Below are 57393 nucleotides of genomic sequence, written 5' to 3'. Positions count from 1 at the left end.
TACGTTGTGATAACTAAGGATGAAAATCGAGTTGAAGCAATCTTCACATAAATGGATAGTAAAGCCCACGTAATAGCGGCCCCAACTAAAATGATTGTACCGATAAAATAGGAGCCAATTTCAATATCCCATCCAATGACGATAATTACACCGATTGTCGCTATGATAGTAGATAGCAGTCTACGAGCGGTTAGTTTTTCTTTTAAAATGATCGCTGCAAATATAACCATAAATGCAGGTGTAGCTGATGTTACTAAAGAGCCTGTATGAGCGTCAGATAATTTTGTTCCGATAAATTGACAAGTAATCGAAATGAAATAGCCGATAAATCCAATCCAGGCGAAGAGTAGCCAATCTTTTTTGTGAATGGTTACTTTTTTCTTTTGCTTTTTCTCAGCTATTTTCAAAATGAAATATAAAACAACGAAAGCGATAATAAAGCGTAGCCAAACGAGTGTCAGTGGTGGGATAAAGTCGAGTACATATTTGCTAACAACATACATACCGCCCCATATACTAGCTGCTAGTGATAAACATATAGCTCCTAAAATTGTTTGTTTCATGTAAAGTACCTCCGTCTATTTTTAGGGTTTTATGAGTTCCCTAAGACGAGGCATAGTGTTAAGTGTTATATGAATGCCCGCCTTAGTTTATAGACGGCTTACAGGTTGATCGTTTTCGAATGAAGTGTTGTAGTACATGAGTGCATTCCTCCTTCATAATTTAATAAAGATATTATAACTTAATTTTCAGTTTATTGGGATGTTTCTTTAGAAAATGGTGGTTGTCTAAGAAAGCATAGTATATGGTAGAAAAACATATTTTAAAAATAAAAGAAACCAATTACATAACTGATAAGTATAGTAAGAGTAGGATGAAAAAGTAGATTAATAGAGAACGAGGAGGAGATTGTTATAACTACAACCGTTATTTCTCATTTTTACAATGAAGAGTATTTATTACCGTGGTGGCTTGCTCATCATACGAAACTGTTTGATCATGGCATTTTAATTAATAAAGGTTCAACAGATCGTTCGGTTGAAATTTGTAAAAAATTCGCACCACACTGGGAAGTACGAGATTCTGCAAATCCAGAATTTGATGCATTAGCGACAGATCATGAAGTGATGAGGATAGAACAAGAAGTAAAAGGATGGAAAATAATTTTAAATACGACCGAGTTTCTTTGTGTGCAAGATAAAAATCAGTTTTGGAAATCCCTGAATGAATTGGGAGGGAGGATGTATTGGCTGGAAGGGCTTATTATGGTCGATGATCTTAACTATAATTATCCGGACCTTAACTTTGGAATACCTTTAATGAAACAGCGATTTCATGGTTATTTACCAGAAGATTGGGCGTTATGGAGAAGAGGTAGATTTATTCATAATCATGAACACGGAAGTTATACGGTTGGGAGACATTTATCTGCACATGAATCTATGATTTATCCGCCACTTGCGTGTATTGCATGGTTTGGTTTCAGCCCTTGGAACGATGCGATGAGAAAGAGGAAATTACAAATTGGCCCGACTCTTTCTGAAGCTAGTAAGCATGGGGGAATGGGAACACATCATATTATTACACCTGAAAAATTAGAAGAATGGTATAAGGATTTAGCGAGAGGGACGAAGGATTTGCGTTTTAGTGGTGCGTATCGTTATGTTTTTTTATAAATGATTCCCACCATAAAATTGTTTCTTCGATCCCAGTATTTAGATCGTATGTTGGTTTCCAATTTACTTCAGTTTTTAAACGCTCTACATTAACGCCGACGAATAAAGGTTCATCTTTAGAGAAAGGAATCGTACCTAGTTTAATTAAATGTTCTTTTCCTAACTTTTTAGCAATGATAGAAGCTAATTCTTTAATTTGTACAGATTGACCAGAAGCGATATTGATTGTGCCTGTAACGCCATGTTCTAATACTGTTACGAGAGCATCAGCGACGTCGCTCACATGGAGGAAATCTCTTGATTGTTTTCCATGTGTACATAGTGCTTCCTCATTTTTTAATAAGGAAGTGATAATGTTAGAAACGAGCCGATTCCCTTGTTCGTGAGGGCCATACATATGAAAGATGCGGCCCCAACACATGCTGAGGCCGGTTTGCTCAGCGTACGTTTGTAGCCAAGAGTGTAGTGCGTTTTTACATAATGCATACGGTGTTTTATAGGAAAGAAGCGGTGAATCTTCAAATAGTACGCCGTTAAACCATTCGTACTCTGCGCCGGTGCCGGCAACAACGACTCGCTTTCCGCCGCATGTTGTGAAGTGCTGAATCAATGAGATGCTGGATGTAAGCCAATAGTAATTATTAATAGATACATAACAAGCTGGCGGCACTGCTTCCCAAGCTAAATGAATGAGATGACTAGGCTTCATGTCGTAAATGAGTTTTTTTACTTCTTCATCACAAAGTAAGTTTACTTTATGCCAGTGGCAAGGGATGTGAGAAGGCTTCTTTGTATGATAAGTGGCGTGCACCTCATAGCCCCTTTGTATAAGAGAATTTACAACATATTTACCAATCCATCCACTACCGCCTGTTACAAGAATTTTTTTCATGGCTCAATTACCTCAACTTCTGGAATGGTTACTAAAAATTTGCCGCCCCATTCACGAATGAAAGAGCATTCTTTCATAATTTCATCTTTCAAATTCCAAGGGAGTATGAGAATGTAATCAGGTTTTGTACGCTTAATTTCTTCTGGAGATTTTATTGGAATGCGTGTTCCTGGTAGTAGGAGATTTTGTTTGTGAGGGTTTTTATCTACTGTATAAGCTAAAAATTCTTTTCCTATTCCGCAATAATTTAAAAGGGTGTTTCCTTTAGCTGGTGCACCGTAACCAATAATTTGTTTGTTTAAAGCTTTTGCTTCGATAAAAAACTTTAAAATATTTATTTTCAATTGCTCGATGCGTTTAGAAAAAAGGAGATAACAATCTAATGTATTTAGCCCGTGATCTACTTCTTTTTCGATTAATTTTGTAACACTGGAATGGATAGTGGATTTGTCGCTATGATGTTTTACAAAAATACGTAAGGAACCACCGTGCGTTGCAAGCTCTTCTACATCGACAATTTGTAAATGATGATGAGCTAAAACTTTTTGAAGACTTATAAGTGAGAAATAGGAGAAGTGCTCATGGTAGATCGTATCAAACTGTTTAAAGGATATGAGATTTAATAAGTGCGGGAATTCAATTGTTATTGTTCCGTCTTGTTTTAATAACGTTTTTAAACCAGCGACAAAATCATGTAAGTTCGGGACGTGTGCCAATACGTTATTTGCGATGATTAAATCAGCTTTTGGTAATTTTTTTGCAAAGTCATTGCTGAAAAAATTCACTTCAGTAGGAATTCCTTTTTGGATAGCGATTTCTGCTACATTTTTTGCTGGTTCAATTCCTAACGTTTCGATATTTTCTTTTTGAAAGTATTGTAATAAGTACCCGTCGTTACTCGCGATTTCAATCACTTTCGAATGATTGGTTAAGTTGAAACGCTTAATCGCCATTTCTACATATTGCTTAGCGTGTAGTAGCCAGCTTGATGAGTAAGAACTGAAGTATAAATAGTCATGAAAAATATTGTGAGGAGATTCAAATTCATCTAATTGTACGAGTAAACAAGAGGGACAGACAAACGTGTGCAGTGGATAGAATGGTTCCATTTTATATGAGTGTTCTGGATCTACAAATGAGTTAGCGAGAGGGGAAACACCTAAATCTAGAAAAGTATTTGTTAGTAATGAGTGGCAAAAACGGCATTTTTTCAGTTCCATTTTATAGCCCCCTTATAAATTTTTGAATGCATCGATTTGTTGGCGCGTGAAAGATTCCATATTTTCACCAGATGCATATTTCTTGTACCAATCAACAGTCCAAGCGATAGAGTGATCTGTTGATAACTTAGGAGTCCAACCGAGTTTATTTACTGCTTTTGTACTATCGAGTGTTAAAATAGGTGATTCATAAGGAGTGTTTGTATGAGGAGAAAGGATTGTTAGTGGTTTATTCCATAATTTCATTATAGATTGAATGACATTATGAACGGTTCTGTTAGGTTCATTTATCGGGCCGAAATTCCACGCCGCTGCAAATTCGGCGTCTTTCCAAAGTTTTTCAGCTAAAAGGATATAGCCATGTAAAGGATCTAATACGTGTTGCCACGGGCGGATAGCGTGTTTGTTTCTAATATTTAACGTAGCATCTTGTAAATATGCACGAATGACATCTGGGAATAATCGGTCTTTTGCCCAATCACCGCCGCCGATAACGTTACCTGCTCTTACTGAGGCAAGATTCTGAGTGTTAGTGCGGAAGAATGAGGTTTGATAGGAAGTTGCCACTAGTTCAGCACAAGCTTTACTAGCACTATAAGGATCGAAACCTCCTAATCGGTCACTTTCCACGAATGCACGGTTACCGCTCCCATCATTTTCATAGCATTTATCACTTGTAACATTAATGATGCCGCGTATACTTTCTATATGTTTTGCCGCTTCCAATACGTGAACAGTACCTAAAACATTCGTTTTAAATGTTTCGATAGGATTTTTGTATGAAGTGGTGACGATTGGCTGGGCAGCTAAATGAAATAGTATGTCAGGGTTATGATGTTTTAGGGCATGTAATAAAGAATCGTAATCTGTAATGTCGCCTTTAATTGTTATGCACTCTTTTGCTACGTTACATTGTTCAAAAAGGTTTGGAATGGATGGTGGATGAGAAGAATAGCCAATTACTTCTGCGCCTAAAGAAGTTAAAAAAAGGGTGAGCCATGAGCCTTTAAAGCCAGTATGTCCTGTAATAAATACTTTTTTCTTATTCCAAAAAGATGAAGAAGCCATATTACCAAACCTTCCACGGAGCGTTATTACTTTCCCATAGCTCGACTAATTTATTTTTATCGCGCAATGTATCCATCGGATGCCAAAAACCAGAATGTTGATATGCGGCTAGTTCATTTTTGTTTACTAACTGAACTAAAGTGTCTGTTTCAAAAACAGATTTATCTCCGCTAATGTAATTGAAAACATCAGGGTTTAAAACGAAAAATCCACCGTTAACCCATCCGCCATCCCCGAGTGGCTTCTCTTGAAAGGATGTGACAGACTGTTTATCTAATACGAGAGAACCGAATCTACCAGGAGGTTGTACGGCTGTAACAGTCGCCATTTTACCGTGTTTTTTATGAAATGCAATGAGTTCTTTTATATTTACATTACTTAATCCATCGCCATAAGTGAGGCAGAAAGGTTCATCCCCGACGTAATTTTGTATTTTTTTAACTCGTCCACCTGTTTCGGTATTTAGACCAGTATCAATTAATGTAACTTTCCATGGTTCAATGCGATGAGAATGGTTAGTAATCGTATTGTCGTTTAAATGTATCGTGAAATCGGACATGTGTAAGTTGTAATTTAGAAAAAATTCTTTAATTGCATATCCTTTATAGCCTAAGCAAATAATAAACTCAGTAATCCCGTAATGACTATACAAACTCATAATGTGCCATAAAATAGGCTTTGTTCCAATTTCAATCATAGGTTTTGGTTTTAAATGAGTTTCTTCCCCAATCCTTGTTCCATATCCACCTGCAAGAATAACAGCTTTCATTTTTTCCTCCTAAAATAAAAATTTATAATATATACAGTATTCATATGAAATACAAATGGTATGGTTTTTAGCTAAGTGCGTAAAAATGTGTGGAACATGATAGGGTGAGAAATGTTAAGGTTTGAATTTAGGGAATAATTGTTGATACTCAGGGTGATTACGTAGATCTTGTGTTATGTTACTAAGCTCTAAAAATCGAGTTTCGAGTTCCTCAGAGGACTGACCATAATGAGTTTGAAGGCCCATTTGAACACCCGTTTTTGAAAGAGTAGGTGTAATTTGTAATTTTCTTGCCTTTGTATGTTCGTTCCAAGGGCTAAAATAAAATTTTAAAATGAATGAAGGGGAGTTATAAACGATAGGTTGGTGCTGCGTAAAATGTCTGCCTGGTAAATATGCGCCGTTAAGATGGTTGTGTATAAATCTCCAGGCACAGCCGATTTCTGGTTTATAAGGAAAGAGCCCGTGATATCGTTGCTCTACTAACGGAATAGAATATCTTAGTTTTGAATAATTGTAATTATGCTTATCAATCATGACAATCATTCTAATTGCATACATATTTTGGCCTAACGTATGAAGTGATGAGAAAAACTCTTCTACATTGTTACAACAAAGAAATTCCGTAGTATTTAATACCATTTTCCAACCTGAAACCTCTCTTTCAATTTCCATCACCTCAATATCAGTATTAGTGGGATCGAAATCAAGGAATCTTGAATTTCGTACTTCCCAGTTGGGAGCAAATAATTTACAAATTTCAACAGAACGATCTGTAGAACCTCTATTAATTAATATGCCGTGATCAAATATTTTTGTATGATGCATAAGCCACCATGGTAATAAATACTCCTCGTTATAAAAGTGAGAGATAATTGTCCTAGTGATTTTAATCTCCTCCAGTTGCATAAATAATGATTTTATTTCAATATTATTATCATATGTTTTGAATTAAGGAAGGTTGAAAGGAATGTGTGATTCCATTTTTATATTTTGGTATCGGCATATCGAAAAAACAGTAATCTAACTATATGGATAGAGTTATAGAGTGTGAATATACTACATACTTAGATGGCATGTGAAATTTTGTATAAATTATGAATAATAAACCGTCACGTTTGACTGTACAGTTTATGTATTGTATGATGTTAGTAATATAAACAAGGGGGGAAGATCGTTGGGAAGGTGTATCGAATCGGACAGTTGGCTCTCATGGCTCACGTGTCGAAACGCACGATTGATTATTATACGAATCTAGGAATCTTAAAAGCGGAGCGATCTCAATCTAATTATCGCTATTACGATGAAACAGCATTTGAGACATTACAATTTATTGAGAAGTGCAAAGAAATGCATATGCCGCTTTGTGAGATTAAAGAGAAAATCGAGGAGAAGAAGAAGCTGCTCGGTATCAATGAACACGTTTCGAAACAAGTGAATGAAGTGACAGACCATATTCATCGATTAGAAGCAGAGTTAACGGAGTTAAAGCCGCTTTTAGATGGATTGACTGATTCACAACGTGAAAAAATATCGAAATCTTTATCTGGTCAAACGACAGCTTTAATACAGACACTTGTTCTATTATTATAGAAAAAAGTGAAATCCGACCTCTTTAATTTTTGTATCGGGCTATGTTTTCTAATGAACAAATAAGAAAACATTATAGTATACAGGAGGTGGACACCTTAGTTTTTTAAACTAAGGGGATTCATTGGAAATATTTAATTTAGTCATGGTTGCGATTTTAATCGCATTTACTGGATTTTTCGTAGCAGCAGAGTTTGCGATTGTAAAGGTACGTTCAAGTCGTATTGATCAGCTTGTTGCGGAAGGGAAACGCGGTGCTTTAGCAGCGAAAAAGGTAACAACAAATTTAGATGAATATTTATCTGCTTGTCAATTAGGTATTACAGTTACAGCTATGGGATTAGGTTGGTTAGGTGAACCGACAATTGAAAAGTTACTACACCCGTTATTTGAGAAATGGAACATAAATCCTTCTATCTCATCAGTATTAACATTTGGTCTTGCTTTTATGCTAATGACGTATTTACACGTTGTAGTAGGGGAATTAGCTCCGAAAACGATGGCAATTCAAAAGGCTGAACAAGTAACATTGTTATTGGCAGGTCCGTTAATGATGTTTTATAAAGTCATGTATCCATTTATTTGGGTATTAAACGGTTCAGCTCGTGTTGTAACTGGCTTATTCGGTTTAAAACCAGCTTCAGAACATGAAGTTGCTCATACAGAGGAAGAATTACGCCTTATCCTTTCAGATAGCTATGAAAGTGGCGAAATTAATCAGGCTGAATACAAGTATGTAAATAACATTTTTGAATTTGATAATCGTATTGCAAAAGAGATTATGGTACCGCGAACAGAAATCATTGGTTTCTACCTGGAAGATTCAGTAGAAGAACACATGAAAGTAATCCAAAATGAACGATACACACGTTATCCGATTTTTGGAGAAGATAAAGATGATATTATCGGTATGGTCAATGTAAAAGATTTCTTTATTCGATATATGAACAACGATAAAGAAGATTTATCATCGATTCGCACGTATATGCGTCCGATTATTGAAGTGATGGAAACAACTCCAATTCACGATTTATTACTTCAAATGCAGAAGAAGCGAATTCCGATGGCTGTTTTATATGATGAGTACGGAGGAACAGCAGGAATTGTAACGCTTGAAGATATCTTGGAGGAAATCGTCGGCGAAATTCGTGACGAATATGATGAAGATGAAGCACCACCAATTCAGCATGTGAATGAGCACCATAAAATCGTTGATGGAAAAGTGCTTATCTCCGAAGTGAAAGATTTATTTGGATTACACATTGAAGAAGATGATGTGGATACAATTGGTGGCTGGATTATGATGCAAAATCATGAAATTGAAGAAGGGCAACACGTTGAGGCGGAAGGTTATGAATTTAAAGTGTTAGAAAAAGATGCTTACCAAATTAAACGTGTTGAAATTCGTAAGATGGAGCAAGAGCAAGAAGAAGAGAAAGCAGCAACTGTGTAAGTTGCTGCTTTTCTTCTAAAGTATAAAAAATGTGAAATTAGGAGCGGATATTTTGATTCAAGCAGCCTTACGTGTATATCGATTACAATTGTATGCGATCTTTAGTGGTTTACTACTTATGTGGACGATTACTCCGTTTGGAAAACAAGTAACAGGGTTTGGTATCGGATTAGCTGTAAGTGCATATTGCCTTTGGTTATTGGCTCGCAGAGTGGAGAAACTCGGGAAAAGTATCGTAATGAAAGAAAAGGCTCCTGGATTAGGAGTTTTAAACCGATTTGCAGCAGCCATTTTAGGAGCTATTATTATGTATGAAATTGAGCATGAAATGGAAATGTGGGCATTCGGTACAGGCATTTTAGGTGGTCACTTTTTAATGATTGCGAATTTAGCTTATGCAAATGTGCAGTTAGTGAAAGAAGAAGAGAAGCAAAGAGAACAGGCTTCGAAAAACATAGAGCTATGATGAAAGGGGCCTAATGGGGTTCCTTTTTGTGTTTAAAGCGAGCTAATGAAAGGAATCAAATTTACGACAAATATAATACGCTTCTTTTTTACGTTTTTCAATAGTATGAAAAATAATGTAAAAAAATTTAAAAACCCATCGATTTCTAAAGGTTATGTATGTTATTATGACAAAAGACTTTTTGAAAGAGGTGGATACCAATGTTACAAGCGTTACTTATTTTTGTGCTTCAAATTATTTACGTTCCAATTTTGACAATCCGTACGATTTTGCTTGTAAAGAATCAAACAAGATCCGCTGCTGGTGTTGGATTGTTAGAAGGAGCTATTTACATTGTCAGTTTAGGTATTGTGTTTCAAGATTTATCAAATTGGATGAACATTATTGCCTATGTCATTGGCTTTAGTACGGGACTATTATTAGGCGGTTATATAGAGAATAAATTAGCAATTGGTTATATTACGTATCAAGTTAGTTTGCTAGACCGTTGTAATGAATTAGTAGATGAATTACGTCACTCAGGATTTGGCGTTACAGTATTTGAAGGCGAAGGTATTAATTCTATACGTTATCGCTTAGATATCGTTGCAAAGCGTTCTAGAGAAAAAGAACTGTTAGAAATTATTAATGAAATTGCACCAAAAGCGTTTATGTCTTCTTATGAAATCCGTTCATTTAAAGGCGGATATTTAACGAAGGCGATGAAGAAAAGAGCGTTAATGAAGAAGAAAGATGAACATGCATCGTAAAGAGAAGGGAGTTGTGCAGCTTTAAAAGTGCAGTATAAGCCCCATAGAAAAAAGAGAGGAATCTATATTGAAAAAGATTCCTCTCTTTTTTCTGCGTTATTTTTTTCTGCTTTTTCTCAGATTAACAAGTAACCATACAACTTGAATAATTAGTGGTAATATAAATGCAATTAATAAAACGATAAAGGCTATTAATTTCAGCTCAGGTGTTTGAGTAACACCAGTCCCATCAACCTCTCTTAGCCAAATGATAGCTGCCAATATCCCGAAAGTTATAATCCAAAATATGTTACCAATCCACCAATAAATCCATCTTCTTTTCATGCTAGCACCCCTTACATTTACCCTCTGTTAAAAGTGAATTTTCGTTCGTTACATTTATAATGAAATACCTATAAAATTAATTTTTTTTAACTGTATATCTAACTTGTTTAAACGTTACAATCTCTCCATTTTTATGATCATCTTGCGTTTGCAAAAGTTGAACTTTTGGTTTGTAATCTGTCCTATGAGCGTGCTCGATATCTTTAATGTTAACTTTGTAGGATTCGCCATTATTAATTTTTTGTTCCAATACTTTTTTATTGGCGACATAAATAAACGTCACTTTATTTTCATCAATGCCTTCAGTCTTAAATTCTAATTCGTTATCTTTTGTTGTAATCGTCGGTGTTAATAATTCAATACTGCCTTTTCCAGTTTCTAAAGAATTTTCTGCTATAGTTGAACATCCGGATAATATGATTCCAATGAATAGAAGAGCACTTAATTTCTTTCTCATAACATCCCCCAATTTCAAATGATTTTTGATTTTGGCATTGCTAGACTGCTAGTGTGGAACGTAACTGTTTAGCTAGCACTCTTTTTAATTGTACCATAATATGTAAATTTAAATAGGCTGTATATCCAATTTAAGGGGTTTGAAAAGTGTACTTATTGTTTTAAATCAGTATCTTTCCAGTAGGTATATATTTTCTGTAGAAAGCAGTGTTGTCAAAATCATTATGAATTGGCTATCCAACTATATGATGACATGTAGACAGGCGAAAGAACTTATTTTTATGGAAATTACAATTTTTTCATATTAAAATAACGATGTGGAATAGATGAATTCATTCACTTCGGAGGTAGTTACTTGAACATTAACGAGAAGGCAATTGAAATGTTTGAACAAAATGAATATGAGGAAGCAATGGAACTGTTTCAACGAGCTGTACATGAATCTAGAGGTGTACAATCTCTCAATAATCTTGCTTGGATGTACTTTTATGAGGAAGAGAATGATGCTAAAGCTCTTGAATTAATAAAAGAAGTTGTTAAGTTGAATCCTTCCTCATACTTTCCTTATAACATCTTAGGGGAAATTTACACGAAACAAGAAAAGTGGGAAGAAGCGAAAGAAGTATTACAAAAGTCTATTTCGATGCAACCATCCAATGAAGCATTTCACAATGTAGCTGTAGCGCATTATAACCTTGGAGAGTTAGAAAAAGCTTCGGAATTTTTCTTGCGAGTTGCGGGGGATTCGGACTATATCATGTATAGCTATGTAAAATGTTTAATTGATTTAGGGCGAGCGATAGAAGCGAAAGAGAAGTTAGATGCTTTTAACAGGAAATCTGATGATTTTGTAGGAGAAATTCATGTAGCAGATTTATATGTTGAGTTGAATTGCTATAAAGAAGCCATTCAATGGTTCGAAAAGGGATATAAAGAAGTTTGGAAAAGCCCCAATTGGATTGGTAGATTTGTTTATGCTCTATATAAAGCTAATAATTTCACCCGTATAAATGAAGTTATACGGGAATCTATCGAAGCGAAAACAGCAGAAATAGAAGATGTTCAAAATGAAGAAGTAGAAGAAAACTGGACAGAAAAAGATAAGAAAGAGTTAATTGAGGAATATACAGAAGAGAATCATTGTTATAAAAAAATGATAGAACGTATCAAATCTGGATATGTTCCAGGGTTAGAATTTGAAACTTATCATATAGGGGCTTGCTATTTGTTTGGTTGTAAAAGACATAATCATCTTGAATATGAAGAATAAAAAAATTCGACTGTCACATATGATGGTCGAATTTTTTATTATAGGCTGCTTGTCTAAAGGTACCATCTCAATTGTAATGTGTTAAAGATGTTTCGTCTCATTACATAGGTATATATCTTCTTTAGAGCTCTCTTTTTTTATATTTAAAATATGGAGTGAAATAAAACCAATAAGTCCTATTCCACCGAAAATAAGCCATGGTGTATACATTCCGCTTAAGTTGGATGTAAAAGATGTACCGGTATAATTACCGATGATAAAACCAAATGCGAGTGATAGTTGATAAAATCCGAAGTAAGTAGCTGTATATGATTCGTTACTGTAATTTGCAATAGCAATATCAGCGTTAGGTAATACGAGTGTTTCGCCAATTGTAAATAAAATTACACAAATAAATAGCCAATATGGGTGTGGAAATAAAGGAATGAGTAAAAAAGAAAAACTCATTAATAAAACACCGTATTTAATAATCGAAAGTGTATTGTATTTATGAAATAGTTTACGAAATAATACCATAAATATGACGCCTGTCATTGCATTTATCGTAATAACGAGTGTAGCAAGCTGATTGCTATTACTAATGTTTTTCATATGAAGTGGAAGTGCGACAGTAAGCTGAGTAAACATAATATAGAAGAAAATCATGATAAATGAAAACAGAAGAAAAGGCTTGTTTTGTAAGATAGCCTGTATTCCAAATGTAATAGACGTGTTTTCAGTAGTGACTTGAAAGTGATTTTTAAGTAAGTAAAAGATAAAAGCGAATAACAGCATAAGTGATCCTGTTAGAGAGAAAGCGTAGATGGGATTGAGTAAGAGTAAGAACCCTCCTGCAATTGGTCCGATTATTGCACCGCAATTAAAACTAAGGTTTAAATATGTAAATAAATTTTTTCTCATATGAGCTGGTTGTGAGCCGAATATGGCGCGCGCAGCAGGTTCGTAAAATGCAGTTCCGAAGCCAATAAGTGCAGAAGAAATAGAAATTGTATAGAAATCAGAGCATATTCCTAAAGTGATAAATCCGATTCCTCTTAAAAATAATCCGGCTATCATCATAATGATATAGCCTATTTTGTCAGCAATTAATCCTGAGAATAAAGGGATAACTCTTGATGTGATTGTCATAACTGTCAACACTGTTCCTACTTGGACAGCAGAAAAATGAAGAAAGCTTAATAGATAAATAGCTAAAAATGCGTATACTGCAAAATAGCCAAAAGACATAAAGAATGAAGAAATAAGCATGAAACGTATCGGTATTGAGAAACTTTTCATAGAACTCCTCCTAATGTTGTAACCAGTAAAATTATTTAATGGTTAACTAATTTATATTATAATTATACATAAAGTCAGAAAAAAGTAAATTTTAAGAAGAAGGTGGATGGAATTGAATCAAAATGCACCAAATGAATTAGAATATATTCGGGGATTTTTAAATACATGGAAAATACCAAACGATACGAGAGAGCCAATTGACATGCTGCAAACAGAAGAGGATATAAAGCTCTTTATGAAAGAATATTTTCATGAAGAGGTTCCATTCCATACGATAGAGGAATTAAAAAGTTTTCGAGAAGATATTCGGGTGGCAATTGAAGGCGGAAAATCATTGCAAAAATGGTTAGAGAAATACCCATTTCATGTACATGTAAAGGAAGATATGAAAGGTATTACATATGAGCCTGTGCACGAAGAGAATGTATATACAAAAGTATTAAGCGTGGTTTTAATGGCGATTCAAGAAAATTTGTGGGGAAGGTTAAAAGCATGCCCAGATTGCCGCTGGGTATTTTATGATCATTCGCGAAATGGAAGTAAAAGATGGTGCGGTATGTATGCTGGAGAAGCAGGAGGAAGAGCGTGCGGTACGATTGCGAAAGTGAAAAATTATCGGGCGAAGAGAAAAGGGAGATCGGGTTATAATGTGTAATTTATATTAGGGGAAGAAAATTGGATGGGGGAATGTAGAATATGAAAGGGACACAAATGTTAGCTTTAAATAAAAAGTGTTGGGATACAGTTGCACCATATTTCTTTCAAGTGGATTGTTTACCGAAATATGGTCCGTATACGGCGTCTGAAGATGAGATTCATATGTTCGATTCAATTAGAAATAAAAAGGTTCTTGATATTGGATGTGGAAGTGGGCATTCGCTGCAATATATGGGAGAGCATGGTGCGGAAGAGTTATGGGGGCTTGATCTTTCAAGTGAACAAATTAAAACAGCGAATGAAACTTTAAAGTGTTGGAATCCAAAGTTAATATGCGGAGCAATGGAAGAAGAATCGGATATTCCAAAAGGATATCGAATTTACGAAAAACGTTGGAACTGATTTATTCATATGTAAAGCCAGGAGGAAGTTTTATCTTTAGTTGGGAGCATCCAATATATTCAAATTTACAGTATGGTACAGAAGAAATTGCTTTAAAGTCTTCTTACCATGAGGAAACACCTATTACGTTTGAAACATTTAAAGGGGAAAATGTGCAAGCGACATTATATAAGAGAAAAATAAGTACATACATAAATGAGTTAAATAGAGCGGGATTTACAATGGAGAGAATAGAAGAGCCTGAACCATCAAGCTCGTTTGATGGAGAGTTAGCTGCGCCGTCTACGAAATATTATTCTTTATGTAAAGCTAGGATGGTGCCGACTACCTTTATTATTAAGGCGAGAAAGTAAAGTGCTTTATAAAAAGAAGCCTATCATTTTAAATAAATGAAATGATAGGCTTCTTTATTTTTTGAAAAATGAGTTCAGAGGTGTACTTTTCTTATAAAAATGCATTTCATATAAAAGGTGTAATTATTTTGGGGAAGGGGGATTGTTGTGCGTCATCATAGAAAGTGCAAAAAATTTGGAGTGGCACTGCCTCTTCCGCTTATAGGAGCAACGGGTCCTACTGGTAATAGTGGTCCAACTGGTCCAACTGGAGGGCATGAAGGTCCTGTTGGGCCTCCGGGAATCACTGGGCCTTTAGGAGCAACGGGTCCACAAGGCTCTCAAGGTATTCAAGGTATACAAGGTTCGCGAGGAACAACAGGAGCTCAAGGAATACAAGGTGCCATTGGTGATACTGGAGAGCAAGGAATTACAGGTCCAGTCGGCTTACAAGGTCCTCAAGGATTAATTGGAGAGCAAGGTCCTGTTGGCGATATTGGATTACAAGGACTAGAAGGAATACAAGGAATTACAGGCCCTGCTGGTAGTCAAGGTATACAAGGCACCCAAGGAATACAAGGAGAAATAGGCGAACGAGGACAAACGGGAGCACAAGGAATGCAAGGTGTGGTAGGTGAAGCTGGTATTACAGGTGTAACAGGTCCACAAGGTCCCCAAGGAGTGCAAGGAATTCAAGGGGAGGACGGAACTACAGGTATACAAGGAGAAGAAGGTCCACAAGGAATACAAGGAATTACTGGAGAGCAAGGGCACCAAGGTGATCAAGGGATACAAGGTGTAACTGGCCCTACAGGTTCTACTGGAATACAAGGACCTCAAGGTATAAGTGGAATAAAGGGGATAACAGGTGTAATAGGTCCTCAAGGTCCACAAGGAATACAAGGGATACAAGGAGTAAGGGGATCCACAGGTTTTCAAGGACCAAAAGGAATACGAGGAATAACAGGAGCAACTGGGTCTACTGGTACACAAGGTGCAGAAGGTCCACCTGGAGGACCAACAGGAATAACCGGTCCAATTGGTCCCTCTAGTGGAGTGACTGGTCCATCTGGCCCGCCCGGTCCACCTGGGGGACCAACAGGTCCAACGGGTGAAACTGGTGAACGTGGTGTAACAGGGGGAACTGGTGCAATAGGAGCGCAAGGTTTACAAGGTATAACGGGTCCCACTGGTGCTCAGGGTGCAAGGGGAGCACAAGGTTCTCAAGGGATAATTGGTGTAGCTGGCGTACAAGGTGCACAAGGAATACAAGGAGTTCAAGGAATAACAGGAGCAACTGGCGCAGAAGGTCCCCAAGGAACTCAAGGTCCACAGGGAGAAATCGGTCCAACTGGTGCAGAAGGTCCTAAAGGTGTGCAAGGAATACAAGGGATAACAGGTCCAACAGGAGCACAAGGAATACAAGGGTTACAAGGAATAATCGGTCCCACAGGCACAACAGGAGCGGCTGGAGCCCAAGGTCCCCAAGGAATACGAGGGGAAACAGGAGCAGCTGGAGCACAAGGGATACAAGGTCCCCAAGGAATACGAGGGGAAACAGGAGCAGCTGGCGTTCAAGGAATACAAGGACCTCAAGGAATACAAGGGGAAATTGGATTAACTGGTGGTCAAGGTGCTCAAGGTCTTCAAGGAGTCCAAGGAATAATCGGTCCAACTGGTGCCATCGGTCTCCAAGGTCCTCAAGGAACACAAGGTATAGTAGGCCCAACAGGAGCGCAAGGTTCTCAAGGTATGCAAGGGATACAAGGAATAACAGGCCCGACAGGTGCACAAGGAATTAGAGGCCTTCAAGGGAATATAGGAGAAAGCGGGATAACAGGCCCACAAGGAGTGCAAGGAGCGCAAGGTATCGAGGGACCCGAAGGACCACAAGGAAATGTTGGGATTACGGGTGTAACTGGAGAAACAGGAGCGACCGGAGCAACAGGGGCGACCGGAGTACAAGGGATACAAGGCGTTCAAGGGATTATAGGGATACAAGGAAGTACAGGAAGTACAGGACCTACCGGAGCAACCGGAGTAACTGGAATACAAGGTACTCAAGGTATTCAAGGTTTGCAAGGCCCAACTGGAGTAAGTGGAATGACAGGCGTTAGTGGTAGTCAAGGGCCAGCCGGAGCGCAAGGTAGTCAAGGGCCGATTGGAGCTGTGGGACCTACTGGAGCAACTGGTAGTCAAGGGCCTATAGGTTTTTTAGGAATTGTAGGTGCAACAGGAGCGACTGGCTTACCTAGCGGTGGCGGTTATTTCTTTTCTACTTCAACGAGTGCAATTGCAGCGAATGCGTTAATACCAATCAATTCTGGATCTACAACTTTTGGTTCCGGTGTCAGTTTAACAAATGCAACAACTGTAACGTTAAGTACGCCGGGAATATATTTAGTAAGCTATTATTTTCAAGGTGATCCAAATGGGGGGAATGAAACGATTTCTGTGAGTCTTACTTTAAATGGAACGCAAGTCGCAGGGAGTTTTATTTTTTATGTTACAGGAGGTACTTTTGTATTAGAACCAGCGGTTTCGAATACGATGGTCATTAATGTTACTTCTTCAAATGCTACTTTATCTTTGCAAAATGGTCCATTAGCTATTGGGCATGTAACGACATTATCTGGAGTGATAACAGCTAGTTTAAATGTATTAAAAATAGTTTGACACGTTAGTTATAACGGGGGAGATGCTTGTGAGGGATCAAGATAAGTGTAGTAAGTTTCAAGCACCTATTCCTTTTCCGGCGTCAGGTATTACGGGGCCAACAGGTCCAACGGGTCCGACAGGTTCTTTAGGTGGACCGACTGGCCCGCAAGGAATACAAGGCGTACAAGGACCAATTGGTCCAACAGGTCCGACAGGAATTCAAGGAGTGCAAGGGGTGCAGGGAGAAATTGGCCCAACTGGTCCAACTGGCTTAACAGGACCACAAGGTGCTCAAGGTAGTCAAGGTCCGATGGGGGAACAAGGTCCACGGGGAATTCAAGGTGTTCAAGGTATACAAGGCGAAAGGGGTCCGACTGGTCCAACAGGTATTCAAGGGATACAAGGAATACCTGGACCAATGGGAGAAACAGGTCCAACCGGAATACAAGGTATACAAGGAGTGCAAGGAGAAATTGGTCTAACCGGCCCAACCGGAATACAAGGTATACAAGGAGTGCAAGGAGAAATCGGTCCAACTGGTCCAACTGGAAATACGGGTATACAAGGTGTTCAAGGTAATTTAGGGAGTAGTGGTTTACAAGGGGTAACAGGAATACAAGGCATTCAAGGGCCGATTGGTCCAACAGGTCCAACAGGTTCTCAAGGAATACAAGGTCCACAAGGGCCGATGGGACCAACAGGAGCAACTGGCATTCAAGGTTTACAAGGTCCACAAGGTGAGATGGGTCTAACCGGTCCAACCGGCTCTCAAGGAATTCAAGGGGTGCAAGGTGTAATAGGCCCAACAGGGGCAACTGGCTTGCAAGGAGATCCAGGTCCAACCGGCTCGACAGGTCAGGCGGGAGTAACAGGTCCAACTGGATCTGCAACAGGTCCAACAGGAGCAACGGGTCCAACAGGTCCACCAGGAGGCCCAACAGGTCCAACGGGTCCAGCAGGATCACCGGGAGGTCCAACAGGTCCGACTGGAGCAACAGGGGCAACAGGGGCGACCGGAGCAACAGGAGCGACTGGAATTCAAGGAGTGCAAGGAATACAGGGACCGACAGGGGCAACCGGTTTAACAGGTTTGCAAGGAGTACAGGGACCGATGGGGGTAACCGGTCCAACGGGTGATCAAGGTATTCAAGGTCCACAAGGAGTAATGGGAGCAACAGGTCCAACGGGTTTACAAGGTCTACAAGGAGTACAGGGACCGATAGGAGCAACAGGCCCAACCGGTCAACAAGGAGTGCAAGGGGCACAAGGTCCAATTGGGCAGGCAGGCCCGCAAGGAATACAAGGAATACAAGGTGAGCAAGGAGTAATGGGAGCAACTGGACCAACAGGCTTACAAGGTCTGCAAGGAATCCAAGGTCCACTCGGTCCAACCGGTCCTCAAGGTTTACAAGGAGTGCAAGGGATAAGTGGTATAACAGGTCCAACTGGTCCTCAAGGAATCCAAGGAATTCAAGGTCCACAAGGGGATATAGGTCCAACCGGTGCGACTGGAATACAAGGAGTGCAAGGTCCAGAGGGTCCAACTGGTCCAACGGGTGCAACAGGCCCGCAAGGAATTCAGGGAATACAAGGAATCCAGGGTCCAGCCGGTCCACAGGGAATTCAAGGTCTGCAAGGAATTCAAGGTCCTATTGGTCCAACAGGCCCAACTGGACCTCAAGGCATACAAGGTATAACTGGCTCGACGGGTCCAAGCGGAGCAACCGGAGCAACAGGTCCGACGGGAGTAACGGGCCCTCAAGGTCCTCAAGGAATCCAAGGCCCACAAGGAGTAACGGGGCAGGCGGGAGCGACTGGATCGACGGGAGTAACGGGTCCACAAGGAATCCAAGGAATCCAAGGCCCACAGGGGATAACGGGTCCGACGGGAGCAACCGGAGTGACTGGAATAACAGGCCCACAAGGAATCCAAGGAATTCAAGGCCCACAAGGTGTGACGGGAGCAACCGGAGCAACCGGAGCGACTGGATCGACTGGTGCAACAGGACCGACAGGAATCCAAGGAATCCAAGGAATAACAGGAGCAACAGGGGGAACGGGAATAACAGGCCCAACAGGTGCTACGGGCCCAACCGGCTTAACCGGAGCAACTGGATCGTCTGCTATATCAACAGGTGGCGGCTATTTCTTCTCTACCTCAACAAGTACAATTGCAGCAAATGCCAACATCCCAATTAATTCTGGATCCACTGTATATGGAACTGGTGTATCTTTAACTAGTGCTACAACTGTCACAGTATCCACACCAGGAATATATTTAGTAAGCTACTATTTCCAAGGGGACGCGACTGGTGGGAATGAGACAGTATCTGTTAGGTTGCTATTAAATGGAACACAAGTAACAGGGAGTTTCATACAAAATGTGACGACATCAACGGTAGTAATCGAACCTGCCATTTCAAATACGCTTCTTGTGAATGTAACGAGTGCTAATTCAACATTAATATTACAAAATGGCCCGTTAGGTGTAGGGCATGTGACGACTATAGCAGGTGCGATTACGGCAAGTTTAAATGTAGTGAGAATACTATAAGGAATATAAAAAACACAAGGAATGTCTGTATAGACACACCTTGTGTTTTTTTCTTTATCTTTTCGGTTGAAAAATATGTTGAAAGAAGTATTTGTGATGTAAGTTATCTACAACTTTATTAGCTTGATATGTGCGATGTTGTTCGAGTCGAAGTCTTTGCTCCATCATTTTTATTGCGTGATCAGATAAACGTAACATTATACATGTCTCCTTTTCTATAAATATAGGTGTCTATTGGTATCGATCCCATATTTATAATTAAGGAGGTACACTGTGTAACATAGGCAAAAAGCACCTTCCTCTCCCATTACGCTTACGAGGTTAGCTGTCGGACTCGGGAAGTGAGAGTTTCCCTACTTAAATAAGATTCGCCCCAAGTAGCATGGCTACAAAAATGGTTCCCCCGCTCCAAAATTTGGACTCAGCAAAAGGATTTATAAAGTAAAGGATAACATAAATAAATTGATGAGTCAAACTATTTTATGTTTTCTGATTTTTTGAGTGAGGTTAAAACCACTCCATCGGGTAATATAATATCATTTATTTTAATAAATCCATGTTTTTTATATAAAGACAGAGCAGGTGTATTTTCTTTCCCTGTTTGTACAATATATGTTTGTGAAGGGGAGAACATGTCAAATACATAAAGTAGTAGTTTTGTGGCGATTCCTTTATGAAAATGATCGGGGGATACTACTAAACGATGAATATCAACTTCCTCTTCATCCATTTTAAAAGAAATAAACCCAGCAAGTGTATCTTCATAAAAATAGCCGTAAAAAATTTCATCACATAATTGAATATCGGCTACAGTATCATAAAGACGAGGAATAGCCGTACTATTTATATATTTTGCTTCAATTTCATAAGCGGGTATTTGAATGTTTAAAATAGAAGTAGCGGTGTTGTGAGAAGTTGTTACTAATTTTTGAATCATAGGGTAAAACCTCCTTATAGACTTTATTTTCATAGATTTGACAAGATTTTTCTTTATTGGATATAATAATTATAATAGTTACATAACAATTTAGTATGAAAAAGAAATACACCATAATAGAAATGGAGGGCTAAAGATGGGATGGATTATCACATTAATAGTTGGTGCTATTATAGGTGCAATTGCAGGTTCTATAACGGGTAAAAATTTTCCGGGTGGTATGTTTGGAAATATTATCGCAGGTTTGTTAGGTGCTTCATTAGGTGGTAGACTATTTGGATCTTTTGGGCCATCATTTGGTGGGATTCATGTCGTGCCAGCATTATTAGGTGCAATCGTATTAATTCTTATTGTATCATTTGTAGTGAAAGCTGCAAGAAAATAAAGATATAGATCATGATGAAAAGCCCTGAATAAGGGCTTTTCATCATTCGAAGAGGTGGTTTCATTGGAGAAATTAAATATTAGAAAAAGAGATAAGTTGAAAAAGTTTTTTAGAGAACAAAATTATTTAGCGGTGTTACTCGGCTTTGCGTTATTGTTTATTAACATATTACTGCTAACGAAAATTTCTTTTGTTTTTACTCCGTTTATCGTCTTTTTAAAAACAATTTTCTTCCCCGTATTATTAGCGGGAGTGCTATTTTATATTTTGCATCCATTCGTTTCGCTTTTAGAAAAGAAAGGTGTTTCAAGAATCGTATCAATCGCTTCTATATATATAATAGTACTAGGATTATTTGTATTTTTAGTTGTAACAGTAATCCCGATTATTAAAGATCAAATTGATGCATTAATAGATAACTTACCGTATTTCGGTCATGAAATTGAACGAGCAGCACGTAGATTCGGGGAAAGTAATTTACTAGGCAAAATTCAAGAGAATTTAAATATTGATGTAGCGAGTATGGTAAAAGACTACACAGTTGATTTTACGAAGTCGCTATCATCAGTAACTGGAAATGTAACTGGATTTTTAAGTACTGTTACAGAGGTCGTTTTAACGTTTGTAATGGTTCCGTTTATATTGTTCTATCTTTTAAAAGATGGTGAACAATTACCAAACCACTTTTTAAAGTTTATTTCAGAGCAAAGACAACCAGCAGCGATGAGAATACTAGATGATATGCATTATGCGATTAGCTCGTATATTAGAGGACAAATTATCGTTAGCTTGTTTATCGGTATTATGCTATTAATCGGTTACCTTATTATTGGTATTAAATATGCGGTATTACTCGCTATTTTAGCAATGATTGTAAATATCGTTCCGTACGTAGGACCAATCATTGCAATTACACCAGCATTAATTATCGCATTTATTGACTCGCCAGCAATGGTGTTAAAAGTAATTATTGTAATGATGGTCGTACAATTAGCAGAAGGTAAATTTATTTCTCCGCAAGTTATGGGAAAAAAGCTAGACATTCACCCAATTACTATCATTTTTATTATTTTAACTGCCGGAAATTTATTTGGAATTATGGGGATTATTTTAGCAATTCCAGGATATGCGATATTAAAAGTGTTAGTAACGCATAGTTATAGATTTGTTAAGTTGAATACGTAAAAAAGAGCTAAAACAGATAAAACTGTTTTAGCCCTTTTTTTATTTATACTCTTGTTGAAGTAAACAAATAAACCTTATGCGTAGGCTTTTAATTCAATGATAGGTAGATTGCTTTCCTTTAGTTTGTAATCAAAAATTAAATCGTCCATGCGAAAATTAGCATCTACTTCAAGAGAAATGAAGGTACCCCCGATTTCTACTTGATTTCCGTTCTCATTTTCAAAAGTGAGCGCACCGTCAAATGTTTCTATGTACTCATCGCAGGTGTATAAATATATTGCGATAGGTGTGAAATGTATAATTACCCCTAAAGTATCATCGTGACTATTATCATCGTTCTTAAATACATCAATCTTAAACGTATCATTCTTTTTAGTAAACCAACCCATGACATCACCTCGTTTTTGTATTACAAATCAATTCTATATATATTGATTATATATCGTTCGGAATAAATTGGTAATAACTATTGTTAAAACTTAATAAAAATAGAAAATTCAGTTTTGAGAGAACGAGAAATGTGATAAACTGTAAAAAAATAACGAAAAGCAATGAAAGAGAAGAGTACATATTCAAAACTTTGCAGAGAGCTGATATGTGGTGGAAATCAGTAAGGGATGAATATGGAATGGGCTCCGGAGCTTCTAGCTGAAATGAGTAGGCAAAGACGGTTACTTCACGTTACGAAGTTGAAGTGAGCTATGAATGATAGCTAATGAAGGTGGTACCGCGGGAGTCTCTCGTCCTTTTTATAGGATGAGGGGCTCTTTTTATTTTAAGGAAGGAGGAGTTAGGGTGAGCGAAAAAATAATGTTAACAGGAATTAAGCCGACAGGTTATCCTCATTTAGGAAATTATATTGGTGCGATTAAACCTGCATTACAAATGTCAAAGAAGAATGAAGGAAAAGCATTGTATTTTATAGCGGATTATCATGCGTTAAATGCTGTTCATGATCCAAGTCAGTTTAGTAGTTATACGAAAGAGGTAGCAGCTACTTGGTTATCACTTGGACTTGGAGAAGATGTTATTTTCTACCGACAAACAGAAGTGCCGGAGATTCTAGAATTAGCTTGGATATTAGCTTGCCTAACTCCGAAAGGGATTATGAACCGTGCCCATGCGTATAAAGCGAAGGTGGAGCAAAATAAAGAATTGGGTTTAGAGGTAGATGCAGGCGTGAATATGGGATTATATACGTATCCGATTTTAATGGCAGCTGACATCTTACTATTTCAAGCTACTCATGTGCCGGTAGGGAAAGACCAAATTCAGCATATTGAAATCGCGCGTGATATTGCGACGTATTTTAATCATACATTTGGTATGACATTTACGCTTCCGGAGTATGTCATACAAGAAGAAGGTGCCATTTTACCTGGTCTTGATGGAAGGAAGATGAGTAAAAGTTATGGAAATGTGATCCCATTATTTACAGAGCAAGAAAAACTACGAAAATTAATATTTAAAATTAAAACAGACTCCTCACTTCCGAATGAACCGAAAGAACTAGAAACGTTATTTATGATATATAAAGAATTTGCGACAGAAGATGAAATACAGTCGATGCGCGAAAAGTATGAAACTGGAATCGGATGGGGCGATGTGAAAAAAGAGTTGTTTCGCGTTGTAGACCGTGAATTAGCTGGACCTCGTGAAAAGTACGCTCTGTATATGAATGAGCCAAGTTTATTATATGAAGCGTTAGAAAAAGGTGCTGAGCGGGCGCGTACTATTGCGAAGGTAAATTTAGCAGAAATTAAAAAACGGATTGGGTTTGAGAGGGAACGCTGAGCGTTCCCTTGTTTTTTTTATAAAAAAATCGAACGAAATTTAAATTTGTTACCAATATAGAGTGAGGGAGGGATAGAAATGGTTACAATTCTCCAATTAAAAATGTTGCTAGTTCAAATAGGAACAGAAATTGTACCACCTAGTAATTTAAAAGAAAAAATTTTAATTCAAGTTAATCTGATGGAGGAAGTAACATTTAATCATGTTGAGGTGAATAAAGATGAGTGAAATTGTGTTAGCAGTTCAAGGTTTAAGTAAGACTTATGAGAGTGTAGATACAAATGTTAGAGCTTTACAAAATGTATCTTTGGAGTTAAATAAAGGAGAACTCCTTGCTGTAATGGGAACGAGTGGGTCTGGGAAGAGTACATTGCTTAACATACTTGGTGCTTTAGACAAACCTGATGAGGGAGTCGTATATGTAAATGGTGAAGTCCCTAAAAATATGTTTGTTGAACCATATGCAACGGAGTACAGGCGGGATAACATAGGATTTATATTTCAGTCATTTCATTTATTAAAGGATTTATCTGTAGAAGAAAATATTGCGTTACCCCTCATATTATCAACTGATTCAGAAGAGGAGATACGAGAAAAAACAAATAAAATATTAGATGTTCTTGGTTTAGTAAATTGGAGAAATCATCGACCAGTTCAGCTTTCTGGGGGACAACAACAGCGTGTTGCAATTGGTAGGGCATTAATAACATCTCCTCCAATTGTTCTTGCAGATGAACCTACTGGAAATTTAGATTTCAATACGTCTAATGATATTTTACGAGTACTAGTCGATATGAAACAAAAATTTAATCAAAGTATGATTCTTGTTACTCATGATCCTCACATTGCTACGTATGCAGATCGGGTTCTCTTCTTTCATAATGGAGAAGTTGTTGATGATTATACGTGTTCTCATGGAGTAAATGATATGAATATTATTTTAGATAAATTTAAAAAATTAATGGAGAAATCAAAATGATAAAATCAGTACGAGGATTAGGTTTACGCTTTTTTAAGATGAATAAATTTACTGCTATTTCCTCTATAGTTAGCGTTATGTTGGCTGTTTCTCTAATTGTTACGATGATTGTATTTTCGAGTCATGCCAAACAGTCTGTTATAAATGAAGTTAAAAATTTATATGGAGATATGGATTTATCTGTTGGATATAACCCTGATCAAAATAAATTGATGGATAAATCTTTACTACAAAATATTAAGGAACAAGGAAATATTGAATACATGTCAAAAGTATTGGTAAATCATTTTCAAGTGAATAAATTGAATACAACTATTTATACAGTAGGTGTTCAAAATGATTCGTTATCTAAAAGTCGATATCACTTCTCTAAAAATCTATCAAATGAAGAAGTAACATTAAATGATGGATTAGCGGAAACTTTACAAGTAAAAGTTGGGGAAAAGGTTGAAATAGAAAATAAATTCTATGTAGTAAAAGAAATTTTACCTGATATAGAAGCTGGAGGTTCAGCTCCAGACATACTCGTTTTATCGGAAGGTGCGGTGAAACAGCACGTATATGAAAAAACGGGTAAACACAATGAGGCTACTTATGTGTTGATAAAAGCAAAAGAGAATGCAGATGTACTAGCATTGTCTAGTCAAATTCATAAAATAGACAAAGAATTAAGAATCGATATTGCGGAGGAAGACGAGTTTTTAAAAAGTAACTTAGTGTCATTACATATTTTTATAGTTATTGTATCTGTATTAATACTTATTATTACATCGTTATTATTAATGTCTAATTTTGAAGTGTTTTTATATAAATATAAAAGTCAATTTGCTATTATGCGATCAATGGGAGCAACAACGAAACAAATGTTTAAAGTTATATTTATTCAATGTAGTGTAATTAATTTCTTTGGTGGAATATTTGGTTTGTTACTAGCTGTAATAAGTAACCGTTTTTTACAAAGTTGGCTAGAGCATGTATTTGCTTTTCAAATTAATACAATGAGTTTCGACTATGAAATAGCAATTGTAACAATGATTTGTAGTATCTTTTTTATTGAATTGTTTATGTTATATCCTTCATACAGAAGTTCGAAAATATTGCCAGTAAAGCTTATGCGCGAAAATGAGGAATCCGACTTTTCTAATAAAAAAACACGCAGTATGATGGGGAAGTTCCTTTTAATTAGTAGCATATTTTTAACTGTTTTAGGTGGATTTGTAGCAAATACGGGAGATACGCAGGCGATAGTGATATTAATAGGGTCTATATTTCTTGTTTTAGGGGTGTATATATTATTTCCTATTTATCTTTCTTCGATATTAATAGCATGTCTACCTATAATGAAAAAAATATTTGGAAGGAATACATTTGTTGCTATTAAAAATGTAATTCCGCAAGTAAGGAAAAATACATTTGTTATCTTAATGATAAGTACAATGATGGTGATAGTTGTCTTCGGATCCACTATATTTAAAACGATGCAAAAAAATAATGAAAGATATTTAAAACGAGAATTTCCAACACATATTGTTGTAGAAAATCGTTTGAATAATGATTCAACAATTTCCTCACCTCATATACAAAATATATTTAAAGAAATAAGTAGTGTAAAAGGAGCTAGTACAATTAGTACGAACTCACTTGCAGAATTAAAGCAAGGTGAAAAATATATTACTTTTGACTATAATTTAGGTGATTTGAAAGAAATGGAAAAGCAAGGATTACTGCCAGAAGTACCTGCGAATTTGGAGAATAGTATAATTATTACCGAAGAGTTAGCAGAGCGGTATAAACTTCATGTAGGTGATATCGTTCAATTGGGTCTATTTTCAGAACAGGAACAAAAAGTTAGACCGACTAGTAAGGTGGAAATTGGGTTAATTGTTAATGAGCTACCGAATTCTCCTGCGGTACTTATGGATTGGAGTAATGTAACATATAAACAAGATTATACAGTTTTTGAGCGTGCATTTATTAGTTCAAATAATGAGAGAGAGACGTTGGAGCAATTAAAGGAATTAAAAGGTCAATATCCACAATTAAAAATAAGTAGTTATACCCAATCGTTAAAACAATCTAATTTAATGTTTCAGCAAAGATGGTCCATCTTCATTGTTGTTATTATAGTAATTTTGTTAAGTGTAACATTAGGGGTATGTAATACACTTATAAATAATATTCAATCTAAAAGAAAAGAGTTTGCCATTTTACGAGCAATAATAGTTAAGAAAAAGGGGATTGTACAAGTTATTTTGACGCAAGTTAAATTATATGTACTTATTGGAATAGTGCTAGGCGTTGTGATAGGAACATTATTAACCTATATGGTAAGTATAATAGATCGTACACCTTTATTTTTTAATTTCAAACTTATCGTAACGGTAATAGCGGGGATGTTTGGAATAGTCCTTATTATTTTTCTACCTTTTGCTAATAGAATAGGAAAAAGGGATATTGTACAAGAGTTAAATAAGGATAATAAATAAAAATATAGTCAAGGTGAATCTCATCTTGACTATATTAATAGTTCAATTCGAATTCTGAAAGTCAGTAACAATCCTCTCAATAACAGAAGGAAGATTACTAGGTAACTCATCTAGCGGAAAGAAGCGCAGTTCTTTCGATTCCGTTTGGTCGCATACAAGTTCGCCATTGAATTCGCGGCAAATATAAACAACGAGTACACCGTGTACTTGATCGCCGTTTGGATAGATTTGAAAGAAATCTGGTCCTGAGTATGTACGGAATAGTTCTGGATTTTTAATAATAAGTCCAGTTTCCTCATACACTTCTCGCTTTAAAGCGTCTTCTAACGTTTCGTTATATTCTAAGGCCCCGTCAATAATGCCCCAGCGGTTAAAATCTGTACGTAGCTGCAGTAATATTTCATTTTTCTCATTTAATATAATGGCGTGTGAACCTATTAAAATAAGTGGATGATTTCCTACTAAATTTCTCATGTCTTCAATATAACCCATGTTATTTCTCCTTGCTTTTAATAATAGTTAGGAAGTTCTTTTAACATTCTTTCTGTTTTACGTGCTGTATAGGCTAAGTTATGATCATCTTTCGTTCTGAAAAATAATGTGCGTAAAAAGGTTTTAATGTTGGCACATAATATACAATACTCATTAAGCGAAAGGCGTTTTCTAATTTGAGGAAGCCTTTTTATTTTTTTATAAATAATTGAAATTAACTCATCTTGCGGAAAATCATGATATAGCATCGATAGTAACGGTGTAACAATTCGTTCATCTTCATTATTATGAAAAAGGTCAGATGGAATGAAGATTTTATTCAATAAACAATGAATTAATTCTTCATACCACTCAAAAGTCGTATAGGAATTGTGAACAATTTCAGTAAAGGCATCAGATACGTGGGCAAGACAATGAGCCCATCCTTTATTTTCAATATAGCCTCGGAAATCTGTTTCTAAGTTTGTGTATGTAATGAGTTTGTTTTTTATGTCTTCAATATCCTCTTCTGTAAAAAAGTAGTGCGAGTTAGCGAATTGGAGTATTAACGCAAGTAACGAAACAGTATAAGAACGTGTGAAAACCCCATCTGTATGCGGGGAGTAAATGTCACAATATAAATACTCATCACTTAAACAAGTTTGTAAAAGTAATTTCAGCTGATCATCCATAAGGAATTCATGATGAATGAAATGTGCAAAACATTTATATATAAGTTGGTAACGAACGTAACTATCAGTCGTTCCGATATACTGAAGCATGTTGAGTGTTAACTCATTTATATCTATATGTTGCAGTTGCGTATAGTCATTTTGTTGTATAAGCTCTAACTGTTGTTGTAACGTTGTAATATCCAATGGAGAACCTCCTCCGCACTTTAAAGATGCGATGTTTTCTAGTATTCTATATATTCAAGGACAATCCTGCTCATGCAAGGAGAACAAGTAGAAATTCGAGTATGACATAGATGAGGGAAGTATATGATGACTATAGAACAGTTAGAAAAACATTTTAAAATAAGAAGAAATGCTTCTTCTATTATGATAAAAGAAAATAATGCAGAGCTTTTTACAGAAGAGCAATTAGAAGAAATAGTGCAGTATTGCATTGCTGAGGCTGAAAAAGAGGGAATAGAAAACTTACATTTTGAAATTTCTTCAAAAAGCCCAAATTATGATGTATATAAGAAATCTTTCGAAACGTATTCATTTGAATATGCTACTGAAAACATGATTGTATTTAAGGATATATATGAAGTAGAAGGTGTAGAAAGTGAGATTGATTTTAAGCTTATTGAAGAGATAGGCGAAGACGCTTTTTATTCACTGTGGAATGAAGTGACGGGAGAACAAATTGATTATGATCACTTTGTAAATATGATGCTACAAGAAATTGGTGAGCAATGGAAAGAGCATTGTTTAACAGCGAGTGTCGATGAAGAGCCGGTAGGAATTGTAATCCCGCATATTGAGAGTGGTACGTTAGAAGAAGGAAAACTAATGTATTTCGCAGTTGCTCCAAATATGCGAAATAAAGGGTATGAAGCAGCGTTCTTTACAGGGGCAATGTTTGTCTTAAAAGAAATAGGCGCATCTTATTATATTGGCGAGACAAATGTACAAAATGAGTGGATGAAGGATGTTTTTGAAAAGAATGGATGTCAGTTGTTAAGTTGTACTGAGCGATATGTGAGAAGGTTTTAGGAGGGGGAAAAGGTTCTTGAACTTGTTTAACGGGAATCCGTGTACAAATTTTGAACAAGTAAAAGAACTTCTAGCCTGTTTGTAAGATAAAAAGAAAAATGAGAACGACAAAATAGATATTCCTATAATACAATAGAGAAAGATTCGATTATACGAGAAAGTGTTGGTGAAAGAATGGAGCAGCAAAGAAATTGGTTACAAGCAACTGTAGAAAGAAATGAAGACAATACGTTATATATAAAGTGGGAAAATAATATAGAAGAAGTTCGCATTTACTGGAGTACTTCACCAGAGCATATTGAAGAAACGGGAGAATTACTTGCAACGGTAAATGGAGAATCATCATGTACAGTTCAAAACCCGAGTGAAACTGAACGTCCATATTTTAGACTAGTAGGAAGTAATGGACAAGCAGTGACAGTAGCTGAGCGTAGATTGCCATTACAAGGCGCGTTTAACTTCCGTGATATGGGAGGATATGAAACGACTGAAGGCCGTAAAGTAAAATGGGGCAAGTTGTACCGTTCTGAAGAATTAGCAGGACTAACAGAGTGGGATATCGACTATTTACAAAAGTCTGGCTTAAAATTAATTTGTGACTACCGTACAGATTTTGAAGTGAAGCATAAGCCGAATCCAGAGATTACGGGTGCTCGTCAAGTGTGCTTACCAGTTATGCAAGACTTGGCAAAAGACTTGAACATAAATGAATTTTTCCAAGTTGGTGACCTTTCTATGTTAGGGAAACCAGGCGAGTATCTTGTGAAAATGAATCAAGATTTCGTAAGTGGTAATGAAGCATTCGTGAGCTTCTTAAACTTAGCACAAAACCCAGAAAACTTACCGTTAGTAAACCACTGTACAGCTGGAAAAGACCGTACTGGATTCGGATCAGCACTATTATTACTTTTACTAGGTGTACCGGAAAAAACAGTAATGGAAGACTATTTACTAAGTAACGGCTTCCGTGAAAAATTAAATGAAAAAATGATGACTTTTTTAGGTGCAAAACTACAAAACGATGAAAGTAGAGCAATATTAGGCGCAATGTTTGAAGCGCGCGCTGAATATTTACAAGCTGCGATTGATGAAGTGAAAAAGCAATACGGTTCAGTTGAAGTGTATGCTGAAAAAGCACTTGGCTATACGAAAGAGTCGTTAGAAGACATGAAAGTGTTATTGCTAGAGGATAAATAATGAGGAGGGAGGCTAATTGGATTAGCCTCCTGTTTCTATTATGAAATTTTTCGTTGTCTTATTATTCCTATGACAATTGGAATAACTGTCCCAATTAACAATATCGGTAAAAATAATTTTCCGAAACCGCCGCTCCAATATAAAGCTATTGAAATTGTTTCAAATTGGATGAAAGCAAAAATAAGTAAACAGACATTTTTTAATTGATTAAGCATTTTTCTGCTATTTAAATAAAACAGCGGAGCATTCGATTCATGCAGTCTTTGTGGGTAGTTATGAACTTCTGGAAACTTTTCTAAAGTTTGCATTAAAAGGAGTATGAATGCCCCAATTCCTGGTAGAAGCAAAAGTTGCCACTTTGATCCCCAGCGATCTACAGCCCCATATGCGTTATAATGTGTGGGTACTTCCTCGGGTAATCTTCCCCAAATGATAATCAAAAAAATGATTGATCCAAAGAATAATGAATATCCAATGATATCTCCAATCCATTCACTTTTTGTTTTTGGGATTTGTATTTTAGGTCTTCCCCATGAATTTACTATGTCTTTCCGCCCCTTTCTATTCCTGTATTCCCTTTTTTAAAATTGGATTCATTATCCAAATTATCTCAAATTTATAGTATTTTCACAATTAATTATTTTTGAATAACATGATTCGTGTGTCTGAAACAACTTTAAGATTGCTGTACAGCTATTATTCGTAAAGGGAAAAAGTTCGACTTAAGAGACGATTAATGAGAAAATACAAGTTGTAAATAACGTACTAGTTGAGGAGAGCATAATGAAATACAAAGTTATATTATTCGACGTAGATGATACATTATTAGATTTTCCTGAGACGGAAAGAAACGCATTACATAACGCGTTTGTACAGTTTGGCATGCCTACAGGGTATGATGATTATCTTGCAAGTTATAAAGAGATTAGTAATGGATTATGGAGAGATTTAGAAAATAAAATGATTACACTAAGTGAATTAGCGGTAGATCGATTTAGACAATTATTTGCACTGCATAATATAGAAGTAGATGCGCAGCAATTTAATGATGTATACCTTGAAAACTTAGGGAAAGAAGTACATCTTATAGAAGGTGCAGTACAATTATGTGAGAAACTACAAGATTGCAAGTTAGGTATTATTACGAATGGATATACGAAGGTGCAACAATCGAGAATTGGAAATTCGCCTTTATGTAACTTCTTTGATCATATTATTATTTCAGAAGAGGTTGGTCATCAAAAACCAGCGCGTGAGATTTTTGATTATGCATTTGAGAAGTTTGGGATTACTGATAAATCAAGTGTACTAATGGTCGGAGATTCGCTAACTTCTGATATGAAAGGCGGAGAAGATTACGGCATTGATACGTGTTGGTATAATCCAAGTTTGAAAGAAAATAAGACAGATGTTAAGCCGACTTATGAAGTGGAGAGCCTGCTACAAATTTTAGAAATTGTGGAAGTGGCGGAAGAAAAGGTAGTTTCATTTTAATCGTGTCGATATAATTTGAGTTGCGTTCAATTTATAGGTACGATCGGTGTAATAACTAGAGGTGAGTGAAAGATGTTAACGTTTTTATTTGAGTTAGACAAAAGTATTCCGCAGAAAGATGAGCCACGGTATGCTGCTTATGCAAATGGCTTTATTGAAGGGGATTTAACGATTCATGTGGGTGACAGAGTACTTTTTCAAAAGTCATGTATGAAGGTCGCAGAGCTCGGCATTTATTTAGGACAGTGGATGGAACAAGTGCAACATGGGAAGAACGAACAGTTGAATTATGAAACGAGTAACCGTGAGGAAGTAATTCTCGGATTCTTATATGAAGAGGAAGATCAGTGGAGAGTTGCTTCTAGTTGGCAGCAATTTGAACTTCAGGAGCGTATATCCACTACAGTATTAGTAGAAAGCGTTGGGCGTTATTTGAATGAGCTCAATAAGGAGCTGCGCGCGATAGAATATCCTGTGACGTTTGATCAGTACTTAAGAGGAGAGCGAATGATGCAGCTTTCTTATAAACGACTGTGTGATAGTAAAGCGGATACGACTTCAATAGAGGTTTACAATGGAAGCGAAGGAGTAGGCGTAGTACGGGGCTATTATAAAAATGCGTTGATGAAAGTGCTAGACTTCATTCCGAAAGTCGGTAGTAATATCATTTATGAAATAAAGGATAGTAAGGACAATATTCGTGTCATTGCAAAGGATGTAAGTAGGCAGCGTCAAAGAAGAATTTTAGTAACGTACATCGATAATAATGATGCAGAGCATGAAATACTTGTATGTGACGGAAAGTTATTAGATGCAAATTTCTTATTTACTTTTACATATAAGGGAGAAGAATATGTTGTTCACAAAACTTCAATTGGGCTTGGAAAGTTATTACGAAACGGCTATGTAATCGCAGATTGGAATATTCGTCCTGAGGAAGATATGTATTATATCGAGATGGATGTATATGATGAAGATTATATAGAAGATCAATACTTACTGTTAGGCGTATTTCATGCTGTTTTGTATGGTTGATAAATGAGAAATACCGGCATTCTTCATGGGAAGGATGCCGGTATTTTTATGTGATTTTGTGTCCTTAATTAATCCTCAAAAATAAAAATCTCATCAATCGTACTATGAAGTGCCTTCGCTATATCGTGAGCGAGTTGTAAGGAAGGGTTATATTTTCCTTTTTCGAGATGGCTTATCGTTTCACGACGTACACCAACAGTTTTCGCTAAATCTTCTTGTGTCATGTTCGATTTGGCGCGGTATTCTTTTATTCTCGTTACGAACGCCATGGCGCATCTTCCATTTCATCAACAGGTTTATCATAAAAGAACATAGAGAAGCCGAACGTAAGAATGAGTGTGCTGAAAATAAGAGCGATATCAATCTCTTGTAGCGCCGGGTTTGGAAATAACATTTCAATAAACATAATGATAGCGGTCGTTAGTAATGTAACGATAAATGCATTGCGGCACGATTTATTGACGATTTGTTCAAATAGTTCATCGTGTTGAACCGTTCTATACGTTGTGAAAAAGGAGAAGAAACAAAACATAGTAAACAATCCTTTTTCATAAAAAAAGCCGAGGAAACCGAAGAAACCGAGAAATCCTAAATATTTTATCCAAGTTGTTTTCACGATAGATTCTCCTTTCAGTGTTAGAAATAAATCACGTTATGTTATAAATATATCACATATAAAAATGTATAGTAATAATAGTTTTCCAATTCTTTTCATAATAATAGTAAAAAGAGGAAATATACTGCGAAATAAAGAGGATAATATTGTAAAATGGTTGTAAGGAGGGGGGAGGAAGGAATGTTAACTTGGATCATGATCGTTGTATTACTTGTAGTCATTACTGTAGTGGCGACGGTGTTAATTGGGCGAAATGGTGATGCGAATTATAGTAAAGCGACAAAAGGGAATATTAAACGGCTGACGATGATTTATATTATACTAGCTATCGTTTTAATCGTTGGATTAGGTTTGTATATTTATTTTAAAGGTTAAAAAACTGAAAAATAAAAAAATAGAAGTATGCTATAATGTTAATATAGTTATTTGGTAATTAAGGAAGGGATTGGATGGAATGATTGAAATTACGAATGTGTCAAAAAGTTATAATGGGTCTACCTATGCAGTAAAAGATTTAAGTTTATCTGTGCCTAGCGGAGAAATTTTTGGATTTCTAGGGCCGAATGGTGCGGGTAAATCAACGACAATTAAAATGATTACTGGTATTCATGGGGTGGACAAAGGGACGATTACGATTAACGGTATAGATATTATGAAAAATCCGATGGAAGCGAAGAAGACGTTTGGTTATGTGCCAGATAGCCCAGATATGTTTTTACGTTTAAAGGGAATTGAATATTTAAACTTTATGGCAGATATGTATGAAGTGCCGAAAGAAGTGCGACAAGAACGAATTGAGTTTTTAGCGAAGAAATTTGATCTTTACAATGCGTTATCGGATCAAATTCAAAGTTACTCGCATGGTATGAGACAAAAAATCGTTATTATTGGTGTGCTCGTGCATGAGCCAGATGTATGGATTTTAGATGAACCGTTAACGGGGCTTGATCCGAAATCTGCATATATTTTAAAAGAAATGATGAGAGAACATGCGGATAAAGGAAAGATTGTATTTTTCTCTACACACGTATTAGAAGTAGCGGAAAAAATATGTGACCGCGTTGCGATTATTAATAAGGGAAATCTTCAGTTTAAAGGGAATTTAGATGAAATGAGAGATCATTTTAAATCCAATGAATCACTTGAAAAAATGTTCTTGGAGATGACGGGCAATGAGTAAAATTTGGACGTTAACGAAAGTATTATTGAAATTAAATTATGCAGATTTCATAACAGATAAGAAGAAGCGATGGGCGTATGTATTTTCATTTGCAGCCATTTTATTTGTTGGCTTTTTAATATTTGGTTCGATGACGCACGGAATGTATGAGGGTATGAAACATTTAGGGCAAGACCCAGGAATGATTATCGCAATGGGACTTGCGATTGCGAGTATATGGGTATTTTTAATGAGTATAACGAACATTTTAACTGTATTTTACTACAGTAATGACATTGAAATGTTATTGCCATTACCATTAAAACCAGCACAAATTATTTCGGCAAAATTTTTAACGGTATTACTTACACAATACGTAATGAGTTCATTTATTTTATTACCAATCTTTATTACGTACGGGTTAAAAAGTAGCGCATTTATTACATATTATATATACATGATTTTTATTTACTTACTCTTCCCGATTGTGCCGTTAGTATTAGCTTCATTACTGATGACAGTTATTATGAGGTATACAAATATAGCGAAAAACAAAGATCGAGGCAATATATTTATTGGAATCGTAAGTATACTATTTATTGTAGGAATTAATGTATTTTTACAGTGGAAAAATAAAAGCTCGTTTTCTGAAGATGCGCTTACGAATTATCTTGCGAACAACCAATCTTCTCTTTTAGTACAAATGACAAATTATTTTCCAACTACATATTTTGGAGCAGTGGCGTTAGTAGAAAATGCAAATTGGAAGGGACCTTTATACGTAATAATCTTTGCACTTATTTCATTTGTATTTTTTGTGTTGTTTTATTACATTGCAGAGCGTACATATTTAAAAGGGGTTATTGGACTTTCAACGAGTACAGCAAAAAAAGAGGTCATTTCAGCAGAAGGTTTACAAAAATCAACGGTACAAAGTTCACATTTAAAAGCGTATGTGAAAAAAGAATTTAAAACGTTATTCCGTACACCGCAATTTTTCTTAAATTGTATCGTACAAACTTTCGTTATGCCGATTATGTTATTCTTTGTTTTATTCGTGCAAGATGGGAATTTAAAATGGATTACAGGGTATATTGATAACCCAAAATCAGCAGGATTGGCGATTGGTGTAGGACTTTGTGCATCGTTATTTTTAATGGGAAGTAACGTTATCGCAACAACATCATTTTCACGTGATGGAAGCTCTTGGTTTGTGAATCGTTATTTACCTGTAAAAGCTTCGGATATCTTTTTTGCGAAAGCGATTACTGCTTGGTTAATTAATGTGATTATTTTAGCAGTATTCGGTATTACGATGGCAGTTGTAGCTGGGATTTCTCCTGTATTCATGTTACTGTGGTTTTTACTAAGTGCGAACGGTTTACTGTTAATTAATTTAATTGGTACACGCTGGGATGCACAAACTGCAGATATACATTGGGATACAGAGCAGAAATTATTTAAGAGCCGATATACAACTTTGTGGAACTTTTTAGCTAATATTTTTATAGCTTTAGTTATTGTAGCGGGAGTAAGTCTATTATACTTCTTCCTTCAAGTAGGACTGTGGGTTATGTTTATCGTTTTATTTGTAATGTTTACGATTGTAAATTATATCTTCATTAAAATTTTAAAATTAGGTGCAGAACGCATATTATCAAATATTGAATAAAAAGATAGATCCTCTGTATTCGTGCAGGGGATTTATCCATAGATGGAGGAGAAAAGGTGAAGAAAATAGCAATTGTAACAGGGGCAACTCGTCTGAATGGAATTGGTGCAGCTGTATGCAAGGTGCTTGCTCAAAAAGGGATAGACATTTTTTTCACGTACTGGTCTCAGTATGATAAAGCGATGCCGTGGGGAATGCATGACAAAGAGCCCTTTTTGTTGAAAGAGGAGATTGAAAGTTTAGGTGTTCGATGTGAAATGGCAGAAATCAATTTATCACAGTCGTATTCGCCAAATCGTTTGTTTTATATGGTTTCAGAACGTTTAGGTGATCCATCTATTTTAATTAATAATGCAGCGTATTCTAAACATACGAGAATTGAAGAATTAAATGTAGAACAGCTAGATAAACATTATACAGTAAATGCCCGCGCTACTATGTTATTAAGTTCATTATTTATAAAACATTATGCACTGAAAACGAATGGAAGTATTATTAACCTTACTTCAGGACAGTCACTAGGGCCAATGCCTGATGAACTAGCATACGCAGCAACGAAAGGAGCAATTGAAGCATTTACAAAATCAGTAGCACCAGTTGCGATGGAGAAGGGGATTACAGTGAATGCTGTTGATCCAGGACCGACGAATACAGGATGGATTACAGAGGAGCTGAAGCATCATTTAGTATGGAAGTTCCCACAAGGTAAAGTAGGAGAACCGTCAGATGCAGCACGCTTAATTTCTTTTTTAGTAAGTGAAGAAGCAAAATGGATTACGGGGCAAGTCATTCATTCGAACGGTGGTTACTCATAAATATATTATGTTAACAATTGTTGAGAAACAAAAAAATAAAAGAAAATTTTATTTTTTTGTTTGAATAAAATGTCAAGAAAGATAAAAATTTGATAGGAGAGTATATCGTCATATGAAGATAGTAATTCTTCATTTGACAATATACTCTTTTTCTTTTACTACAGAGAAGAAAAATGAAGTAGAAGAAACTCGAATATTCAAATGGGTTTATCAGTTTTTGTACGTATTATTATGAAGATTACTGTCGGAAAGATGGTGATTCATGTGAAAAGGGATTTTTTAAGGGGAAATCGAATCGTAAAGGGGAGGATAAATAAAGTAAACATAGGGGGATTTATATGAAAATGAAAAAGGTCGCTATCGCATCGATAACAATTGGTACAATGCTTACTATGGCAGCTTGTAGTCCTTCAGCAGATAAAGAGACAGAAAAGAAAGAGCAAGTAACAGCGCAAAATGAAGGAGAATCAAAAACGACAAGTGCAGATGAGACGTCAAAAACAACGAAAGATACTGAAAAAGATACAAATACTTCTTCAAATGAAAAAACAGATAAGGATGCAAAAAATACGAAAGAATCATCAGGAACAGAGAGTAACGGTAAAACGTCATCTCAAAATGAGAATGTGAAAACAAAAGAAAAAGAGACGACAGGAAAAACGAATGACGAAACGACTAGCGGAAAAACAACAGATCAAAGTACAAGTACAAACTCAAACGGAAAAACAACGAAAGATCCGAAGAAAAGCGTAGCTGTGAAAACAAATGTAAAAGAAGTTGCTGCATTAGTTGATAGTTTAGACAAGCAATTAGCTGCAAATCCGAAATTAGAAACAGTAAATAAACTTGGAAAACAAATTAATGAAAAGTGGGATGTAATCGAGAAAGAGTTAGAAGCATCTCACCCAGCTGAATATAAAACAATCGGACAAAGTATGTATCCGTTAATTGTAGGAGCGGAGAAAGAAAAGATAGATATTAATAAAATGAAATCATTAACGACGAAAACGAAAAAAGATTTAACTCAGTTATTAACGAAACTTTCGTAGTTTGAAAAGCCTACTGTGGAAGTAGGCTTTTTTGTGTTGAGAGTGTAAGTAAAGTTTATGGGAAACCTAACGAAAAAGGATGGTGATAAAAATGACAATAGATCGAGTTTGTACAATTGGGCCAGCAAGCCATAATAAAGAAACGTTAGCGCAGTTAATAAACAATGGTATGAAAATAGTGCGCTTGAATTTATCACATGGCACGCATGAAAGTCATAAAGGCATCATTCGTTTAGTCAAATCGTTAGACGATTCTATTAAAATTTTAGGCGATGTACAAGGTCCTAAAATAAGGTTAGGTGAAGTAAAAGGAGAACAAATTACACTTCAGGCGGGAGATTCTTTTATTTTACATACGCAACCAGTTACAGGGAGCAATAGAGAAGCAAATGTTGATTATGAAGGAATCGCGAATGATGTGAAAGTGGGAAGTAGAATTTTAATTAATGATGGCGAAGTTGAGTTAATCGTTGAAAAGATAAGTACGGAAAAAATAGAAACAAAGGTGAAAACAGGTGGTAATATCTCATCTCATAAAGGGGTGAATTTACCAGGGGCAATCGTTAGTTTACCAGCTATTACAGAGAAAGATAAAAAAGACATTCAGTTTCTTCTAGAAGAGGATGTTGATTTTATCGCATGTTCTTTCGTACGGAAACCTAGTCATATAAAAGAAATACGAGATTATATACAACAGTACAAAGAAACGTCACCTAATGTAATTGCCAAAATAGAAACAATGGAAGCGATCGGGAATTTTCAAGATATATGTAAAGAAGCAGACGGAATTATGATTGCAAGGGGTGATTTAGGAGTAGAGTTACCGTATCAATTTATTCCGCTCTTGCAGAAAATGATGATTCAGGAATGTAATCGAACGAATACATATGTTATTACAGCAACACAAATGCTTCAATCTATGGTAGATCATTCTATTCCAACAAGAGCTGAAGTGACTGATGTGTTTCAAGCTGTACTCGACGGAACGAACGCTGTTATGCTTTCTGCCGAAAGTGCGTCAGGCGAGCATCCGATTGAAAGTGTAAAAACATTACGTCTCGTTTCGGAATTCGCTGAGCATGTGAAAAAAGACGGTCCTTTTGTGATGAAAGATGTACTGGAATTGTTGCATAAGTCTTTGGATGAGTGATAAATAAAAAGAGGGCGGATATGCATCCACCCTCGTGTTTTTCATTCTTATTATTCTTGCTCTTGCTCGTCCAAAATTTTATCAAAAGCAGCAGATACTTTATCAAACTCTTCATCATTTTCAATGTATGAAAACTCATTATCTTCTTCTACTTTTAAAAAGAAAATATCAATGTCTTCCTCAGATTCTGTTTGAATGTCTTCTACGAAGGCAACTGCAATATATTCTGCGCCTTCGACATCCATCGCTCCGAGTACTTCTACTTCCTGATCCTCATTATTCTCATCACTGAGAGTAAACACTTCGCCAACTTCAATATCAGACATATCCATTCTCCTCCTGTTCGACTCTAAAAAATAGAGCGCTCAAACTGTATACATACTAACATATCTTTCCATGAAAAATCAATTTCATACATTAGAAAAACAACTGATTCTTCAATAGAATAAGTATTTAGCTAGAAGGAGTTTTATTTGTGAGTGCTATATTACTTAATCCATTCAACAATTGTATCCATAGTTTGTCTTGTTTTATCACGCTTTGGCTCTTCTTTACGGTAACCAAAGGCAACCATAACAGATACTTCAAGATTATCGTCTTTTATAATGCCTTCTTGACGAAGTAAAGAATCTATTTTCTCTTTATCAAATCCTTCTATTGGACAAGAATCAATGCCGATTTGAGCTGCACTCGTCATCATATTACCTAAAGCAATATAAGTTTGCTTAGATGCCCAATCAAATACAGCACGATCGGATTGTAATAAGTTAAAATCTGTTTCCTGGAACTTTTTGAAGAATTCATATCTAATTTTTTGAGTGTCTTCAGGTAATCCAATAATATCGTTCATCATATGTTTAATATACTCTGCATCATAATGCATATCTTTAATATTTCTTGAAAGAACAATGACAAAGTGACTAGCTGTTGCAAGTTGCCCACCAGCGCCCCATGAATACGGTTGTAGTTTTTCTCTTAATTCTTTATTTTGTACGACAATAAATTTCCAAGGTTCATAACCAAAAGAAGAAGGAGATATTCTGCCTGTTTCTAAAATGAAATGAAAATCCTCTTCTGAAATTTTGTGCATAGGATCGAACTCTTTACATGCATGTCTGAAATGGAAAGCCTCCATAATTTTCTCTTTTGTAATTTGTTTTGTATTTGTCATAAAAGTTCCTCTTTTCATTAATTTATTTTTGTAAGTAAATTATATTTTTAAAGTAACATAGATACAAGTACGCACATTAATGTGTTATAGTATCAAAAAAGATACTATTGGTAAGGGAAGGGACTTATGATGGATTGTTCAAACGAAAATAATATAAATTACCCATTTTTAAATAAATATTCTTGTCCAGTGGAAGCTATGGTTGAGGTTATTGGCGGAAAATGGAAAGGGGTTATTTTGTATCATTTATTAGATGGTACAAAGAGATTTAATGAATTAAAAAGATTAAAACCTAATATCACACAAAGAATGTTAACACTGCAGCTGAGAGAACTTGAAGCAGATGGCATTATACATCGTGAAGTATACCGTGAAGTGCCGCCAAAAGTAGAATATTCGTTAACGGAGCTTGGTGAATCACTACGTCCAATGATTCTATTAATGATGGAATGGGCAACTCATAATATGGAGAAAGTTTTGGAGAGTAGAAATACGAAAAATAATAGTTAAGAGTTGTAGAAATAAAAGGTGTTTTCCATATGTGAAGAAACCTTTTATTTTTTACTTTCTTAAATTTTGGTTGTAATTAAAATGCATGTGAATCTATTCTGGGGATGTGCTGTTGATTTTGCTATGAATTAAAAACTTCCTTTTTAGTAGTAGAAGCTGCATCTAATAAAAGGAAAACAGCTGCTATAATATGTAGAACGACGTCTATATAAGGAAAGAAGGCAACTAGAGTAACGATAATACCTATATAATGAGCGTACGTATTCATGCCTGCTTTGTTAGCTAATAAAATAGTAGTAATATGTAAAGCAATCAATAGTAGTAAAGGTATCCTGTCTAGGTTAATAAAACTTGGAGATAAATAATAACAAGGAAGTAATAATAGGTGAGAGATCCCTGTAGTCCACTTTAGTGCTTGTATGTAAGTTTTCAAAGTAAATCCTCCTAAAATAATTAATATCTATATATTACCAAAAATAATAGGTAATTGGATATTAAATACTTGTGATTTTTAGTAGAATATAATTGTTTTATGTTAACTAATGGTTTCGTTATCTATAAAATAGAAAAACCACCCAAACGAGGGTGGTTCGTATTATAAATAACTATTTAAAGAAGAAAGGGGAACCTTCACCTCACTACCTTCCTTCATATTCCGCAGCATAACGGTTTCTGTACTAAGTTCTTCTTCCCCAATAATAAGCACATAAGGGATGTTTTCCTTATTGGCATAATTAAGGGCCCGTTTTAATTTGCGTCCTGCTAGTTCGAGTTCGACTTTTAAGGAAGTTGTAGAACGTAATTGCTGGGCAATTTGTAAACATTGTCATTCTGTCCCGAGTGGGATGATAAATACATCCGCTGTAGATGATATTGTTTCTTTCTGAGATAGTGCTGTGTAAATAACGTCTAAACCGAATGAAATACCGACTGTTGGATAGTTCATATTATCACCACGGAATGCTCCGATAATATTATCGTATCGACCACCGCTACCGATGCTGGATGTAATCGAGCCATCTTTTAAAAAGATTTCATACACGGTACCTGTATACATTGTAAGTCCTCGTGCTAAAAATGGATTGAATATAGCATTTTCATTTATTCCAAGGGCAATTAAGTATTGCTGTAATTGTTGTAGTTTGTTTACTCCATCGGCAACGAGTGGAGTATTGAAAGCGTCTTTAAAGTCAGCAATTGAAAGCTTTAGACAAGATAAAACGGTATTACATATCGTATCAGCCATTTCTTCAGAAATTCCGCGTTCTAATACATCTTTTCGTACACCATCAATCCCAATCTTTTCGATTTTGTCTAATGATAAAATGACGTCACTCGTTCGTTCAGTAGGGATGTTAATGGACTCGAAAATACCATTTAACAATTTTCGGTTATTATATTGGATCGTTACTTCTAAGTTTAGCGTTCGGAACAGTTCAAACGCCATACTCATAAGTTCCGCCTCTGCCATGACTGATTCTACACCGACTATATCAACGTCACATTGAATGAACTCACGAAATCTTCCTTGTTTAATGGGCCCATCTCGAAAGACTTTTCCAATTTCATACCGCTTAAAAGGGAGGCGGATGTTCGGATTCATTGCCACGAATTTTGCGAATGGAATGGTTAAATCGTAGCGTAAGGCAAGGTCACGTTTTCCTTGATCCCTAAGCGTATATATTTCTTTTAAAATTTCATCGCCACCGCCGTACTTGTAAGACATAAGCTCATATATATTTAACGTTGGTGTTTCTAACGGTTTACATCCGTATCGTTCGAACGTGTCTTCACAAGCTCTTTTAATTTTATTTCGCAACACTTGTTCCTCTGGTAAATAGTCTTTCGTTCCTTTTACATTTTTCATTTCCATTATAATCACTCCTTTTTAAATTAAAAAAAGCTATGCAGGTATAAAAATACCCACATAGCTTTATGGACGCTTCGTGGGTCAACAGGAAAAGCCCTGTACCCACGAAGAAAAATTTTTCTTCGGATACACGGCGTTACGTATGATGATGAAGTTGGAAAGAAGTATTTAAATTTCGCATGACAAATCTCTCCTTAACATAAGTTTTTCCAAATTATATCAGATGATTTTTGAATTATCAATATTTTTAGTTTTGAAATATACGTGAAGTTATGTAGAAGAAATGGAAAAGAGTGTATAATAAAACTTAATAATATGAAATAACCTTTTAAGGAGCTCACTATGAAAAAAGATAAAACAAATGCGATGCGAATATTAGATAAAGAAAAAATCGAATATTCGATGATGTCATATGATCCAGACGATGGAAAAATTGATGGCGTATCAGTAGCTGAGAAAATTGGACGAGAAGTGAGAGAAGTATATAAAACGTTAATTGCTCAAGGGAATAGTAAAAATTATCATGTGTTTATCATTCCGGTAGATGAAGAACTGAACTTGAAAGCAGCAGCAAAATCAGTTGGTGAAAAGAAGATTGAAATGATTCCCGTAAAAGATATTACGAAAGTATCAGGATATATTCGCGGTGGTTGTTCACCAGTAGGAATGAAAAAGTTATTTTCTACATGCATTGATGAGAGTGCTCAATCGCTTGAAACAATCATAGTGAGCGGCGGGAAGATTGGTATACAAATTGAGCTGAAAGTGGATGACTTAGCGAAAGTGACGAGAGCGCAGTTTGGTGAAATAATGAAATAATGATACATAGGAAAAGAAGTTCTAGTTTTATTGAGTTTAGATAATAATTTATAGGGTAGCTAGTCCGTTTTGTCTTAGAAAGGTGTAGATTTTTTGAATACGAAATTAATCATAGTAGAAGGGCTTCCTGGCTTTGGGAAATCCACCACTGCAAGCTTGCTTTACGATATTCTAATTGAAAAAAGTATTGACGCTGAGTTATTTCTTGAAGGGAATCCGGACCACCCTGCGGATTATGATGGGGTATCTTGTTTTGATAAAAGTGAATTCGAAAGTTTGTTAGTGAATAGTGGTAATTTTAAGGAAGTAATTAGTGATAGAGTCACGGAGCGAGAAAACAATTATTTATTGCCATATAAAAAAATTAAAAATGAATACAGCTCTAATTTTCCTGAAAATTTATTAAATACCATTTTCAAAAATGATATATATGAATTACCGCTAGAGAGGAATATTGAATTAATAACTGAAAAATGGAGGGATTTTGTTGAAATAGCCAACAACGAAAATAAAATTTATATTTTTGAATGTTGCTTCATACAAAATCCATTAACAATCGGGATGGTTAAATATGGTGAAAAAAAAGAGAAAGTTATAAGTTATATTAATGCATTAGCGAAAATCATAGAAAAATTAGATCCAGTATTGTTATATATAGAACAAGATGATTTGGAATTCTCATTCAGAAAGGTATTTAATGAAAGAGCAAAAGAATGGTCTGCTGGATTTATTGAGTATTATACAAATCAAGGGTATGGGAAAATGAAAGGCTATCACGGTTTAGACGGAACAATTAAAGTTTTAGAAGCAAGAAGAGATATTGAAAGAGAAATATTTGATATGTTAAATATAAAAAAGACAAAAATTGATAATTCACAGTATGAAGCTATCAAATATAAGTCAATGATAATTGGAAAATTGAAATCACTTGAATTTCTAGATTAATGTAGTGCTTTAAGTGAGCAAGAAACTAAGGGTTTTTAACTTCAGCTTTCGAAAATTATACAAATAATCTGTTCACTGGATTCTCATAGAAAACTGTAGTGAGATGAAATATTTGATGTTGAAGCATGTCAAAATCTTAACTAGATGGTTAGTATCGGTACCCACAATAAAAAGGCAGGAACATATCAAATATGTTCCTGCCTTTCATTTTAGAGAGATGTTTCCTAGCAGTTGATTTTGTTAACGAAAGTCGACTTTAAATCCATATTTTGTATAGAATAAAGTACATATAATAAAAGTATGAGGTGATACAGTGAGAGAGATTCATATTCATAAAATAATTGCGGATAAGAGAAAAGAAACGGGAATTACGCAGGAAGAGTTAGCAGCGTATATCGGTATTACGAAGGCGTCTGTTTCCAAATGGGAGACAGGGCAGAGTTATCCGGATATTACATTTTTACCACTGTTAGCATCGTACTTTAATATAAGTATAGATGAACTAATCTGTTATACACCACAAATGGAACAGGGAGATATTAGGGATTTATATCATAGACTAGCGGAAGCTTTTAGTGAAGAACCGTTTGATGAAGTAATGATGGAGTGCAGGGGAATAATTAAAAAATATTATTCTTGTTTTCCATTATTACTTCAAATGGGACTACTTTTTATTAACCACCATATGTTAACAAAGGATACGGATAAAAGAATTGGAATTTTAGAAGAGGCAATGTCTCTTTTTAGCAGGGTGCAGGAAGAGAGTGATGATGTTTCTCTTGTGAAAGAGGCGGTATCGTTTCAAGCAACTTGCTATCTTATATTCAATAGACCAAATGAGGTGCTTCAATTACTTGGTGAAACGATACGTCCTAATTTTCCAGAAGAGGATTTAATCGCACAAGCGTATCAAATGCTTGGAAATGCTGAAAAGGCGAATGAAATGATGCAAATTAGTATGTACCAACATTTAATACACCTCGTTGCGACGATACCGAATTATGTAGTAGTAAATGCTTCAAACACTGAAAAGGTAGAGGTAATTTTAAATAGAGCTTTCCTGTTAATAGATATATATGAAATAGAAACATTACATCCCAATATGACTTTAAAAGTATACTATGCTGCTGCACAAGTATATTGTATGCAAGGGAATTTTGAAAGAGCATTAGAAATGTTACGGAAATATGCAGCGGTTTGTGCGTCTAGCTTTACAATAAATAGTCTGCATTTACACGGCGATTCATATTTTGATGCGATTGATGGATGGTTTGCAGAATTTCCGCTTGGCGCTAAAACGGTTAGAAATGAGGATATTATAAAGCGAAGCATGCTACAAGGTATTGCAGAGAACCCCATTTTCGCATCGATGAAAGATGTAAAAGAGTACAAAAATATAATAGCGAGTTTGAAATTTAAATTGGATATAACAGATTAGAGGGAGGACAAATATGATGACCTTTGACGAATATGAAGTAGCGATAAATAGTGAATTTACTTTGCAAGGTACGATTACTAAACCGAAAGCTGACGGGAAGTATGCTGCTGTTGTCATTATCGCTGGTTCTGGAGAAGTTGATCGTGATGGAATGATTGTACCGTTAAAGCTTGCGTCGAATATTTACAAAGATTTAGCACATGTAATAGCGAGACTTGGAGTAGTAACGCTCCGCTTTGATAAGCGCGGGGTAGGAAAGAGTGAAGGGGAATTTCAGAAGACTGGAATGTGGGATTTAGTTAATGACATAGAGGCTATGATTACGTATGTAAAAGAACAGCCATTTGTTGATTCGGAAAATATCATTTTAGTTGGTCATAGTGAAGGGTGTATGTTAGCAAGTGTAATAAACGCAAGAACACCAGTTAATGGACTCATACTTCTTACAGGAGCTGCGGAATCATTAGAAGAAGCTACGAAAAGACAAAGAGAAATTGCTTATAAAGAATTAAAAGAACAAAAGGGAATAAAGGGAAAACTAATGCGCCTTCTCAATGTGGAGAAACGTGGAGAGAAGCAGATGGGAAAAATAAAAGAGAAAATGATGAATACAGAAAAAGATACAATTAAAGTTGGTTTTAAACCGATGAACGCAAAATGGTATAGAGAGCATTTTCAGCATGATATTTATAAAGATTTACAACAAGTAACATGTCCAGTACTAGCAATTGCTGGTGATAAAGATTTTCAGGCGAATCCTGAAAAAGCGAAGAGAATTGGTGATTATGTACAAGGTGATTCTGAAGTATACGTAATAAAAAATATGGATCATACCTTAAAGTATTTTGAAGGAGATTTTAAAGCGTTACAATTTAAAAAGATTTATACGGAAAGTGCAGATAAGCCGCTTCATCCAGAGTTGGAAGGAATAATTGTAAATTGGATGGATGCGCGTTTTATCTCGCATAAGATCCCTGCATCAACATTAAGTGAATATGAGGGAGATGGAAAGGAGAGTAACTGTCTGTAAAAGACGGATTGGTTTAGATTAATAATAGGTATAAGTTCTTTAGTAGTTTCAAGCATATCTCCCTGACCGTACATTCTATAGTAAGATAATAAGCTTTTGTTATTAGATTGCTATAGTAAATCCTCTTAATCAATTCAATATACTACTAAATTCTGTATAGGGGTGTTTATATAAGGTTCGAAGTATAAATTCATATTCCGCTTCAAAACTTTTATCTAAATCAATATAGGTGTAGGCTCAAAGTAAAGTTAGAACAATTATATAACCCCCTATAAATAATCCAGGCTATTTAATATTAGGAGGAAGCCAACTATACACATAATCCATGACAGAGCTGATCCTGAATGATTAGCGATTTTCATTCGAAGCCTCTCGAGAGATTTTTGCATCCATCGACCAAATAGGAGATAGAGGAGAAACAGCAAGAGAGAGGGCAATACCATGATAAAGTTGTATCCAGCTAAAATAGAAGACCATTCTATCCATGATAGATTAGAAGTAGTTAATATGCCGATTGCTGCAAAATAAGGGAATGCAGTTCCCACTTCAATTAATGTAGTAGTGAATCCGAGCGCAATTATTGAAAGAATGCTATTTGATTTTGGTGAAGGGAGCTTTGAACTTTTCTTTGGTGGAATATAAAAGCTTGCGATGAATAATAGGGCTCCAATAATAAAGAACGTCCAGCTTACGATTTGGTTTTGAAATACGCCAGAAATAATCTCAAACAAAAAATCTAATCCTAGCATGAGTGAAACTCCAACAACAAAATAACATCCAGCTACCGTCAATAAATAAACGAATAAACGTTTCGTGAGACGCTCTTTATCTGTTAAAAGTAGATATATTGTTACTCCTATTGTAGTAGGGCTTAGCGTGTCCAATATAGCTAATCCGCCTATTAGGAGAAGGTGTTCTGTACCCATCGTGCTTTCCCCCTTATTTCGGCTCAGGATTATTTTTTTCAGTCATAAAAATGGCATATGCCTCGTTCATAAACTGAAGCACATCTTGATCAATTGGATATAAACTAAGTTTCTCTGATTGTTTGGGAGACATCCTTATCTCCCAAAGCTTATTTAGAAATTCATCCTCACCTTCAAATTCTTCTAAGCGTTTTTCCTCCATTCTTCTTATGATATTTTGAACTTTTGTTGCTTTTGGACCGTCCTTCATATAACGCTTTAACTGGCCGATGAGAGCAATCCATTCAAGTGAATCAGAACAGTCACTTGCCATTTTGGGAACCTTTTCCAATAGTTTTATTTCTTTTTCTTTAAATACAGATTCGCGATAATACTGTTGTATATCTTTATCTTTGCTGGATAATTGCATAATCTTCTGAATCGCAATCCAGCTTTCTTCTCCTTCTATCGCAATTCCATTTATCAATTCCCGTAAGGATAATTCTATTTTCTTTAAATGTTCCTGCTCTTTTATGACATAAGATAATTGACTCTGTAAACTATCCGACCAATTCCACTCATTGAAGTCGAGCATATTTTTAATCTCTTGTAACGGAAATCCAACCTTTTTTAAAAATTGAACTTGCTGTAATTTTTTTATTTCTTCATTTGTATATAAACGATGGCCACCCTCTGTTTTGGATGCTGGTTTTAATAATCCGATTTTATCGTAATAACGCAGTGTCCTTACTGTAACGCCTGTCAGTTCTCCAACTTTATTAATGTGTATCAACGGATAAACCTACCTTTCTGTACGTTAAGATTTTATCGTTAACGATTATTTTCTTCAAACCACATCTATTTTTCTTTACTAAAAATGTTTTTAAGTAAGTATCCTGCTCCTAGCCCAATTAGTACACCAGGAAAGGCATGATCCAATGTCATTCCGATCCCTGCACCTATAATGACGCATCCATAAATAATAATATCGCCTTGCTTCATCTAAAAACCTCCTATTTTTTTAATTTCTTTTATGAAATTGCTAAATAGTAGCTACTTAACAGTATATAAAATGACCCAACGTCAACTTCAAGTGTTTTTGATTTTTATTAATAAATTTATATAACTCTTTAACAGAAGGCTTAGTTTCGAAATGTTTTTATGGACTTATCGTTCCGAAAAATTTATACTAAATTATATAATAGGGGGTGTTGTTAAATGGGTAGAAAGATTAGTTTTAACAAAGAACATGCTTTAAATAAAGCGATGCATTTATTTTGGGAGAAAGGTTATGATGCTACGTATATTTCAGAGCTTATTGAGACAATGGGTATAAGTCGCTCTACTCTGTACGATAGTTTTGGAGATAAGGATGCACTATTTAAACTAGTTTTGGAACATTATAAAAATTATGGCTCTCAAAAGAGAAATTTACTTTTTAGTGGTATAAACACAAAAGCATCACTTCAATCCTTTTTTTATCAACATATTGAAAAATGTTATTCAGATGAAATTCCAAAAGGTTGTATTATAACAAATTCTTCACTGCTTATTGGACAAATTGATCCTTCCATAGAAGAGATACTCATAAATGATTTTAATGAACTTGAAAAAGTATTTAAGCAAGTTATCGAAGAAGGAAAAAAGAAAGGCGAAATTTCACAAGAGGCTGATACTGAATTAGTTGCATATTCTTTATTAAGTTTAAACCACAGCTTGAATATAATGTCCAAATATAAAAAAGAAAAAAATTTAGCCTATCGCCTAGTGGATAAGACTATTGCAGACCTATAGTCTTTCTTTTTTTAATGATTTAGGAATGAACGTTCCAAAAAAAGAAAGGAATGGTAAAGTTGAATAACAAGACAAATTTTCTAATATTTATTTTAGCGATTAGTTGTGGCTCACTTGCTGCAAATATTTATTATGCGCAACCAATTGTACAATTCATTGCAAAGGACTTGAATATCTCCTCTGATTTATCTGGATTGCTCACTACTTTTACGCAAATTGGTTATGGATTGGGATTGTTTTTTATCGTACCAATGGCAGATTTATTTAAAAGTAAGAAAATAATAGGGGGTCTTATCGGGCTTACTATTCTTTCATTAATTGGTGCGTTAATTTCGACACATGGAATTGTTTTTTTACTATTAACAACTATAATTGGCATTGGAGCCTGTGCTGCTCAAATGTTAGTTCCGCTAACAATGAGGATTGTGCCTATTGAAGAGACGGGGAAATATGTCGGTAAAGTAATGAGTGGTTTATTGATTGGGATTATGATTGCTCGCCCATTATCGATCGGAATAGCTGAATGGTTTGGCTGGAGAATGGTATTTCTTTTTTCATTAATAGTCTTAGTTGCTGTCTTACTGTTAATTATAAAATTTTTACCCAACTATGAAGTGGTATCGACTAGTAACATGTTATATCCAAATTTAATAGCTTCTATGGTAAAACTACTCATACATACTTCTCCGTTACAACAACGAGCTTTTTATCATGCATGCTTATTCGCAACATTTAGCCTTTATTGGACAGTTATTCCCATTTTATTAAGGTCGGAGCCATTACATTTCTCAAATAATGAAATTGCATTGTTTGGATTTGTTGCAATAGCTGGAGCTGTATTAACTCCTACTATTGGTAAAATAGCAGATAAAGGTTATATGTTTACAATGACTAATCTATCAATGGTGCTCGTACTATTATCTGTTGTACTACTATTTTTTGTTCAAGATCATTCACTGTTTAGTGTGATTTTAATACTTATTTCAGGCATTAGCATCGATATTGGTGTAGCAGGAAATTTATTATTAGGTCAAAAAGTTATCTTTAGTTTGAATCCCGAGATAAGAAACAGACTGAATGGATTATATATGACCATCTTCTTTTTGGGGGGAGCCTTTGGTTCATGGGTTGGAAGTTATACGTACTATAAATTTAATAGTGAAGTAACTTTACTCATTGGAGCAGCTTTTCCTTTAATCGCCTTAGTTGTTCATTTCATAAAGAATAATACAAAAAAATTATCGAAAACCAAAAGTGAGTTCATATCATGACTATAGTTTAGTGTTTTTGATTGTAAGTTTTTTTGTGGTATTATCCACTGAAAAATGAATAACATCATCTTTTTTTGTGTAAAAACGAACATTTTAATTATTTTTAGTTAAAATGTTCATATTTAGATTACATGCACACTAAAAGTTTGATATATTACCAATATAATAATTTTACACATCATCACTCGTATATACTCGGTAATATGGTCCGAGCGTTTCTACCTAGTTCCCAATGAAAGAACTGGACTACGGGTTAAAGTATTCGGCCGTGCTATGTAATGTACGCTACCGATTTATAATTTTGCATGTGCTTAATTAACTTTGACTACCGTAGTTCTAGAAAGTAGAGATTCTTCTACAATTTCTAGAACTTTTTTGTTTGGACTAAAAGCATCGAGTATAGAAAACAACAAGAGAAAGAGGAGATTATTTATGAAGAAGAATACGTTGAAAAAATGTGCTGCCCTAGTAACTACTGTTGCATTGTCATTCTCAATACTTGCGGGATGTAATGTGACTCCAAAACAAGTTGAGGCAAAAAGTAATCAACAACCTATTTTAATTCAAGGGCCAATGCCGATAGAGGCTGAGAAGTTTGCAAAAAGGTTAAAAAATGTGAAAGAAGAAAAGTCTGGAACTTTCGTATTTTATAAAGGCACTGTCGACAATTATCCTGTAATCGTAGCGAAAACAGGTAAAGGAATGGAAAATACAGCAGCTGCTACAGCAGTGGCTATTGAAAAATATAAGCCTAAGGCGATTATTAACCAAGGAACATCAGGTGGACACGATCCAAATTTAAACGTATTTGATATTGTTTTAGGAAAACAAGTAGCAAACATAGGTTCATTAAAAACAACAAATATGGATGAGAATCAAGGGATTGAACCGACAAAGTGGATTTCAATGGACTTAATGGCTTCTGAAGGAAGTGCAGGAGAAGATCCAAATGCTGAGAAAATCCGATACTACGAGGGGGATAAGGATTTACTTGCAGCAGCTAATGCGGTAAAAGATAAATATACAAAAGGTAAAGTGGTTGAAGGGACTATAGGTTCAGCAGATGTTTGGAATAATGAAGTTGATAGAATTAAATGGTTCCATACAAAATACGGTACATCTGTTGAAGAAATGGAAGGTGCTGCCGCAGCGCAAATCGCAAAAGCTTATGACGTACCATTTTTAGGGATTCGAGTATTATCTAACAATAAAACAAACGGCGGAAAATACAATCCAAATACAGCGGCGGCAAATCAAGAATATGTATATGAAGTAGTTAAAAAGTATATAGATTCGATACCAAATAAATAGTAGTAGTTCTGTCTCAATATAAAAATGTTATCATTACTGCGCAATGTGTTGTGAACTCAGAATTACCAAAGTTTCTTTAATTAAAATAGATTGGTGCCTTACATGGTATCCAATCTATTTTTGTACTTATTTTTCAGAGGAAGAAGGGTTTTACACCAAAAAATAAAGACAATTATAGAAAAAGGAAAAGTCGAACGATTTATCAAATATGCATAATTGCATGAAAAAATTGAAATTTATAAGTTAACATTAAACTACTTTTTAATTGTAAAGAATATTTTAATAATCTTTACTAGAGAAGGATATTCCTTGAGAAGTAGATAAACCAAAAGTGTGGAAATAATACAGACTCAATAGAGTTTTGTATTAAATAAAAAGAAAAGGATGGGTATGGCTTTCTAAAAGTTTTTGGGGGTTAGAAAGCATTTTTTAGTTAATGGCTTCAAATTATATGTTAAAGGGGAAATGGGTATATGAAGTTTCGAAATACAAAGCTTGCTATGGTTACACTATCTTCATTTTTTATTTTAAGTACTGCATCTCTATCATTCACAGATATCATACACGGTGAAGTAGCTTCTGCATCACCACAAGAGATTACTGTAAAAAGCTATGATGATACATATTATAATAATGCAATAGGAAAAACGGGTTTAGAGTTAAAGAAGGAACTTCATAATATTATTGATGATCATACAAAGTTATCATACAGTGCGGTTTGGGAAGCACTAAGAGATACTGATGAAGATCCAAATAATAAAAACAATGTGATACTCTTATATACTGGGCGTTCGCAAGGGAAACTTACGAATGGTTCGGGAGTTGATAATTGGAACCGAGAGCATGTTTGGGCAAAATCTCACGGTGATTTTGGAACGACTGCAGGAGCTGGAACAGATTTGCATCATTTAAGAGCGACGGATGTATCTGTAAATAGTTCACGTGGAAATCTGGATTTTGATAATGGTGGTGTGAATCATTCGGAAGCGACAGAATGTAAATATGATAGTGATTCTTGGGAACCTCGTGATAGTGTAAAAGGAGATATCGCTAGAATGCTATTTTACATGGCTGTTCGTTATGAAGGAGACAACGGCGAAATAGACTTAGAATTAAATGAAAAGGTGAATAACAATAAAGATCCATACATGGGCAAACTATCCGTTTTACTAAAATGGAATGAACAAGACCCTGTAGATGATTTAGAGCGAAAGCGTAATGAAGTGATTTTTACGAAATATCAACATAATCGTAATCCTTTTATTGATCATCCGGAATGGGTAAATAAAATTTGGAACTAACATACTTAAAGGTATTTTACTTTGAGAGAAGGGATTGATCACTATGATCAATCCCTGTTTATATCTATACTAGAATAAGTGATTTTTATAGGATTGGAGAATAGAATCGATATTTTATTAAGTAAAGTATAATATGAGTCTTTTAATACGGTCCCCACTCAATATTCACACCAACAATAAGAAAAATAAGTCCAATGATAAACCAAATGAATGCAAGTGGAGCCATAAATCGAATCCATTTTCCGTAAGAAATGCCGCTCGCTGCGAGTACGCCCATTAAAACACCGGAAGTTGGGTTGAGGCAGTTCACTACACCTTCTCCAAGCATAACAGCTTGTACTGTAACTTGGCGTGTAATGTGCATGAAATCAGCTAATGGAGCTAATATCGGAATAAAAATAACAGATTCTCCTGTCCCGGATGAAATGAGGAAATGTAATGCGGCACTACTTACATACATGCCGATAACGCCAAATACAGGGCTTTGTCCTTCGAGAGACTGTGCGAGTTGGTTAACGATTGTATCAAGTAATTTGCCTTGTTCTAAAATGACTGAAATACAACGAGCCATTCCGACGATCAAAGCACCGTATATGAGATTTTGGCAGCCTGCTAGAAAAGTAGAAGCGATATCGTTCGCTTTCATACCACCTATTATTCCAGCTGTAATTGCTATGAAAATAAAAGTAGCGGTCATTTCTGCGTCAGTCCAATGTAGACGAAAAGCGCCTATTAAAAATACAATTAATGATAAAGCTGAAACGAGTAAAATTAATTTGTGACGTATTGTCCAAGGAACTTCAGTTTTCTCTAGTTCTTTCTCACTTGAAAGCGCATTACTTGGAAACCAGTTATCTCCGAGTATGCTTCCTTTATTCGATTTCTTCAAACGTTTTACGTACCAATTAATATATAAAATGGTAGCAATTAAAAAAGAGATATAAATTGCCGTGCGTAAACCAATCCCCGAAAACATCGGAAGTTCTGCAATTTTTTGTGAAATACCTAAAGGTGAGGGAGATAAAATAGTAGCATTAAAACCAGCATAAGTGCCTAAATAAATAATTGCTACACCAACGATAGCGTCCCATTTTAATGTGCGTGCAACGATGATACCGATGGGGATAAAGCCGATAACTGAGTTAACGATAATACCAGTCGTTCCGAGAATAGAAAAGAGTGCAGCGACAATACAAATGAAAAGTAATTGCTGATTGCGAAATTTATTAATAACATGATAGATTAAACCGTCAAGAGCGCCTGTTTTTTCAAGAATGGCGATGGCTCCACCTGTAAATAAAATTAAAAAGATGATTGGAGCAGCAAGTGTCATTCCTTTTTCAATAGCGGTAAAAAAAGAAACAAATCCTACCGGCGATTGTGGAACAGAATGATAACTTCCTGGTATTGTCGTTGTAACAGTACCGTTTGTAACTCTTTTAAACTCCCCAGCAGGAACGAAATATGTAGCAATGGCACAAAGTAAGGCAATAAAAAATAGTAGTACGTACGCGTCAGGCATTTTAAACTTTCGTTTACTCGGCTGCTTTTTTACCTCGGTATGTAATTGCATAAAACCCCTCCTTTTTCACTTAGTTAATTTTTAAATATTCTGAAATTTATCTGTGAAATAGATTATAATAAAGGTGGCTTCTTAAGGCAATAGTTTTTCTATCCTTTTTCTGCACATACAAATTCTTGCAACATTAGACAGGGAAACGAAAATAATCCAAGAATATGTTATATAGAAAGAATAAGGAAAAGAGGGGAAAAAAGATGTGGAAAACTACGGATCTATGTGATGAGTTTGAAAAGGAATTACAAATATGTCGCCAGTCATTTCGGTCTTTTGGGAAGAAAGAACAATTTCACGGGAAAATTGCAACGGTGAAAGTGAAGGATGATAATGTACTAGTGAAGGAAGGATTGCAAACATTACCAGAAGGAACGGTATTAGTTGTTGATGGCGGAGCGTCTACGAATTGTGCGTTACTTGGTGATAATTTGGCAGCTATTGCGGAGGAAAGAAAGCTGGCAGGAATTATTGTAAATGGATATGTTCGTGATTCTAGTGAACTAAAGAATATTAATATTGGTATTTTAGCGTTAGGGACGATGCCAAATAGAAGTATAAAAGAAGGAAAAGGAGAGCGGAATATTTCGTTGCAATTTGGACAAGTAGAATGGAAGCCGAATGAATATGTTTATGCGGATGAAGATGGCGTCATTATTAGTGAAAAGAGTTTGCATCGTTAAAGGATAGTAAACTACTATTCTTAGAAAATAAATCCGATAAAGCATGGACAAAATTCTTTGTCAATAGTAAAATAATACAGAAATTTATAATTAACAGAATGTATAGGTTTATCGTTTTACGATAACTTGAATGGAAGTCAGTTTTGCCTAGAAAAGTGAATGTTATCACAATGATACGTTCATAAACAAAATTATTTTTCCTATACAAATATAGCCGCGAATGATGCGGGTAGGAGGTGTTGCACAGTTTGTTCGACACTTACAAAAAAAGAGTGTCAATTGCACGCCCTTGAAGGGCCTTTTTTTGTGTAAATAGTAGTAAGGGAGGAAATTTTGGGATGGCAATGTTGAAAAAATGGCTGCTTACGTCGTTAATGGCAGTTACACTCGTATTTGTTTCTTTTGCGAATACAGTACATATTACGTTTGCTGAAGGAAATACAGCAAAACTTGCAATTATTGGTGAATCACAAAAGGGCATTATGTTATGCCCGAAAGAAGAGCAAATTACAGATGGGGAAACAGCTTTAAGTTTGCTGCAAAAAGTCATGGGGGACAAAGTAACAGCAGAGACGATGTCGTTTGGAACGTATGTTAAAGGCATTGACGGCTTAATGGCTGGGGACACAAGCGGCTGGTTGTATGATGTAAATGATAAATCTGCAGAAGTTGGAGCAGATAGTTATAAATTAAAGTCTGGAGATGTTGTTGTCTTTCGTTTTGTTGCAGACTGGAGCAATATGAGCCAGGAAACATTACAGCAAACATTAGATAAATTTGGTACTTGTAAAACTGTAGAAGAACCAAAGA

At 35.6% G+C, this 57393-nt stretch carries 60 protein-coding genes, 2 pseudogenes, 2 riboswitches and 1 other annotated feature (2 of these 65 only partly in view); of the genes and pseudogenes, 37 read left to right on the top strand and 25 right to left on the bottom strand.

Going from position 1 to position 57393, the window contains the following annotated elements:
- Positions 1-563: the 5' portion of a DMT family transporter gene (locus ACU8YW_RS16660; RefSeq protein ID WP_088064066.1), read on the bottom strand. 322 nt of this gene lie to the left of the window's left edge; 563 of the gene's 885 nt are visible here — the first part of the coding sequence; it begins with the start codon at positions 561-563; the stop codon falls past the left edge of the window.
- Positions 564-890: 327 nt separating this feature from the next.
- Here ACU8YW_RS16660 and ACU8YW_RS16655 point away from each other — a divergent pair, with 327 nt between their 5' ends.
- Positions 891-1676, top strand: coding sequence for a glycosyltransferase family 2 protein (locus ACU8YW_RS16655; RefSeq protein ID WP_088064065.1), 786 nt, complete (start codon positions 891-893; stop codon positions 1674-1676).
- Here ACU8YW_RS16655 and ACU8YW_RS16650 read toward each other — a convergent pair.
- The 5 genes from ACU8YW_RS16650 to ACU8YW_RS16630 all read right to left on the bottom strand — a co-directional run bounded on the left by ACU8YW_RS16650 (position 1645) and on the right by ACU8YW_RS16630 (position 6534).
- A complete protein-coding gene (locus tag ACU8YW_RS16650) occupies positions 1645-2568 on the bottom strand; it encodes an NAD-dependent epimerase/dehydratase family protein (protein WP_048546522.1) in 924 nt (307 codons plus the stop codon). The two genes, ACU8YW_RS16655 and ACU8YW_RS16650, sit on opposite strands and share 32 nt — an antisense overlap.
- Complete coding sequence (locus ACU8YW_RS16645; RefSeq protein ID WP_088122708.1) at positions 2565-3788, bottom strand: class I SAM-dependent methyltransferase; 1224 nt, start codon at positions 3786-3788, stop codon at positions 2565-2567. Before ACU8YW_RS16645 ends, ACU8YW_RS16650 begins: the two co-directional genes overlap by 4 nt.
- A gap of 12 nt (positions 3789-3800) precedes the next feature.
- Positions 3801-4856 (bottom strand): CDP-glucose 4,6-dehydratase, encoded by a 1056-nt coding sequence (gene rfbG, locus ACU8YW_RS16640; protein ID WP_048546516.1) that lies wholly within the window; start codon positions 4854-4856, stop codon positions 3801-3803.
- Position 4857: 1 nt separating this feature from the next.
- Complete coding sequence (gene rfbF / locus ACU8YW_RS16635; RefSeq protein ID WP_426934025.1) at positions 4858-5625, bottom strand: glucose-1-phosphate cytidylyltransferase; 768 nt, start codon at positions 5623-5625, stop codon at positions 4858-4860.
- 114 nt (positions 5626-5739) lie between these two features.
- Positions 5740-6534, bottom strand: coding sequence for a glycosyltransferase family 2 protein (locus ACU8YW_RS16630; RefSeq protein ID WP_048546514.1), 795 nt, complete (start codon positions 6532-6534; stop codon positions 5740-5742).
- Between the two features lie 276 nt (positions 6535-6810).
- Between ACU8YW_RS16630 and ACU8YW_RS16625 the strand changes: the two genes are divergently transcribed.
- The 4 genes from ACU8YW_RS16625 to ACU8YW_RS16610 all read left to right on the top strand — a co-directional run bounded on the left by ACU8YW_RS16625 (position 6811) and on the right by ACU8YW_RS16610 (position 9883).
- Positions 6811-7218: a MerR family transcriptional regulator gene (locus ACU8YW_RS16625; RefSeq protein WP_000285638.1), complete on the top strand. Its 408-nt coding sequence runs from the start codon at positions 6811-6813 to the stop codon at positions 7216-7218.
- A gap of 121 nt (positions 7219-7339) precedes the next feature.
- Positions 7340-8668 (top strand): hemolysin family protein, encoded by a 1329-nt coding sequence (locus ACU8YW_RS16620; protein WP_046957914.1) that lies wholly within the window; start codon positions 7340-7342, stop codon positions 8666-8668.
- 52 nt (positions 8669-8720) lie between these two features.
- A complete protein-coding gene (locus ACU8YW_RS16615) occupies positions 8721-9134 on the top strand; it encodes an ATP synthase subunit I (protein ID WP_048546511.1) in 414 nt (137 codons plus the stop codon).
- A gap of 200 nt (positions 9135-9334) precedes the next feature.
- On the top strand, positions 9335-9883 hold the full coding sequence (locus tag ACU8YW_RS16610) for a DUF2179 domain-containing protein (RefSeq protein ID WP_088122707.1): 549 nt from the start codon (positions 9335-9337) through the stop codon (positions 9881-9883).
- Positions 9884-9979: 96 nt separating this feature from the next.
- Here ACU8YW_RS16610 and ACU8YW_RS16605 read toward each other — a convergent pair whose 3' ends face one another.
- Positions 9980-10207, bottom strand: coding sequence for a DUF3923 family protein (locus ACU8YW_RS16605; protein WP_087984131.1), 228 nt, complete (start codon positions 10205-10207; stop codon positions 9980-9982).
- Positions 10208-10283: 76 nt separating this feature from the next.
- Positions 10284-10664 (bottom strand): hypothetical protein, encoded by a 381-nt coding sequence (locus ACU8YW_RS16600; RefSeq protein ID WP_426934024.1) that lies wholly within the window; start codon positions 10662-10664, stop codon positions 10284-10286.
- 354 nt (positions 10665-11018) lie between these two features.
- Here ACU8YW_RS16600 and ACU8YW_RS16595 point away from each other — a divergent pair, with 354 nt between their 5' ends.
- Positions 11019-11933, top strand: a complete 915-nt coding sequence (locus tag ACU8YW_RS16595; protein WP_426934023.1) for a tetratricopeptide repeat protein — start codon at positions 11019-11021, stop codon at positions 11931-11933.
- An 81-nt stretch (positions 11934-12014) separates the two neighbouring features.
- On the opposite strand, the gene ACU8YW_RS16590 is transcribed toward ACU8YW_RS16595, so the two are convergent.
- Positions 12015-13211 carry an MDR family MFS transporter gene (locus ACU8YW_RS16590; protein WP_088064061.1) on the bottom strand — a complete coding sequence of 399 codons (1197 nt, stop codon included), beginning with the start codon at positions 13209-13211 and terminating at the stop codon, positions 12015-12017.
- 112 nt (positions 13212-13323) lie between these two features.
- On the opposite strand from ACU8YW_RS16590, the gene ACU8YW_RS16585 reads away from it, so the two are divergent.
- The 4 genes and pseudogenes from ACU8YW_RS16585 (at position 13324) to ACU8YW_RS16570 (ending at position 19814) form a co-directional block, all read left to right on the top strand.
- Positions 13324-13866 (top strand): CGNR zinc finger domain-containing protein, encoded by a 543-nt coding sequence (locus tag ACU8YW_RS16585; RefSeq protein ID WP_426934022.1) that lies wholly within the window; start codon positions 13324-13326, stop codon positions 13864-13866.
- Between the two features lie 41 nt (positions 13867-13907).
- Positions 13908-14623 (top strand): annotated as a pseudogene (locus tag ACU8YW_RS16580) (class I SAM-dependent methyltransferase).
- A gap of 147 nt (positions 14624-14770) precedes the next feature.
- On the top strand, positions 14771-17278 hold the full coding sequence (locus ACU8YW_RS16575; protein WP_426934020.1) for a collagen-like protein: 2508 nt from the start codon (positions 14771-14773) through the stop codon (positions 17276-17278).
- A 22-nt stretch (positions 17279-17300) separates the two neighbouring features.
- Complete coding sequence (locus ACU8YW_RS16570; protein WP_426934019.1) at positions 17301-19814, top strand: BC_3345 family exosporium-associated protein; 2514 nt, start codon at positions 17301-17303, stop codon at positions 19812-19814.
- Between the two features lie 54 nt (positions 19815-19868).
- Here the strand turns inward: ACU8YW_RS16570 and ACU8YW_RS16565 are convergent, their stop codons facing one another.
- Together ACU8YW_RS16565 and ACU8YW_RS16560 are read right to left on the bottom strand one after the other, a co-directional pair.
- Complete coding sequence (locus tag ACU8YW_RS16565) at positions 19869-20012, bottom strand: hypothetical protein (protein ID WP_000945246.1); 144 nt, start codon at positions 20010-20012, stop codon at positions 19869-19871.
- A gap of 96 nt (positions 20013-20108) precedes the next feature.
- A riboswitch (cyclic di-AMP (ydaO/yuaA leader) is annotated at positions 20109-20251 on the bottom strand.
- A gap of 38 nt (positions 20252-20289) precedes the next feature.
- On the bottom strand, positions 20290-20751 hold the full coding sequence (locus tag ACU8YW_RS16560) for a GNAT family N-acetyltransferase (RefSeq protein WP_060487765.1): 462 nt from the start codon (positions 20749-20751) through the stop codon (positions 20290-20292).
- 136 nt (positions 20752-20887) lie between these two features.
- Between ACU8YW_RS16560 and ACU8YW_RS16555 the strand changes: the two genes are divergently transcribed.
- Together ACU8YW_RS16555 and ACU8YW_RS16550 are read left to right on the top strand one after the other, a co-directional pair.
- Positions 20888-21136, top strand: a complete 249-nt coding sequence (locus ACU8YW_RS16555) for a GlsB/YeaQ/YmgE family stress response membrane protein (protein ID WP_000539721.1) — start codon at positions 20888-20890, stop codon at positions 21134-21136.
- 63 nt (positions 21137-21199) lie between these two features.
- Positions 21200-22321, top strand: a complete 1122-nt coding sequence (locus ACU8YW_RS16550; RefSeq protein WP_048546503.1) for an AI-2E family transporter — start codon at positions 21200-21202, stop codon at positions 22319-22321.
- A 74-nt stretch (positions 22322-22395) separates the two neighbouring features.
- Here the strand turns inward: ACU8YW_RS16550 and ACU8YW_RS16545 are convergent, their stop codons facing one another.
- Positions 22396-22710 carry a hypothetical protein gene (locus ACU8YW_RS16545; RefSeq protein ID WP_088064057.1) on the bottom strand — a complete coding sequence of 105 codons (315 nt, stop codon included), beginning with the start codon at positions 22708-22710 and terminating at the stop codon, positions 22396-22398.
- Between the two features lie 153 nt (positions 22711-22863).
- Positions 22864-23072, top strand: a binding site (T-box leader).
- A 5-nt stretch (positions 23073-23077) separates the two neighbouring features.
- Between ACU8YW_RS16545 and ACU8YW_RS16540 the strand changes: the two genes are divergently transcribed.
- The 4 genes from ACU8YW_RS16540 (at position 23078) to ACU8YW_RS16525 (ending at position 27580) form a co-directional block, all read left to right on the top strand.
- Positions 23078-24115, top strand: a complete 1038-nt coding sequence (locus ACU8YW_RS16540; RefSeq protein WP_097907286.1) for a tryptophan--tRNA ligase — start codon at positions 23078-23080, stop codon at positions 24113-24115.
- Between the two features lie 78 nt (positions 24116-24193).
- A complete protein-coding gene (locus ACU8YW_RS16535; protein WP_087984140.1) occupies positions 24194-24343 on the top strand; it encodes a hypothetical protein in 150 nt (49 codons plus the stop codon).
- Positions 24336-25094, top strand: a complete 759-nt coding sequence (locus ACU8YW_RS16530) for an ABC transporter ATP-binding protein (protein WP_088064055.1) — start codon at positions 24336-24338, stop codon at positions 25092-25094. Before ACU8YW_RS16535 ends, ACU8YW_RS16530 begins: the two co-directional genes overlap by 8 nt.
- On the top strand, positions 25091-27580 hold the full coding sequence (locus tag ACU8YW_RS16525; RefSeq protein ID WP_262719477.1) for an FtsX-like permease family protein: 2490 nt from the start codon (positions 25091-25093) through the stop codon (positions 27578-27580). The genes ACU8YW_RS16530 and ACU8YW_RS16525 overlap by 4 nt, the downstream gene beginning before the upstream one ends.
- A gap of 42 nt (positions 27581-27622) precedes the next feature.
- Here ACU8YW_RS16525 and ACU8YW_RS16520 read toward each other — a convergent pair whose 3' ends face one another.
- Together ACU8YW_RS16520 and ACU8YW_RS16515 are read right to left on the bottom strand one after the other, a co-directional pair.
- Positions 27623-28072, bottom strand: coding sequence for an NUDIX hydrolase (locus ACU8YW_RS16520; RefSeq protein WP_446893974.1), 450 nt, complete (start codon positions 28070-28072; stop codon positions 27623-27625).
- Between the two features lie 17 nt (positions 28073-28089).
- Positions 28090-28929, bottom strand: coding sequence for a DUF2785 domain-containing protein (locus tag ACU8YW_RS16515; protein ID WP_088064052.1), 840 nt, complete (start codon positions 28927-28929; stop codon positions 28090-28092).
- Positions 28930-29052: 123 nt separating this feature from the next.
- Between ACU8YW_RS16515 and ACU8YW_RS16510 the strand changes: the two genes are divergently transcribed.
- Positions 29053-29775 carry a GNAT family N-acetyltransferase gene (locus ACU8YW_RS16510; RefSeq protein ID WP_088064051.1) on the top strand — a complete coding sequence of 241 codons (723 nt, stop codon included), beginning with the start codon at positions 29053-29055 and terminating at the stop codon, positions 29773-29775.
- Between the two features lie 174 nt (positions 29776-29949).
- On the top strand, positions 29950-30972 hold the full coding sequence (locus ACU8YW_RS16505) for a tyrosine-protein phosphatase (RefSeq protein ID WP_088064050.1): 1023 nt from the start codon (positions 29950-29952) through the stop codon (positions 30970-30972).
- A 38-nt stretch (positions 30973-31010) separates the two neighbouring features.
- Here the strand turns inward: ACU8YW_RS16505 and ACU8YW_RS16500 are convergent, their stop codons facing one another.
- Positions 31011-31460, bottom strand: coding sequence for a DUF1648 domain-containing protein (locus ACU8YW_RS16500; RefSeq protein WP_446894114.1), 450 nt, complete (start codon positions 31458-31460; stop codon positions 31011-31013).
- Between the two features lie 295 nt (positions 31461-31755).
- Between ACU8YW_RS16500 and ACU8YW_RS16495 the strand changes: the two genes are divergently transcribed.
- Together ACU8YW_RS16495 and ACU8YW_RS16490 are read left to right on the top strand one after the other, a co-directional pair.
- Positions 31756-32466, top strand: a complete 711-nt coding sequence (locus ACU8YW_RS16495; RefSeq protein WP_426934018.1) for a YjjG family noncanonical pyrimidine nucleotidase — start codon at positions 31756-31758, stop codon at positions 32464-32466.
- Positions 32467-32538: 72 nt separating this feature from the next.
- Entirely contained in the window at positions 32539-33501 is a 963-nt protein-coding gene (locus tag ACU8YW_RS16490; protein WP_088064047.1) for a tubby C-terminal domain-like protein, read from the top strand.
- A gap of 68 nt (positions 33502-33569) precedes the next feature.
- Here ACU8YW_RS16490 and ACU8YW_RS16485 read toward each other — a convergent pair whose 3' ends face one another.
- Positions 33570-33770, bottom strand: a complete 201-nt coding sequence (locus tag ACU8YW_RS16485; RefSeq protein WP_087984149.1) for a helix-turn-helix transcriptional regulator — start codon at positions 33768-33770, stop codon at positions 33570-33572.
- On the bottom strand, positions 33758-34117 hold the full coding sequence (locus tag ACU8YW_RS16480; RefSeq protein WP_033656368.1) for a DUF2178 domain-containing protein: 360 nt from the start codon (positions 34115-34117) through the stop codon (positions 33758-33760). Before ACU8YW_RS16480 ends, ACU8YW_RS16485 begins: the two co-directional genes overlap by 13 nt.
- Positions 34118-34297: 180 nt before the next feature.
- Here ACU8YW_RS16480 and ACU8YW_RS16475 point away from each other — a divergent pair, with 180 nt between their 5' ends.
- The 6 genes from ACU8YW_RS16475 (at position 34298) to ACU8YW_RS16450 (ending at position 39962) form a co-directional block, all read left to right on the top strand.
- Positions 34298-34492: a hypothetical protein gene (locus tag ACU8YW_RS16475; protein WP_088064046.1), complete on the top strand. Its 195-nt coding sequence runs from the start codon at positions 34298-34300 to the stop codon at positions 34490-34492.
- A gap of 79 nt (positions 34493-34571) precedes the next feature.
- Positions 34572-35297: an ABC transporter ATP-binding protein gene (locus ACU8YW_RS16470; protein WP_088064045.1), complete on the top strand. Its 726-nt coding sequence runs from the start codon at positions 34572-34574 to the stop codon at positions 35295-35297.
- Entirely contained in the window at positions 35290-36948 is a 1659-nt protein-coding gene (locus ACU8YW_RS16465; protein WP_426934017.1) for a putative ABC transporter permease subunit, read from the top strand. Before ACU8YW_RS16470 ends, ACU8YW_RS16465 begins: the two co-directional genes overlap by 8 nt.
- 56 nt (positions 36949-37004) lie before the next feature.
- Entirely contained in the window at positions 37005-37763 is a 759-nt protein-coding gene (locus ACU8YW_RS16460) for an SDR family oxidoreductase (RefSeq protein ID WP_088064043.1), read from the top strand.
- A gap of 338 nt (positions 37764-38101) precedes the next feature.
- Positions 38102-38812 carry a hypothetical protein gene (locus ACU8YW_RS16455; protein WP_087984155.1) on the top strand — a complete coding sequence of 237 codons (711 nt, stop codon included), beginning with the start codon at positions 38102-38104 and terminating at the stop codon, positions 38810-38812.
- A gap of 79 nt (positions 38813-38891) precedes the next feature.
- Positions 38892-39962 (top strand): pyruvate kinase, encoded by a 1071-nt coding sequence (locus ACU8YW_RS16450; RefSeq protein WP_088064042.1) that lies wholly within the window; start codon positions 38892-38894, stop codon positions 39960-39962.
- Between the two features lie 50 nt (positions 39963-40012).
- On the opposite strand, the gene ACU8YW_RS16445 is transcribed toward ACU8YW_RS16450, so the two are convergent.
- Both ACU8YW_RS16445 and ACU8YW_RS16440 read right to left on the bottom strand, forming a co-directional pair.
- Positions 40013-40294: a DUF1292 domain-containing protein gene (locus ACU8YW_RS16445; protein WP_002008111.1), complete on the bottom strand. Its 282-nt coding sequence runs from the start codon at positions 40292-40294 to the stop codon at positions 40013-40015.
- A gap of 155 nt (positions 40295-40449) precedes the next feature.
- Positions 40450-41133, bottom strand: a complete 684-nt coding sequence (locus ACU8YW_RS16440) for an NAD(P)H-dependent oxidoreductase (RefSeq protein WP_088064041.1) — start codon at positions 41131-41133, stop codon at positions 40450-40452.
- Between the two features lie 129 nt (positions 41134-41262).
- Between ACU8YW_RS16440 and ACU8YW_RS16435 the strand changes: the two genes are divergently transcribed.
- A complete protein-coding gene (locus ACU8YW_RS16435) occupies positions 41263-41643 on the top strand; it encodes a winged helix-turn-helix transcriptional regulator (RefSeq protein ID WP_000340656.1) in 381 nt (126 codons plus the stop codon).
- A 121-nt stretch (positions 41644-41764) separates the two neighbouring features.
- On the opposite strand, the gene ACU8YW_RS16430 is transcribed toward ACU8YW_RS16435, so the two are convergent.
- Both ACU8YW_RS16430 and ACU8YW_RS16425 read right to left on the bottom strand, forming a co-directional pair.
- Positions 41765-42076 (bottom strand): hypothetical protein, encoded by a 312-nt coding sequence (locus tag ACU8YW_RS16430; RefSeq protein WP_426934016.1) that lies wholly within the window; start codon positions 42074-42076, stop codon positions 41765-41767.
- A gap of 162 nt (positions 42077-42238) precedes the next feature.
- Positions 42239-43516: pseudogene (locus ACU8YW_RS16425) on the bottom strand (histidine--tRNA ligase).
- Between the two features lie 339 nt (positions 43517-43855).
- Between ACU8YW_RS16425 and ybaK the strand changes: the two are divergent.
- From ybaK to ACU8YW_RS16405, 4 genes are all read left to right on the top strand, one after another.
- Positions 43856-44332: a Cys-tRNA(Pro) deacylase gene (gene ybaK / locus ACU8YW_RS16420; protein WP_088064038.1), complete on the top strand. Its 477-nt coding sequence runs from the start codon at positions 43856-43858 to the stop codon at positions 44330-44332.
- Between the two features lie 93 nt (positions 44333-44425).
- Entirely contained in the window at positions 44426-45277 is an 852-nt protein-coding gene (locus tag ACU8YW_RS16415; protein ID WP_088064037.1) for a P-loop NTPase family protein, read from the top strand.
- Between the two features lie 313 nt (positions 45278-45590).
- Positions 45591-46715 carry a helix-turn-helix domain-containing protein gene (locus tag ACU8YW_RS16410; protein WP_088064036.1) on the top strand — a complete coding sequence of 375 codons (1125 nt, stop codon included), beginning with the start codon at positions 45591-45593 and terminating at the stop codon, positions 46713-46715.
- 13 nt (positions 46716-46728) lie between these two features.
- Positions 46729-47745: an alpha/beta hydrolase family protein gene (locus ACU8YW_RS16405; protein ID WP_142291781.1), complete on the top strand. Its 1017-nt coding sequence runs from the start codon at positions 46729-46731 to the stop codon at positions 47743-47745.
- A gap of 269 nt (positions 47746-48014) precedes the next feature.
- On the opposite strand, the gene ACU8YW_RS16400 is transcribed toward ACU8YW_RS16405, so the two are convergent.
- The 3 genes from ACU8YW_RS16400 to ACU8YW_RS16390 form a co-directional block, all read right to left on the bottom strand.
- A complete protein-coding gene (locus ACU8YW_RS16400) occupies positions 48015-48671 on the bottom strand; it encodes a GAP family protein (protein ID WP_088064035.1) in 657 nt (218 codons plus the stop codon).
- A gap of 13 nt (positions 48672-48684) precedes the next feature.
- Positions 48685-49443 (bottom strand): MerR family transcriptional regulator, encoded by a 759-nt coding sequence (locus ACU8YW_RS16395; RefSeq protein ID WP_088609515.1) that lies wholly within the window; start codon positions 49441-49443, stop codon positions 48685-48687.
- Between the two features lie 65 nt (positions 49444-49508).
- Entirely contained in the window at positions 49509-49652 is a 144-nt protein-coding gene (locus tag ACU8YW_RS16390) for a hypothetical protein (RefSeq protein ID WP_179196846.1), read from the bottom strand.
- Between the two features lie 216 nt (positions 49653-49868).
- On the opposite strand from ACU8YW_RS16390, the gene ACU8YW_RS16385 reads away from it, so the two are divergent.
- The 4 genes from ACU8YW_RS16385 (at position 49869) to ACU8YW_RS16370 (ending at position 54327) form a co-directional block, all read left to right on the top strand.
- Positions 49869-50444, top strand: coding sequence for a TetR/AcrR family transcriptional regulator (locus tag ACU8YW_RS16385; RefSeq protein ID WP_088064033.1), 576 nt, complete (start codon positions 49869-49871; stop codon positions 50442-50444).
- A gap of 50 nt (positions 50445-50494) precedes the next feature.
- Positions 50495-51715: an MFS transporter gene (locus ACU8YW_RS16380; protein ID WP_088064032.1), complete on the top strand. Its 1221-nt coding sequence runs from the start codon at positions 50495-50497 to the stop codon at positions 51713-51715.
- 165 nt (positions 51716-51880) lie between these two features.
- Positions 51881-51984: riboswitch (purine riboswitch) on the top strand.
- A 163-nt stretch (positions 51985-52147) separates the two neighbouring features.
- Positions 52148-53026 carry a 5'-methylthioadenosine/S-adenosylhomocysteine nucleosidase gene (locus ACU8YW_RS16375; protein WP_426934014.1) on the top strand — a complete coding sequence of 293 codons (879 nt, stop codon included), beginning with the start codon at positions 52148-52150 and terminating at the stop codon, positions 53024-53026.
- A 473-nt stretch (positions 53027-53499) separates the two neighbouring features.
- On the top strand, positions 53500-54327 hold the full coding sequence (locus tag ACU8YW_RS16370; protein WP_144525088.1) for an endonuclease I family protein: 828 nt from the start codon (positions 53500-53502) through the stop codon (positions 54325-54327).
- A 142-nt stretch (positions 54328-54469) separates the two neighbouring features.
- Here the strand turns inward: ACU8YW_RS16370 and ACU8YW_RS16365 are convergent, their stop codons facing one another.
- The gene (locus ACU8YW_RS16365; protein ID WP_088609513.1) at positions 54470-55900 is read right to left on the bottom strand and encodes a YfcC family protein; all 1431 of its coding nucleotides are present in this window, start codon (positions 55898-55900) and stop codon (positions 54470-54472) included.
- Positions 55901-56103: 203 nt separating this feature from the next.
- Here ACU8YW_RS16365 and rraA point away from each other — a divergent pair, with 203 nt between their 5' ends.
- Positions 56104-56583: a ribonuclease E activity regulator RraA gene (gene rraA / locus ACU8YW_RS16360; protein WP_088609512.1), complete on the top strand. Its 480-nt coding sequence runs from the start codon at positions 56104-56106 to the stop codon at positions 56581-56583.
- Positions 56584-56921: 338 nt separating this feature from the next.
- Positions 56922-57393, top strand: the start of a protein-coding gene (locus ACU8YW_RS16355; RefSeq protein ID WP_106382911.1) for a DUF4430 domain-containing protein. It continues 1364 nt past the right edge of the window; only the first 472 of its 1836 coding nucleotides appear in the window; its start codon is at positions 56922-56924; its stop codon lies beyond the right edge, outside the window.

This window comes from Bacillus pretiosus (assembly GCF_052947655.1).
This window is presented reverse-complemented; position numbering and strand designations above follow the sequence as displayed.

What these genes read in the sequence shown, in the direction of transcription:
- ACU8YW_RS16455 (WP_087984155.1), top strand. Translation starts at nt 38,102, where the DNA reads ATGAAAATGAAAAAGGTCGCTATCGCATCGATAACAATTGGTACAATG.
- ACU8YW_RS16375 (WP_426934014.1), top strand. Translation starts at nt 52,148, where the DNA reads ATGAAGAAGAATACGTTGAAAAAATGTGCTGCCCTAGTAACTACTGTT.
- ACU8YW_RS16385 (WP_088064033.1), top strand. Translation starts at nt 49,869, where the DNA reads ATGGGTAGAAAGATTAGTTTTAACAAAGAACATGCTTTAAATAAAGCG.
- ACU8YW_RS16495 (WP_426934018.1), top strand. Translation starts at nt 31,756, where the DNA reads ATGAAATACAAAGTTATATTATTCGACGTAGATGATACATTATTAGAT.
- ACU8YW_RS16600 (WP_426934024.1), bottom strand. Translation starts at nt 10,664, where the DNA reads ATGAGAAAGAAATTAAGTGCTCTTCTATTCATTGGAATCATATTATCC.
- ACU8YW_RS16650 (WP_048546522.1), bottom strand. Translation starts at nt 2,568, where the DNA reads ATGAAAAAAATTCTTGTAACAGGCGGTAGTGGATGGATTGGTAAATAT.
- ACU8YW_RS16560 (WP_060487765.1), bottom strand. Translation starts at nt 20,751, where the DNA reads ATGATTCAAAAATTAGTAACAACTTCTCACAACACCGCTACTTCTATT.
- ACU8YW_RS16445 (WP_002008111.1), bottom strand. Translation starts at nt 40,294, where the DNA reads ATGGATATGTCTGATATTGAAGTTGGCGAAGTGTTTACTCTCAGTGAT.
- ACU8YW_RS16465 (WP_426934017.1), top strand. Translation starts at nt 35,290, where the DNA reads ATGAGTAAAATTTGGACGTTAACGAAAGTATTATTGAAATTAAATTAT.
- ACU8YW_RS16570 (WP_426934019.1), top strand. Translation starts at nt 17,301, where the DNA reads ATGCTTGTGAGGGATCAAGATAAGTGTAGTAAGTTTCAAGCACCTATT.
- ACU8YW_RS16545 (WP_088064057.1), bottom strand. Translation starts at nt 22,710, where the DNA reads ATGGGTTGGTTTACTAAAAAGAATGATACGTTTAAGATTGATGTATTT.
- ACU8YW_RS16380 (WP_088064032.1), top strand. Translation starts at nt 50,495, where the DNA reads ATGGTAAAGTTGAATAACAAGACAAATTTTCTAATATTTATTTTAGCG.
- ACU8YW_RS16645 (WP_088122708.1), bottom strand. Translation starts at nt 3,788, where the DNA reads ATGGAACTGAAAAAATGCCGTTTTTGCCACTCATTACTAACAAATACT.
- ACU8YW_RS16630 (WP_048546514.1), bottom strand. Translation starts at nt 6,534, where the DNA reads ATGCAACTGGAGGAGATTAAAATCACTAGGACAATTATCTCTCACTTT.
- ACU8YW_RS16400 (WP_088064035.1), bottom strand. Translation starts at nt 48,671, where the DNA reads ATGGGTACAGAACACCTTCTCCTAATAGGCGGATTAGCTATATTGGAC.
- ACU8YW_RS16565 (WP_000945246.1), bottom strand. Translation starts at nt 20,012, where the DNA reads ATGTTACGTTTATCTGATCACGCAATAAAAATGATGGAGCAAAGACTT.
- ACU8YW_RS16370 (WP_144525088.1), top strand. Translation starts at nt 53,500, where the DNA reads ATGAAGTTTCGAAATACAAAGCTTGCTATGGTTACACTATCTTCATTT.
- ACU8YW_RS16365 (WP_088609513.1), bottom strand. Translation starts at nt 55,900, where the DNA reads ATGCAATTACATACCGAGGTAAAAAAGCAGCCGAGTAAACGAAAGTTT.
- ACU8YW_RS16525 (WP_262719477.1), top strand. Translation starts at nt 25,091, where the DNA reads ATGATAAAATCAGTACGAGGATTAGGTTTACGCTTTTTTAAGATGAAT.
- ACU8YW_RS16435 (WP_000340656.1), top strand. Translation starts at nt 41,263, where the DNA reads ATGGATTGTTCAAACGAAAATAATATAAATTACCCATTTTTAAATAAA.
- rfbG (WP_048546516.1), bottom strand. Translation starts at nt 4,856, where the DNA reads ATGGCTTCTTCATCTTTTTGGAATAAGAAAAAAGTATTTATTACAGGA.
- ACU8YW_RS16555 (WP_000539721.1), top strand. Translation starts at nt 20,888, where the DNA reads ATGGGATGGATTATCACATTAATAGTTGGTGCTATTATAGGTGCAATT.
- ACU8YW_RS16510 (WP_088064051.1), top strand. Translation starts at nt 29,053, where the DNA reads ATGATGACTATAGAACAGTTAGAAAAACATTTTAAAATAAGAAGAAAT.
- ACU8YW_RS16405 (WP_142291781.1), top strand. Translation starts at nt 46,729, where the DNA reads ATGATGACCTTTGACGAATATGAAGTAGCGATAAATAGTGAATTTACT.
- ACU8YW_RS16475 (WP_088064046.1), top strand. Translation starts at nt 34,298, where the DNA reads ATGTTAACTTGGATCATGATCGTTGTATTACTTGTAGTCATTACTGTA.
- ACU8YW_RS16535 (WP_087984140.1), top strand. Translation starts at nt 24,194, where the DNA reads ATGGTTACAATTCTCCAATTAAAAATGTTGCTAGTTCAAATAGGAACA.
- ACU8YW_RS16610 (WP_088122707.1), top strand. Translation starts at nt 9,335, where the DNA reads ATGTTACAAGCGTTACTTATTTTTGTGCTTCAAATTATTTACGTTCCA.
- rfbF (WP_426934025.1), bottom strand. Translation starts at nt 5,625, where the DNA reads ATGAAAGCTGTTATTCTTGCAGGTGGATATGGAACAAGGATTGGGGAA.
- ACU8YW_RS16470 (WP_088064045.1), top strand. Translation starts at nt 34,572, where the DNA reads ATGATTGAAATTACGAATGTGTCAAAAAGTTATAATGGGTCTACCTAT.
- ACU8YW_RS16505 (WP_088064050.1), top strand. Translation starts at nt 29,950, where the DNA reads ATGGAGCAGCAAAGAAATTGGTTACAAGCAACTGTAGAAAGAAATGAA.
- ybaK (WP_088064038.1), top strand. Translation starts at nt 43,856, where the DNA reads ATGAAAAAAGATAAAACAAATGCGATGCGAATATTAGATAAAGAAAAA.
- ACU8YW_RS16605 (WP_087984131.1), bottom strand. Translation starts at nt 10,207, where the DNA reads ATGAAAAGAAGATGGATTTATTGGTGGATTGGTAACATATTTTGGATT.
- ACU8YW_RS16440 (WP_088064041.1), bottom strand. Translation starts at nt 41,133, where the DNA reads ATGACAAATACAAAACAAATTACAAAAGAGAAAATTATGGAGGCTTTC.
- rraA (WP_088609512.1), top strand. Translation starts at nt 56,104, where the DNA reads ATGTGGAAAACTACGGATCTATGTGATGAGTTTGAAAAGGAATTACAA.
- ACU8YW_RS16390 (WP_179196846.1), bottom strand. Translation starts at nt 49,652, where the DNA reads ATGAAGCAAGGCGATATTATTATTTATGGATGCGTCATTATAGGTGCA.
- ACU8YW_RS16485 (WP_087984149.1), bottom strand. Translation starts at nt 33,770, where the DNA reads ATGGCGTTCGTAACGAGAATAAAAGAATACCGCGCCAAATCGAACATG.
- ACU8YW_RS16450 (WP_088064042.1), top strand. Translation starts at nt 38,892, where the DNA reads ATGGTGATAAAAATGACAATAGATCGAGTTTGTACAATTGGGCCAGCA.
- ACU8YW_RS16530 (WP_088064055.1), top strand. Translation starts at nt 24,336, where the DNA reads ATGAGTGAAATTGTGTTAGCAGTTCAAGGTTTAAGTAAGACTTATGAG.
- ACU8YW_RS16590 (WP_088064061.1), bottom strand. Translation starts at nt 13,211, where the DNA reads ATGAAAAGTTTCTCAATACCGATACGTTTCATGCTTATTTCTTCATTC.
- ACU8YW_RS16520 (WP_446893974.1), bottom strand. Translation starts at nt 28,072, where the DNA reads ATGGGTTATATTGAAGACATGAGAAATTTAGTAGGAAATCATCCACTT.
- ACU8YW_RS16540 (WP_097907286.1), top strand. Translation starts at nt 23,078, where the DNA reads ATGAGGGGCTCTTTTTATTTTAAGGAAGGAGGAGTTAGGGTGAGCGAA.
- ACU8YW_RS16490 (WP_088064047.1), top strand. Translation starts at nt 32,539, where the DNA reads ATGTTAACGTTTTTATTTGAGTTAGACAAAAGTATTCCGCAGAAAGAT.